Annotated in this window: 42 protein-coding genes and 3 pseudogenes (2 of these 45 cut by a window edge); 15 read left to right on the top strand and 30 right to left on the bottom strand. The window is 46.4% G+C overall.

Annotated elements, in window-relative coordinates; translation table 11 throughout:
- Window positions 1-830: the 5' portion of a J domain-containing protein gene (locus tag B9A32_RS15370; protein ID WP_084070482.1), read on the bottom strand. The gene continues 178 nt to the left of window position 1, outside the view; 830 of the gene's 1,008 nt are visible here — the first part of the coding sequence; its start codon is at window positions 828-830; its stop codon lies beyond the left edge, outside the window.
- A 508-nt stretch (window positions 831-1,338) separates the two neighbouring features.
- Between B9A32_RS15370 and B9A32_RS15375 the strand changes: the two genes are divergently transcribed.
- Window positions 1,339-2,019 (top strand): LexA family transcriptional regulator, encoded by a 681-nt coding sequence (locus tag B9A32_RS15375; protein WP_084070483.1) that lies wholly within the window; start codon window positions 1,339-1,341, stop codon window positions 2,017-2,019.
- 106 nt (window positions 2,020-2,125) lie between these two features.
- Here the strand turns inward: B9A32_RS15375 and B9A32_RS22390 are convergent, their stop codons facing one another.
- Window positions 2,126-2,254 (bottom strand): hypothetical protein, encoded by a 129-nt coding sequence (locus B9A32_RS22390; protein WP_269749029.1) that lies wholly within the window; start codon window positions 2,252-2,254, stop codon window positions 2,126-2,128.
- Between the two features lie 686 nt (window positions 2,255-2,940).
- On the opposite strand from B9A32_RS22390, the gene B9A32_RS15385 reads away from it, so the two are divergent.
- Window positions 2,941-4,263 (top strand): saccharopine dehydrogenase C-terminal domain-containing protein, encoded by a 1,323-nt coding sequence (locus B9A32_RS15385; RefSeq protein ID WP_084070489.1) that lies wholly within the window; start codon window positions 2,941-2,943, stop codon window positions 4,261-4,263.
- Between the two features lie 278 nt (window positions 4,264-4,541).
- Here B9A32_RS15385 and B9A32_RS15390 read toward each other — a convergent pair whose 3' ends face one another.
- The 7 genes and pseudogenes from B9A32_RS15390 to B9A32_RS15425 form a co-directional block, all read right to left on the bottom strand.
- A complete protein-coding gene (locus B9A32_RS15390) occupies window positions 4,542-5,306 on the bottom strand; it encodes an amino acid ABC transporter ATP-binding protein (protein ID WP_269749031.1) in 765 nt (254 codons plus the stop codon).
- Complete coding sequence (locus B9A32_RS15395; RefSeq protein WP_170923859.1) at window positions 5,306-6,169, bottom strand: amino acid ABC transporter permease; 864 nt, start codon at window positions 6,167-6,169, stop codon at window positions 5,306-5,308. The genes B9A32_RS15390 and B9A32_RS15395 overlap by 1 nt, the downstream gene beginning before the upstream one ends.
- Before the next feature lie 360 nt (window positions 6,170-6,529).
- Window positions 6,530-7,387: a transporter substrate-binding domain-containing protein gene (locus B9A32_RS15400; protein WP_170923860.1), complete on the bottom strand. Its 858-nt coding sequence runs from the start codon at window positions 7,385-7,387 to the stop codon at window positions 6,530-6,532.
- Between the two features lie 607 nt (window positions 7,388-7,994).
- Entirely contained in the window at window positions 7,995-8,636 is a 642-nt protein-coding gene (locus B9A32_RS15405) for a cobalamin B12-binding domain-containing protein (protein ID WP_084070494.1), read from the bottom strand.
- Window positions 8,637-9,009: 373 nt separating this feature from the next.
- Window positions 9,010-10,416: pseudogene (mtbB, locus tag B9A32_RS15410) on the bottom strand ([dimethylamine--corrinoid protein] Co-methyltransferase).
- Window positions 10,413-11,897: pseudogene (mttB, locus tag B9A32_RS15420) on the bottom strand ([trimethylamine--corrinoid protein] Co-methyltransferase). The pseudogenes mtbB and mttB (B9A32_RS15420) overlap by 4 nt, the downstream one beginning before the upstream one ends.
- Window positions 11,898-11,914: 17 nt before the next feature.
- On the bottom strand, window positions 11,915-13,333 hold the full coding sequence (locus B9A32_RS15425; protein ID WP_084070497.1) for a trimethylamine methyltransferase family protein: 1,419 nt from the start codon (window positions 13,331-13,333) through the stop codon (window positions 11,915-11,917).
- Between the two features lie 446 nt (window positions 13,334-13,779).
- Between B9A32_RS15425 and B9A32_RS15430 the strand changes: the two genes are divergently transcribed.
- The 4 genes from B9A32_RS15430 (at window position 13,780) to B9A32_RS15445 (ending at window position 18,561) form a co-directional block, all read left to right on the top strand.
- On the top strand, window positions 13,780-14,568 hold the full coding sequence (locus tag B9A32_RS15430; RefSeq protein ID WP_084070498.1) for a TrmB family transcriptional regulator: 789 nt from the start codon (window positions 13,780-13,782) through the stop codon (window positions 14,566-14,568).
- 276 nt (window positions 14,569-14,844) lie between these two features.
- On the top strand, window positions 14,845-16,167 hold the full coding sequence (locus B9A32_RS15435; protein WP_084070500.1) for a saccharopine dehydrogenase C-terminal domain-containing protein: 1,323 nt from the start codon (window positions 14,845-14,847) through the stop codon (window positions 16,165-16,167).
- A gap of 79 nt (window positions 16,168-16,246) precedes the next feature.
- Complete coding sequence (locus B9A32_RS15440) at window positions 16,247-17,551, top strand: bifunctional lysine ketoglutarate reductase /saccharopine dehydrogenase family protein (protein ID WP_084070503.1); 1,305 nt, start codon at window positions 16,247-16,249, stop codon at window positions 17,549-17,551.
- A 188-nt stretch (window positions 17,552-17,739) separates the two neighbouring features.
- Complete coding sequence (locus B9A32_RS15445; RefSeq protein WP_084070506.1) at window positions 17,740-18,561, top strand: helix-turn-helix domain-containing protein; 822 nt, start codon at window positions 17,740-17,742, stop codon at window positions 18,559-18,561.
- A gap of 12 nt (window positions 18,562-18,573) precedes the next feature.
- Here B9A32_RS15445 and B9A32_RS15450 read toward each other — a convergent pair whose 3' ends face one another.
- Complete coding sequence (locus B9A32_RS15450; RefSeq protein ID WP_084070509.1) at window positions 18,574-19,362, bottom strand: epoxyqueuosine reductase; 789 nt, start codon at window positions 19,360-19,362, stop codon at window positions 18,574-18,576.
- Window positions 19,363-19,948: 586 nt separating this feature from the next.
- Between B9A32_RS15450 and trkA the strand changes: the two genes are divergently transcribed.
- Window positions 19,949-21,382: a Trk system potassium transporter TrkA gene (trkA, locus tag B9A32_RS15455; RefSeq protein ID WP_084070512.1), complete on the top strand. Its 1,434-nt coding sequence runs from the start codon at window positions 19,949-19,951 to the stop codon at window positions 21,380-21,382.
- Between the two features lie 4 nt (window positions 21,383-21,386).
- Here the strand turns inward: trkA and B9A32_RS15460 are convergent, their stop codons facing one another.
- Entirely contained in the window at window positions 21,387-22,841 is a 1,455-nt protein-coding gene (locus B9A32_RS15460) for a TrkH family potassium uptake protein (protein WP_084070515.1), read from the bottom strand.
- 368 nt (window positions 22,842-23,209) lie between these two features.
- Window positions 23,210-23,518 (bottom strand): hypothetical protein, encoded by a 309-nt coding sequence (locus tag B9A32_RS15465; protein WP_084070518.1) that lies wholly within the window; start codon window positions 23,516-23,518, stop codon window positions 23,210-23,212.
- Window positions 23,519-23,738: 220 nt separating this feature from the next.
- On the opposite strand from B9A32_RS15465, the gene B9A32_RS15470 reads away from it, so the two are divergent.
- The 4 genes from B9A32_RS15470 to B9A32_RS15485 all read left to right on the top strand — a co-directional run bounded on the left by B9A32_RS15470 (window position 23,739) and on the right by B9A32_RS15485 (window position 29,080).
- Window positions 23,739-25,712 carry an elongation factor G gene (locus tag B9A32_RS15470; RefSeq protein WP_084070521.1) on the top strand — a complete coding sequence of 658 codons (1,974 nt, stop codon included), beginning with the start codon at window positions 23,739-23,741 and terminating at the stop codon, window positions 25,710-25,712.
- 528 nt (window positions 25,713-26,240) lie between these two features.
- Entirely contained in the window at window positions 26,241-26,603 is a 363-nt protein-coding gene (locus tag B9A32_RS15475; RefSeq protein ID WP_084070523.1) for a GtrA family protein, read from the top strand.
- Between the two features lie 9 nt (window positions 26,604-26,612).
- The gene (locus B9A32_RS15480; protein WP_084070526.1) at window positions 26,613-27,644 is read left to right on the top strand and encodes a glycosyltransferase family 2 protein; all 1,032 of its coding nucleotides are present in this window, start codon (window positions 26,613-26,615) and stop codon (window positions 27,642-27,644) included.
- Window positions 27,645-27,715: 71 nt separating this feature from the next.
- Window positions 27,716-29,080 carry an ArnT family glycosyltransferase gene (locus B9A32_RS15485; RefSeq protein ID WP_269749033.1) on the top strand — a complete coding sequence of 455 codons (1,365 nt, stop codon included), beginning with the start codon at window positions 27,716-27,718 and terminating at the stop codon, window positions 29,078-29,080.
- Between the two features lie 74 nt (window positions 29,081-29,154).
- Here B9A32_RS15485 and B9A32_RS15490 read toward each other — a convergent pair whose 3' ends face one another.
- From B9A32_RS15490 to B9A32_RS22565, 6 genes are all read right to left on the bottom strand, one after another.
- Window positions 29,155-30,945, bottom strand: a complete 1,791-nt coding sequence (locus B9A32_RS15490; protein ID WP_084070532.1) for an SLC13 family permease — start codon at window positions 30,943-30,945, stop codon at window positions 29,155-29,157.
- Window positions 30,933-32,333: a HAMP domain-containing sensor histidine kinase gene (locus tag B9A32_RS15495; RefSeq protein WP_084070535.1), complete on the bottom strand. Its 1,401-nt coding sequence runs from the start codon at window positions 32,331-32,333 to the stop codon at window positions 30,933-30,935. Before B9A32_RS15495 ends, B9A32_RS15490 begins: the two co-directional genes overlap by 13 nt.
- Window positions 32,334-32,338: 5 nt before the next feature.
- Window positions 32,339-33,010: a response regulator transcription factor gene (locus B9A32_RS15500; protein ID WP_084070538.1), complete on the bottom strand. Its 672-nt coding sequence runs from the start codon at window positions 33,008-33,010 to the stop codon at window positions 32,339-32,341.
- Window positions 33,011-33,663: 653 nt separating this feature from the next.
- Window positions 33,664-33,909: a TVP38/TMEM64 family protein gene (locus B9A32_RS21860; RefSeq protein ID WP_212637966.1), complete on the bottom strand. Its 246-nt coding sequence runs from the start codon at window positions 33,907-33,909 to the stop codon at window positions 33,664-33,666.
- 163 nt (window positions 33,910-34,072) lie between these two features.
- Complete coding sequence (locus tag B9A32_RS15510) at window positions 34,073-34,228, bottom strand: glycosyltransferase (protein WP_170923861.1); 156 nt, start codon at window positions 34,226-34,228, stop codon at window positions 34,073-34,075.
- Window positions 34,170-34,409 (bottom strand): glycosyltransferase, encoded by a 240-nt coding sequence (locus B9A32_RS22565; RefSeq protein ID WP_084070547.1) that lies wholly within the window; start codon window positions 34,407-34,409, stop codon window positions 34,170-34,172. Before B9A32_RS22565 ends, B9A32_RS15510 begins: the two co-directional genes overlap by 59 nt.
- Before the next feature lie 415 nt (window positions 34,410-34,824).
- On the opposite strand from B9A32_RS22565, the gene B9A32_RS15520 reads away from it, so the two are divergent.
- Window positions 34,825-35,961 carry a hypothetical protein gene (locus B9A32_RS15520; RefSeq protein ID WP_084070549.1) on the top strand — a complete coding sequence of 379 codons (1,137 nt, stop codon included), beginning with the start codon at window positions 34,825-34,827 and terminating at the stop codon, window positions 35,959-35,961.
- Between the two features lie 127 nt (window positions 35,962-36,088).
- On the opposite strand, the gene B9A32_RS15525 is transcribed toward B9A32_RS15520, so the two are convergent.
- Window positions 36,089-37,297: an RtcB family protein gene (locus tag B9A32_RS15525; protein ID WP_084070552.1), complete on the bottom strand. Its 1,209-nt coding sequence runs from the start codon at window positions 37,295-37,297 to the stop codon at window positions 36,089-36,091.
- Window positions 37,298-37,705: 408 nt separating this feature from the next.
- On the opposite strand from B9A32_RS15525, the gene thpR reads away from it, so the two are divergent.
- The gene (thpR, locus tag B9A32_RS15530) at window positions 37,706-38,299 is read left to right on the top strand and encodes an RNA 2',3'-cyclic phosphodiesterase (protein ID WP_170923862.1); all 594 of its coding nucleotides are present in this window, start codon (window positions 37,706-37,708) and stop codon (window positions 38,297-38,299) included.
- A gap of 36 nt (window positions 38,300-38,335) precedes the next feature.
- Here thpR and B9A32_RS15535 read toward each other — a convergent pair whose 3' ends face one another.
- The gene (locus tag B9A32_RS15535) at window positions 38,336-38,884 is read right to left on the bottom strand and encodes a rhodanese-like domain-containing protein (protein ID WP_084070557.1); all 549 of its coding nucleotides are present in this window, start codon (window positions 38,882-38,884) and stop codon (window positions 38,336-38,338) included.
- A 634-nt stretch (window positions 38,885-39,518) separates the two neighbouring features.
- Between B9A32_RS15535 and B9A32_RS15540 the strand changes: the two genes are divergently transcribed.
- Both B9A32_RS15540 and mutY read left to right on the top strand, forming a co-directional pair.
- On the top strand, window positions 39,519-40,007 hold the full coding sequence (locus B9A32_RS15540; RefSeq protein ID WP_084070558.1) for an MFS transporter permease: 489 nt from the start codon (window positions 39,519-39,521) through the stop codon (window positions 40,005-40,007).
- A gap of 4 nt (window positions 40,008-40,011) precedes the next feature.
- Window positions 40,012-41,112, top strand: a complete 1,101-nt coding sequence (gene mutY, locus B9A32_RS15545) for an A/G-specific adenine glycosylase (protein ID WP_232367190.1) — start codon at window positions 40,012-40,014, stop codon at window positions 41,110-41,112.
- Window positions 41,113-41,334: 222 nt separating this feature from the next.
- On the opposite strand, the gene B9A32_RS15550 is transcribed toward mutY, so the two are convergent.
- From B9A32_RS15550 to B9A32_RS15600, 10 genes and pseudogenes are all read right to left on the bottom strand, one after another.
- Window positions 41,335-44,214: a hybrid sensor histidine kinase/response regulator gene (locus B9A32_RS15550; RefSeq protein WP_212637967.1), complete on the bottom strand. Its 2,880-nt coding sequence runs from the start codon at window positions 44,212-44,214 to the stop codon at window positions 41,335-41,337.
- Between the two features lie 9 nt (window positions 44,215-44,223).
- A complete protein-coding gene (locus B9A32_RS15555) occupies window positions 44,224-45,021 on the bottom strand; it encodes a substrate-binding periplasmic protein (protein ID WP_084070561.1) in 798 nt (265 codons plus the stop codon).
- Window positions 45,022-45,358: 337 nt separating this feature from the next.
- Window positions 45,359-47,113, bottom strand: a complete 1,755-nt coding sequence (locus tag B9A32_RS15560; protein WP_084070562.1) for a sigma-54 interaction domain-containing protein — start codon at window positions 47,111-47,113, stop codon at window positions 45,359-45,361.
- A 148-nt stretch (window positions 47,114-47,261) separates the two neighbouring features.
- Window positions 47,262-48,716 carry a trimethylamine methyltransferase family protein gene (locus B9A32_RS15565; RefSeq protein ID WP_084070563.1) on the bottom strand — a complete coding sequence of 485 codons (1,455 nt, stop codon included), beginning with the start codon at window positions 48,714-48,716 and terminating at the stop codon, window positions 47,262-47,264.
- A gap of 82 nt (window positions 48,717-48,798) precedes the next feature.
- Window positions 48,799-50,328 carry a BCCT family transporter gene (locus B9A32_RS15570; RefSeq protein ID WP_084070611.1) on the bottom strand — a complete coding sequence of 510 codons (1,530 nt, stop codon included), beginning with the start codon at window positions 50,326-50,328 and terminating at the stop codon, window positions 48,799-48,801.
- A gap of 369 nt (window positions 50,329-50,697) precedes the next feature.
- A complete protein-coding gene (locus B9A32_RS15575; protein ID WP_084070566.1) occupies window positions 50,698-52,713 on the bottom strand; it encodes a heterodisulfide reductase-related iron-sulfur binding cluster in 2,016 nt (671 codons plus the stop codon).
- A 7-nt stretch (window positions 52,714-52,720) separates the two neighbouring features.
- The gene (locus tag B9A32_RS22180; RefSeq protein ID WP_084070569.1) at window positions 52,721-53,674 is read right to left on the bottom strand and encodes an electron transfer flavoprotein subunit alpha/FixB family protein; all 954 of its coding nucleotides are present in this window, start codon (window positions 53,672-53,674) and stop codon (window positions 52,721-52,723) included.
- Window positions 53,675-53,684: 10 nt separating this feature from the next.
- Window positions 53,685-54,452, bottom strand: a complete 768-nt coding sequence (locus B9A32_RS15585) for an electron transfer flavoprotein subunit beta/FixA family protein (RefSeq protein WP_084070571.1) — start codon at window positions 54,450-54,452, stop codon at window positions 53,685-53,687.
- 89 nt (window positions 54,453-54,541) lie between these two features.
- Window positions 54,542-56,014: pseudogene (mttB, locus tag B9A32_RS15595) on the bottom strand ([trimethylamine--corrinoid protein] Co-methyltransferase).
- Between the two features lie 418 nt (window positions 56,015-56,432).
- Window positions 56,433-57,671, bottom strand: partial view of a GcvT family protein gene (locus tag B9A32_RS15600; protein WP_084070580.1) — the 3' portion only. 1,209 nt of this gene lie beyond the right edge of the window; the window shows 1,239 of its 2,448 coding nt (coding positions 1,210-2,448); its start codon lies beyond the right edge, outside the window; it ends in the stop codon at window positions 56,433-56,435.

Here is a 57,671-nt window from a genome sequence, read left to right on the forward strand (position 1 = left end):
TTGAGAGAAATCGGTGTTTTTGCCGATCCTGGGGGGGGATGGGTGCGACGATGTCTGTTCATGAAATTATGGGCAAATTCATCCAGCAGGGTGCTGTGGGCATAGCCATGGTCAAAAAACATGATTACGTAACGGTGGAGAAACGGGTGGAGGCTTGCTGCACTTTTTGTACTTGGGGGAAAAAGGCTTTTATTGACAGCGCACAATTCATTAATAAAACAATTATCCACCTCTTCCTGGTCCAGGGCCTGGGGCATCTGTTTGGCAAGAAAGCTTTCAAAACAGCGTTGGAGGTTCAGGGAAGAATATACATAGGTTTTGAATTCCGACAGGTCCATGCGGTTTTCCTGGCGCATGAAGTTATGTTCAATTTCATCCCGGGATTTTTCCATCAGCTCCCGAAACAGCCTGGGTGGCATATTCTCCACAGGCCCGGGATCTATCTGGCCGAATTTCAGAAAAAGAAGCCGTCGTTTGTCAAACCAGGGCATTCGGTACTGGATAAAGTGATGCTGCTCCGGGGAGATGGGTTTCTTTTTTTCACCGCCACGGTTCTGAAATGTTTCAACGGCCCTGCGGATTTCGGGTGAGATAAATGACATGAAAAGGGATTCCAGGCGGTCATCGTCCACCGGGATGCCCAGTTTTGAAATTGCATCGGTTATCTTCTCGTTGATATAGTAGCTGTTGCCACCGGGGTAGATGATATGGCTTGCAGGGTCATGGCCAAGGTCATAGAGATCCCGGCTTTTAAATCCCTCACCGGATGGAACAGAAATACGGAGAGAAAAGTTGATTTTTCCATGGACTGTTTCGCGGGCAATATACATGGGCAGCACCTTGGTTTTTGGTGGATGGGAAATGCTTCACGATTTTGTTTCAACACACTTGATAAACAGAAGGAATATCAGGGTGGGAACCCTGATATAACAAGAAACGCATTGTTTTTGCAAGCGGCTCAGCAGGAGCCTTTGTCGTTTTTACCGGCAGTGGTATGGAACTTTTTATGATGGGGTATTCTTAATGGGATGTCAAGTGTAAAATAGCTGTTTAAACCCCGTGGTGGCGGGTTCTCTGGCTTTGAATCTGGAATTTTACCCAAATGAGATGGAAGCCATTGGATTGGCGGTTGGAACATTACTTCAAAAATTATGATGAAAAAAAACAACAAAAGTAGTTGTAAAAAGTAAGCAAATGTGTTTGATTTATATGGCGGTTATTTTGACCTTGAGCTGTCCACAAGGAATATTAAAAATACTATCATGCCGCCCCCGATGTCTTTCCGATTTGGCCAGGCAGATGTCATTGGGTGGGCCAGAGGCATAAAAGGAGATATAGATGCAGGAAAACAAGATTGATGAACTCATCGGGCGAATCATGGATGCCACCGGGATTACTTCCCAGAGCAGTCTTGCCGCGGCCTTGGGAATCAATCGGTCCGGGATCACCCACGCAAGGAAAAAAAATCAGGTTCCGGATAAATGGATTCTCAAACTTTATCGAAAATTTGGATTTCATCCCCAATGGATTGAAACCGGAAAAGGACAGATGTTCATGAAAGATACTGTAGGTACAGCGGGCTTTTTCCATGATCCAACTCTTGGGGCAGAGATGCGGTTTATTCCCAAAGTGTCGGCCAGGCTTTGTGCCGGAGGGGGCTCCTTTGTCACCGATAGTGATGTCAAAGAACATCTCTGTTTTAATGCTGCCTGGCTGGCTGCCAAGGGATCTGCATCCCGGATGGTGGCCATGGAGGTGTTTGGTAACAGCATGTCCCCTGAAATCAAAGAGGGTGACACCCTGCTCATCGATCAGTCTCAGACCGAAATCTACGCCGGTGCCATTTATGCGGTGGGGGTGGAGGATACCATTTTGGTCAAGCGCATAGAGAAACACCCGAACAAATTGGTTTTGTGCAGTGACAACCGGGATTACGCTCCCATTTACCTGGAGAGGGATGAGATGGACGCTGCCCGGATTATCGGAAAAGTGATCTGGAACAGCAGAGAATACCGGTAAATTTTTTTGAAAATATTGTTTATTTTTTTCAACAAGTAGTTGGGTGTGTTCAACATAAAGGGGGGATAATCATGAAAAACCATCATCGCAGCCAATATTATGAAGATCAATCCAGGGGGGCCATGTCTGTGTTTGGGATTCTGTCCGGTTTTGCCTGGGTGATCGGGCTGTTGTTGGCCGGAAGTGACGGGCCTTTGATGCCCTGGGGCAACGTTCTGGGTGTTTTTATTTTCATTGGGGCCAGCTGTCTGCTCACATACCTGTATTCAGGAAATGAAAAGGTCGGGAGCACATCCTTTAATACCGCTCACTCCTCTTCCAAAGAGCCTGCCACCTGTTCTGGAAGTTTTATAAAAACCATGTGTCAGAAGAAATGGCCGCATAATATGTCTTCCCACACAAAGGATGATGGGCATTGTCATGGATCCATGTCTTGCACACATTGATCGGGCTTGGTCATAACATGGGCCATTTGTAATAAAATTTTAGAGGTAAAAATTAATAGCTGTAATTACAGTGCTTTGAAGTCAATAAAATTTTATTTCACGTATAGTGGCCCAGCTTATGATCAACCCCCATTGATCACTGCTTTCACAATAAATTGACTCAAAATATAAACGTTTGTTTAAAATCCGGGAACAACTGTGTGGCTTTATGAGATGAGCAGTTTACCGTAATTTTTCCATTGTCCGTGGTTGCTGATTCCGGCCATGGGTGTTATGTTCTGCTGGTGCCTTGCTCCTGTAAGGACAGTTGGGGCAATAATTATTTGTTTTGTCGGTGGACCGACATGGCCGTTTTTATATGAAAAACTCTTGAAACGTACAGTGTTTTTTATGCTTCGTTGTGGGCAAAACGAGATCAAAATACGGTCTGCCCGTGGCAGTTATTCAGAGAACAAATTTTAAAGCTGGAGAACGTATGAAAAAGATTATGGTATTGGGCGCAGGACTGGTGGCAGGTCCATTGGTGAAATACTTAATGGATTCACCGGACATTGAAGTTATCTTAGCGGCCCGGGATAAAAAAAAGGCAAAACTTCTGGTGGGGGATCACCCCTCAGGGAGTATTGTTTCTTTGAACATGGAAGATATGGCGTCTCTTAAAGAGATGATCAAAGGCGTGGATCTGGTGATCAGTCTTCTGCCATGGACCTTCCATCCTGTTGTGGCCAATCTGTGCCTTGAACTGGATACCAATTTTCTCACCGCATCCTATGTAAAAGAAGAGATGCAGGCCCTGGATGCCAAGGTAAAGGAAAAGGGGCTGATCTTTTTAAATGAGATCGGCGTGGACCCCGGCATTGACCACATGGCTGCCATGAAAACCATTAATGAAATCAAGGCCGCAGGGGGGGAAGTGACCTCTTTTTATTCCTATTGCGGCGGTTTGCCTGCCATGGCAGACAACAACAACCCATTGGGATATAAATTTTCCTGGAGCCCCGAAGGGGCTTTGATGGCCGCGGGAAATGATGGACGGTATCTCAAGGATGGAGATATTGTTGAAGTGTCCGGGGATGAACTGTTTGAATATTACTGGCTCCAGGATGTCCCGGGTGCCGGTGTTTTTGAAGCCTATGTCAATCGCGATTCCCTGCCGTACAAAGAAATTTACAATATTCCCACAGCAACCAGCATATACCGGGGAACCTTGAGAAATATCAGCCATTGCGAAACCTGGACCTATTTTAAAAAATTGGATCTGTTCAGCAGGGAAAAACTGTTTGATTTTTCAATTTTTTCTCCGGCCCAGGTGATGGCACAGCTCATCAACAGTGACGGCAAGGATCTTTACGGCGATCTTTGTGCATTCCTGGGGGCTCCTTTGTATTCCATCACTGCTAAAAAACTTGAATGGCTGGGATTGTTGAGTGATGATAAGCTTTCTCTTGGGCGGGTGTCTCTGTTTGACATGTTTGTTCATATCCTAAAAGAAAAATTGGTGTATAACCCCGGGGAAGTGGATCTTTTACTCCAGCACCATGAGTTCATTGGCAAATATCCCGACGGCAGGCAGGAAAAAATTCTGTCCACCATGGTGGATACGGGGATTCCCGATGGGGACAGCTCCATGGCCAGAACCGTTGGCCTTCCTGCGGCCATTGCAGCCCGTCTCATTGTGGAGGGAAAAATTGATGTAACCGGTGTCTGCATTCCTGTGTTGCCGGAAATTTACACCCCGGTATTGGCTGAGCTTGAAAACCTGGGCATCTGTTTTGTGGAGAAAAAGATTTCGTTGTAATTTTTTATAACCGCCACGGGCGGACCTTATTCTGATTTCGTTTTGCCCACAACAAAGCCTGAAATACGCTCCTGGTTTCCGGAGTATTTCATATAAAAAGGGCATGCCCTGTGGGATACAACAAATATAAGGTCGTAGACGCGGAGCCAAATGGTATTATACCGCCCCCCCCGACGGGCAATGGGCCGACCGGAACGGTAGACAGCTCAATTGTCCGGTTCCTATTGCCCATCGGGGGGGGACGGCTCTGGTGAGGTTACGTTGCCCGGCAGTTTTATTTAGTTGAGAATATGGGCCAGAAATTGTTTACTGCGTTGTTCCCTGGGATTGGTGAAAATTTCTTCTGGAGGCCCTTGTTCAATCCAGTCCCCTCCGTCCATGATCAAAACCCGATGGGCCACATCCCTTGCAAAGTGCATCTCATGGGTGACAGCCAAAATGGTCATGCCTTCATCTGCCAGCCGTTCCATTACCTCCACCACTTCCCCCACAAGTTCCGGGTCCAGGGCCGAGGTGGGTTCGTCAAACAGCATGACATCAGGTTTCATGGCAAGGCTTCTGGCAATGGCCACCCGTTGCTGCTGCCCTCCGGAAAGGCGTGACGGGTGCACATCCCGTTTGTCCGAGAGCCCCACCCAGTCCAGCAGTTCCTCGGCATAGGGGATGCATTCGCTTTTGGCCTGCCCCAGAACCGTCACCGGTCCTTCAATGACATTTTCAATGGCGGTCATGTGGGGAAACAGATTGAATGATTGAAAGCACATCCCGGTTTTTTTTCGGATCTGAAGGATTTTGGTTTCCTCTTCTTTGGTGGCTTTCCCGGCATTGACGGTGAGGCCGTCAACGGTGATGGTGCCAGCCGTGGGGGTTTCCAGAAAGTTGATGCATCGCAAAAGTGTACTTTTTCCAGACCCGGACGGTCCCAGTATTACCACCACTTCACCGGCTTTTACGTCAAGGTCTATCCCCCGGAGCACATGGCTGTCTTTTCCAAATACTTTATGAAGATTCTCAATTTTTACCATGGTTTTTTTATCATTCATCAGTGTACCCTCCTGTCACCCCGGGCCATGTGTGCTTCGATTTTTTCCTGGACATATTGGAGAACCACGCACATGAGCCAATAAATAAATGCCACCATAATAAGCATTTCCAGGGATTGAAAATAACGCCTGCCGATTTTAATGGCCCGGTAACTCAGTTCCCACACACCCATGAGGGAAACCAGGGAGGAATCCTTGATCATGGCGATGAATTCGTTGGAGATGGGGGGAATGATGATCCTGAGGGCCTGGGGGAAGATAATTCGGCGCATGGCCTGGGATTCTGTCATGCCAAGGGCTTTGGCCGCTTCCCTCTGGCCGATGGTGATGGATTGAATACCGGCCCGGACGGTTTCTGTCATGTAGGCACCATAACAGACCCCAAGTGCCAGTATTCCCGCAGGAATGGCAGGCAGTGTCAGGGCATTTTGAATTCCGGGAATGCCGATATCTTCCAGGGCTTTGCCCAGCTGGGGAAGGGCAAGATACCACATGTACACCTGCACCAGAAGGGGGGTCCCCCGAATCAGGGAAACATAGGCAGTGGCAATACTGTTGGCAATGGGATTTTTAGAAAGTCTTCCCAGTGCACCGAGAATGGACAGGATGCAGGCAAGACTGATGGCAAGAAATGACACAAGCAGGGTAAAACCCATACCCGTTAAAATAAATCCCACCCATTTTCCCATGAACATGAAATCAAGCTTAATCACATAGAATAGAAAGAAAATAAAAGCAGTTAAGGACAACAGTGCGATGGTGGTATTTCGTTTGAAGCGTTTTTGTCTGTTTTCTATCTCTTCGAGGACAGCATGGGCTTCAGGGGGGATGGTGCAGCCACCGGTCTCTTGGGTTTCACTCATTGGGGATCGTTCCTTAAAATTAAGCGATGACAACCGTACCTTCGCCAAGTTTACAACAGGCGTTAAAATCACTTGCTGCATGGTCAAGACTGATATTTAGGATTGCATATGCCCAAGATAATTATTAGTTCCGGGTGGTTGTAATCAACAAGTCTAAAATTAAGTCATGACAAAAATATTATCTCAATATTGTCTATTGTATTTGTAAGGCATTTACATCCAGTATATGGGTTTTAATATGGTTAACACAAAATTGGCAACGGTGTTTGACAAAGCAATCAATTGAGTTGAAAGCCGTTTACCTGCCTGCCGTGACGTACAATGCGGGCAGGAAAACAGATTGGCGATGAATTATTGAGCCTATAATTTGGGAATCAGATCGGTTCCATAAAATTTCATGGAAAGTTTCACAAGCGTGCCGTCTTTGTACATGGAATCAATGACTTCATTGAGTTTTGTCAAAAAAGATTCGCTGTTTTTACGACTTTTGTCAAGGGCAACACTTAAGGGTTCATAATAGGTGGGGTCGCCCAGCATTTTTAAGGGACATCCTGTGCCGCATCCGCTTTTAATGGATTGGGCCAGGGTCTGACGGGAAGTGAAAACGGCATCCAGCCGGGCACCGTCACCCAGGGCCAGATCTTCAATCTGATTGGCGTCTGTGGGATAGGTTTTTAAATTGGAATGGCTTGGTTTCCAGGTAAGGTAGCTGATTTTTGTGTCCTGGATAACAAGATCCTGCTGAAGAAATCTTTCATTGGTGGTTTCCGATGCCACACCGATTTTTTTATCCTTTAAATCATCAATGGTTTTGATGGTGGTGTTATCTTTGTGGATGGCAAACTGAGCAGGGGAACTGTAGTAGGGGATGGTAAATAAAAGGGCGTTTTTTCGTTCTTTGGTGGGGGTCATGGAGCCCACGGAAATATCCCAGCGTTTTCCCCATTTTCCGGCTGTTATGAGATCCCAGTCAGGAGTGATGAATTGAACTTTAACCCCCAGACGTTTGGCGATTTCCGTGGCAACGCTGATGTCAAATCCTTCCAGTTCTCCTTTTTCGTTGAGAAAACTCTGGGGAGCATAATTGGCGTCGGTGGAGACTTTGATAACCCCGGCGGTCATGATTTCGTCAAGAACCGTTCCTGCGGCCATAGCGGTTTGTACAGAAAAGATTAAGAGCCCTGCCATCAGTAGTCCCAAAAATACATTCCGTTTCATTGCAATTCTCCTCATAAGTAGAAATAGTGATGAATCACCAAGGTGATTAAAAATCGCCCATCCTCCATTAAAAAAATTCCGTGACATGAAAATGGGGTGGGGAAAATACCTGTTTCGTTTTGGAAACCGTTTTAATATAGCATGGACCCGGATTCTATACCATATTAAAAAATATGAGTTGTCCACAAAACAAGGTGTCTATTTTATGGATGTGCTAAACCGGCAATCCATTTATTGTTGTATTTTTCAGCATTCATTATAAAACCTGCAAAACCAACCCGAATATTTACAAAGCAGTTTGTGGTTCTTGATCAACTTTTTCCAGGAAATGGATAGATTATTCTGAAAATTGTAACCTGAAAAATGAAGTCTGCCTCCATGTTTCAGTGCTTAAGTGTCCGTTAAAAAATTAACCGTCTATAGTTACTCAAACAATATATCAAGCGAAGATATGTTATACACTATTTAGTGCCCATCGGGGTGTCTCTGTCAGAGACTTTTGCATAGTTTGTTTTCCAACGGTTCCTAATTCGTTTTTATTGAAAAAATTGTTTACCGTGACTGTTAACAATTGTGAATTTGAAATCAAAAAACGGCCAATTTTGTGTCATCCTGCCAGAAGCTCCCTTGCAAGCCTGACACCGTCCCCGGCGTTTTCGGCAAAGGCATCAGCCCCAATACGTTTGGCCCATCTTCTGGTCACAGGGGCACCGCCCACCATGGTTTTAAAACGACTTTTGAGTCCTGCTTTTTTTAACGATTCTTCCAGTTTCTTTTGTTCAGGCATGGTGGTGGTTAACAAGGCGCTGGTACCAATGATGTCTGCATTGAATTTGTCCGCCCCTTCAATGAATTGTTCCACAGACACATCCCGGCCCAGATCCTTTACCTCAAATCCATTGGCTTTGAACAATGAGACCACAATGGTTTTACCGATGTCATGGACATCACCTGCCACCGTGCCGATGATGATCCTGCCGCCTGAAGCGGCTTCATTGTCCGGGATGGCATCGTTGATTAGTTCTGTGGCGGTCTGCATGGCGGTTGCCGCCTGGATCAGCTCCGGCAGAAACAAGGTGCCCATGCCAAAGAGTTCCCCTACTTTGTTAATGCCGGGGATAAAGCCGTTGTTGATAAGTTCAATGGGCTCGATGCCCTCTCCCAGACCTTTTTGGGCCATCTCTTCTGCCAGGGCCGCATCTCCCTTGACAATGGATTCCATGGCCTGTTCATATATTTCAGTTGTCATCTTTATTTTCTCCAAAATTTTTTTTGCCTTTGGCAGTTTTTTTTATATGAAAAAGTGGGTACTGGGTATTAGGTTCTGGGTGCTCATAGCAACTATTTTTTCATTATTCGTTGTGGCTGGTACTTATAGCCATGTTGGTTTATATACAATGCAGCCTCCAAGAGAACCTCAGCAGAGCCGCCCCCCCGACGGGTAATAGGAACCGGACAATTGAGCTGTCTACAGTTCCGGTCCGGGACCATTACCCGTCGGGGGGGCGGCGGTACAATACCATTTGGTTTTGCGTCTAAGACCCTATATTTGTTGTGTCCGATAGAAATGGAAAATTTTTCGCCGGACAGCTGCCGGGACGATGGTGTCAGCGGCAGTACCGTTAAAGCCCCATCTGGGACTTGAACAATTCCACCGATCGAATTTTAATATCCAGCAGTTCTGCGATTTTCATTTTTGCGCGAATGCCCTTAGGGCCGCCTGCAATGGAGGTAACGGTGCCAAGTCCCAGGTCCTTCCTGAGTTCGCGCATCACCTCTTCATTGGTCAGGTCAAAAACCTCAATCCCCAGTTTTTCTGCAACATATGCCTTGGCTTCATTGATTTTCATCTTGCGGGTCATCTGCATCCAGGCAACCAGATCTCCGGCTGTCCGAATACCCCCCATGCATGATGCCATGATATGCGCAATGGCCATTCCCATTGGATCGCCCACGCCAATCTACAGCCCGTCGGCCTTCCCGATCTGGACAAGGGCTTTGGATACCCGGGTGACAGCGTCAATGGGGGGCTGTTCCATCATGGGAACCCCGCACACCCCCATGCCCACATTGGCATGCACCGGGATGGCAGCCGTATCGGTGGTGGCCTTTAAAAAGGTCACAGCCCGGGCAAGATTCCAGGGGACAGATTCCGTGGTGGCGGTGTTAACAGCCATGCCATAGATGTTTGCGCCTGCCTTTTCAACGGCTTTTACCTGGTCTATGGTGTACATGCCGGCGATACGTTTATCGTCGTAGGTCAGCTCACCATGCATGCCAAGGATGAACTCTCCGGCGCCCCCCATGAGGATGGGAAGATCGGGGAATTTTTCTTTGAGCCGTTCAACACCTTGAAGGGCAGCCAGAAAGTCGGCATCCCCGGCAGAGCCGGAGGTATCAAAGTTTAATCCCTCAAGGCCCACTTCGGCAAGCTTTGACCCCACAAACACCAGATCATCCGCCAGGTAGTCACAGGCTTGTTCCTGGGCCTGTCTTGCTTCTTCAATTTTGCCAAGGGGCATGAGTTCCGCTGCATTGGGGCAGGGTCCGTCAGGCTGGAAATAAAGCCCCATGTTGGGCTGGGCACCGTAAAAAAACGGGGCTGTGGTGACCTGGGAAATATTATAATAGTCGTTGGCCTCAAAGTTTATGATACTCTTCACCGGTTTGTAAGAGTAATCACTGTGGCCAAGGGAGGTTGTGTCTGCTCCGCAGGCGCGCTCATAGGTCTGGACGGCCTGCTGGCGGCTTAAGGGGGTGCCCACGCCGCCACCGTCCTGACCGGAATAGAAGCTCATGGTGGTGCCGTCATCGGACACAATAACCTCTTCACCGGGGTTGACACTGACAATGCGGGAGGGTTCGGCCAGGATGTCAAAGAGTTTTTTCTGATCCTCTTCACTCAGTTCGGGCACACCGATGCGTTGGGCTGCATCGGCACATCCGTCCCGGATGTCATCCATTACATCTTCGACATCCATCCACAGGCGCTCACCATCCCCCATGCGGGTTAAAATCTGGTTGGTCATCTGTTGTCTCCATTGGTAATGCCCATCTCTTTTTCCGTATCCGATACAATGGACCGGATGGTTGCCAGAACATCATGGGGCAGGGGAGTGGGCTGATGATTTTCAATGATGGTTCTAACCTTGATCATTGCTCTTTCATAGGCTGTGGTGGCACCTGCTTTTTCCCACGCACCGCGCATTTTACGATCAATTATTTCCGGTTTAGACTGGCTTCTCATCCATTTAAATGTGTGGGGATTCATCAGATAATCGCCCCCGGGACCTGTCTCCTTGACAGCATCCACGGCCAGGGTTTCGTCATTGACGGGAATTCCTTCCACTGTATGTTTGATCATCCGTGCAAATTCACAATCCAGAACCAGTTGGCCATAATCAAAGGTGATGCCGCTTTCCAGCATCCCCAGACCGTATATCATATTGGCACCTGCCAATGCGGGAATCAGTCCGGTTAATGTCTTTTCGTGGCCTGTCTGGGTATCTGATATTTTGCTGTCGCCCTAACCACCGGCCACATAGCTTGGCAGGGAGTAGTACCGGGCAAGTCTTGCCACGGCCCCGCTGATCAGGGCACATTCCGGCGTGCCCACGGTGGCGGCGGCAAGTTTGAGGTCCATGGCTGTTGTGGAACTGCCGTAGATCACCGGGGTTCCCCGCCTTGTCAGCTGGGCCAGGGTGAGACCCGACAGGATTTCTGCATTGTGGTTCACCAGGGTCCCTGCCAGGGTCACAGGGGCTGTACCACCGGCCATGGCCATGGACAGGATGTTGCAGACCACGTTGTTTTTGGCCGATTCCATGATGATTTCACAGCAGTCGGAGATGAGCTTTAAAGGACTCACCGGGCAGGTGGTGAATGATACCAGACGTCTTTTTCTAAAGGCTTCTTCACCACCGGCAATGGCTTTTCCCATGGCGATGATTTTATTGAGAAAATTGCCGTTTACAGGGCCGAAGGCACAATGTTTGGTTGTGTTGGTAAGATAGGCTTCAGCATTGTGAAGGGCCACTGTTTCCTGGCTCATGTCATGGGCACCCAGTGCCTTTTCGCAAAAATCAATTTCATCCAGGTAATCAATTACCCTGGCTGATTCAATCACATCTTTTTTTAGGGGAGGGCGGTTTTCTCCGGTGTGGGGATCATTGATCATCACCCCTTCGCTGAAATTTGTAAAATGGACCCGGGTGCTTTCAAGCACAATGTCATGCCTGGGGTCCCTTCCGTGGAGAATTACCTTGGACGGGGTGGAGCGGATGGCATCCTCCACCACATGGGGGGGGATTTTTACAATGCGGGTGGTGCGGTCCACTTGGGCACCGCCTTGTTCAAACAAGTCAAGTGCCTGGTCGTCTTCGACAAAAACACCTGTTTCTGCCAGGACTTCAAGGGTGGCCAGGTGAATCTCTTCCAGCTCATCCTCGGTGAGGATGTTGAGACTCAGCCCGGAACCCAGCAGTCTTCCGGCGTGTAGGTTTCGTTTCATGGGAATTTCTTCCTTTTTTAATGTGCAGCAATCAATTGTTTTCCCCGATCCATGAGTGCATCGCGATCGTGGGGTGGAGAAAGAGTTTCAATCATGTGATGGGTGTATTCCCGCAACAGTTTTCCGGCCTCCGGGCATTGGTTGCTCTGCCATTGTTCCAGGGTATAACCCGGCCACACCGGGCTTTCAAAACGAAAATTTCGAAAATGTTTCCCGGTTGAAGGGGCTGCCAGGTAATTACCGGCAGATCCCATGGTGTTGATTTCATCCAGTTTCACTGTTTCCGGGTCAATGGAAAACCCCCGGTTAAATATGCGGGAGAGGCGGATCACCTCGTTGGCATACACCACGGCTGAAGGGCTGAAAGCCATGGAATCAAAATTTCCCCCCACAAAGGGGGCAAGCCCCACCTTTCCCATGATGCTTGTGAGATGATTCATCCAAAAGGCCCCACCGGCGATGAGATCCGGTCCCCAACCGGGGCCGCTGCCGGAAGTCCCTGAATGGGGAATTTGATAATGATTCATCATTTCAGCGCAGGCCAGGTTGATGAGCATGGTGTGTGGGGTATAAACGCTCATCATGTTTTTCATGTCAAAACCTGCCGGCAGGCTTCCGGCAATGACGGGGGTGCCTTTTTTAACCAGTTGGGCAAAAACAATACCGGCCAGGAGCTCTGCATTGAGAAGTGCCAGGGTTCCCCCCGGAGTAATGGGGGCTGTGGCGCCGGACATTCCGTAATTATTATAGATAAAGGGTAATCCCCGACCTGCGGTGATGATGATTTTTTCGGCGGTTTCTTCATTGAGAACCAGGGGGGTGATGGGATTGAAATAGGGGATCACAAAAGGTTTTTCAGCCAGGTTGCCATGGAGCGTTTCCATCATGTCCAGGGCCGGTTCAAAGCAATTCATCTCTGAAATCAGCAGTACCAGGGGTTTGGTGGTGTTGGCCAGCATGGTAAGGCTGGAAAAAAGATCTGCTGTTTTGGGGTCCAGATCCTGGGCAATGCCCGGGGTGGAGATCACATCAAATTGTTCCAGTGCATGGCCAAGCCCCACGGCTTTTTCCATGTGTTTAATGGAAAAAGGGGTTGTTTTGTCCGTTAAGGGGTCCTGGTAATGAAGGTTGGTCACCCCCACACCAAAACGGGTTGAATTTGCAGAATCTCCTCCCAGGGTGAATCTTATCTCTCCTGACCGGTTGTGGATGGCAATGGATGAGGGTGCGGCATCAAAGGCCCACTGTACCAGGGATTCTTCAATAAAAACCTGGTTGTTGTTTGCGATGCGACAGGATGCTTTGTTAAAAAAAGCCAGGGCCCGGGGGCAATCCACCCGTATGCCTGTGCGGGAAAGAATCTCCAGGGATTGTCGGTGTATCTCCTGGATCTGATCCCCGGTTAACAGAGAAATTGAAGGCGTAACAGCTGCCATGGGCGTAGCTCCCCTTTCTGTAAATTAAAATAGACCCGATTTTTCAGTTGGTGTTGCCACCATAAGGATAACATCCTATATCAACGCTTCTCTTGATCTGTCAAGGGAATAAAATTTTGCATTGTAAGGGGGATAATTCAATGTTACTACTGTTATAGTAACTTTGTAGGGTTTTATAACTCTGCTGCGGGCGGACTCTATTTTGACCTTGATCTGCGACTTATTTCATGTAACGGGCATCTCCCGTCGGACACAACAAATATAGGGTTGTAGACGCGGAGCCAAATGGTATTATGCCGCCCCCCCCCCGACGGGCAATGGTCCCGGACCGGAACTGTAGACAGCTCAATTGTCCGGTTCCTATTGCCCGTCGGGGGGCGGCTCTGCTGAGGTTGCCCGGAAGTTTTATTGTTAATAAAAAAAATATAGATTAAGGAACAGGAAAGATGATTAAAGATATTACAGAATTAAATGTGGGGCTTTCAAAATATGTCATAACTGCGTATAAATCATTGCTGGGAGAACATCCTGTCAACGGGTCTCAGTTAAGTCGTAATTCCGGAATTCCCAGGGCAAGAATTTACGATGTCCTGCGCACCTTGAAAGCCAAGGGCTTTGTGGTGGAGTCCAGCCAGGGCATGTACACCCCCATCCCCTCCGGGGAGTTGGTCAAGCGACTTCGCCATGACCATGAATCTGCGTTGTCTGTGCTGGAGGCTGATCTAAAAGAAGCGGAGAAAGAAGCCGGAAGTGATGTGATCTGGAGAATCAAAGGCCATGTGGCTGCCATGGGCAAGGCAAAGGAGATGATTGAATCTTCCCGGGATGAAATTTATGTCCGGATTTCACCCGAAGAAGGTATTCACCTTGATGACGCGTTAAAGGCCGCAGAATTAAGGGGTGTTCAGGTAAAATATATCTCCCTGGCACCGGTGGAAAAAATGTTTGATATCCAGGTGATCCATCCCCAGACCGAGCTTGACGAACCCGGGCCTGAACATCGCTATTTTGATATTGTTGTGGATCGAAAAGAGATGCTTTGCGGCATGTTTGTGGCAGGAGATGAAGTGAATTCCGTGCTGAATTGGGGGCGGAACGACTGGTTTGTCATATCGGGCCGGGACAGTCTGCGTCACGATTTTTTTCATTATTTTCTTTATAAGCTGGAAGATCTTAAACAGCCTTTGTCCGATGAAGATAAAGCCCTTTATCATCTGATCCAAAAAGATATTTGAAAAATTATCCGTAAATATTCGGTCAGCACCCCATCTTCACCTGTTTTGGCCAGCTCACCCCTTAGCAACTACGCAGTCCTAAGCAGGCAAATATGGGGCATTGCCCGGACATTTACATTACCCAACCGAATATTTACGGCGTTGCCCTGCAACCATGGCCTGCTTTGAAATGGATAAATGGTTGTAAAAATGGTGCCTTAAAAAAAGAGTTGACACACCATCGTCTTCATATTAGTGTCGCCCCAATGGTAGCAACAAAACATTTTGGGAGGCGCGATGAAACAGATTCTGGTATTGGGAGCAGGGCTTGTGGCCCGCCCATTGGTGCGATATTTGCTGGCCCAGGACGGCCTTGAGGTGGTTCTTGGGGATCAGGAACTAAAAAGGGCCGGGGCTCTGATTAAAAATCATCCTTCGGGTCGGGCTGTTAAACTGGATGTCAGGGATACGGTTAGCCTCAATGACGCCGTGGCCAAGTCGGATATTGTGGTCAGTCTTTTACCCTGGATGTTTCATCCCCACATTGCAGCGTTGTGCCTTGAACATAAAAAACATCTGGTGACGGCCTCCTATGTTAAAGAAGAGATGCAGGCCCTGGATGTAAAGGCCGGGGAAAAGGGATTGATTTTTCTCAATGAGGTGGGTGTGGATCCGGGCATTGATCACATGGCTGCCATGAAAACCATTGATGAAATCAAGGCCGCCGGAGGAGAGGTCACCACCTTTCATTCCTATTGCGGCGGCTTGCCGGCCATGGCAAACAACAACAATCCCCTGGGGTATAAATTTTCCTGGAGTCCCGAAGGGGCCTTGCTTGCGGCGGGCAATGACGGACGATATCTGGAAGAGGGAAAAATCGTGGAGGTGCCGGGGTGCAAGCTGTTTGAGCATTATTGGCTCACCGATATCCCCGGTTCCGGGGTTTTTGAGGCCTATGTGAACCGGGATGCATTGCCTTACCTTGATCTTTACGGCATTCCCACGGCAAAAAACATCTATCGCGGTACCTTGAGAAACATCGGTTATTGCGAAACCTGGGATTTTTTTAAAAAACTGGGACTCATGAATCAAAAGATGAAGTTTGACATGCAGGAGATTTCCCCCTGCCAGGTGATCACCAACATGATCCACAGTGACGGTGAGGATGTAAAAGGCGATGTGGCAGCCTATCTTAAAATTCCCCGGCACTCTTTGACCATAAAAAAATTGGAGTGGCTTGGCATGTTCAGCCAGGATACCCTGGATCTGGGAACGGTGTCTGTGTTTGAAATGTTTGCCCATATTTTAAAGGAAAAATTAACCTATAATGACGGTGAGGTGGACCTTTTGCTGCAGCATCATGAATTTGTGGCAGTTTACCCCGACGGTAAAGAAGAGATGACCATGTCCACCCTGGTGGATACGGGCACCCCCGGGGGAGACAGCTCCATGTCCAAAACCGTGGGGTTGCCTGCGGCTATCTGTGCAAGGCTCATTGCCGATGATAAAATTGATGTGAAGGGGGTTTGCATTCCGGTTCATTCCCAGATATATAAACCGGTGCTGGCGGAACTGGCGGCGCTGAATATTAAGTTTGCAGAACGCAAAACTATTCTTTAATGGGGTAAACTTCCCACTGGAGGGAAAATACCCGGTTTTGGGATAGCCTTAAAAGTACTTATATATGTGAGGAGAGGTTATGAAGTCGTTACTCATTCGGGCGGAAGACAAGAATATCTGGGAAAAAAGAGCAGCCATTGTACCTGCGGATCTGAAATTGATCCTGGAGGAAACCGGAACCAACGCGTACATTGAAAAGAGTGAAAAACGGTTTTTCACGGAAGATGCCTATGGGGCTGCCGGAGCAAATTTATGTGAGGGCATGGAAAAAGGGGACGTTATTTTTGGGGTAAAGGAAATTCCTGAAGAAAAAATTCTGGATGATAAAACCTATATTTTCTTTTCCCACACCATCAAAGGGCAACCTTCGGGCATGCCGCTGTTGAAAAAGATAATGGACAGCAATGCCACCCTTATTGATTATGAAAAGATCACGGACGATAAAAATCGCAGGCTTATCTATTTTGGACGATATGCCGGGGATGCCGGGGCCATTGATATTTTGCATCTCATGGGGGAATACTGGGATCACCATGGCATTGATACACCCTTTAAGGCGTGTAAAGCGGCCCATCAGTACGCATCTGTGGCCGATGCCAAGGTTCACATTACAAAAATCGGGGAGACCATCAAAGAGCAGGGGCTGCCGGAAAAATTAAGCCCCATGATCATTGGGGTGCTGGGCTACGGCAATGTCTCGGGCGGTGCCCAGCAGATTCTGGATTGTCTTCCCACCCGGCGTATTGCCCCCTGTGATCTCAATGATTTTGTTAAAAAGGGCGAATTTGATCCCAAAATTGTTTATGTGTCTGTGTTTAAAGAAGAAGATCTGGTGGTGAATAAAGAGGGCAGGGCCTTTGAACTCCAGGAATACTATGACCATCCGGAACGGTTTGAAAGCCAGTTTGAACAATATATGCCCTCCATTTCTCTGCTGGTCAATGCTGTGTACTGGGACAAACAATACCCCCGGTTTGTTACCTGGGAGAATTTGAAACGTCTTTATGAAAACCAGGAAAATCCCAGGCTTTGCGGCATTGCCGACATCACCTGTGATACCCATGGCTCCATGGAGTGTAACGTGAAATCAACGGATTCCGGTATGCCTGCCTACCTGGTGGACCCCATGACCCGGGCGGTCACCGACGGCCATAAAGGCGATGGCATTGTGGTGCTGGCCGTGGATAATCTGCCCTGCGAAATTCCCAATGATTCTTCCACGTTTTTCAGTAATCAGTTAAAGCCCTTTGTGGCCAATATTCTGAAAGCCGACTATGCAAGTTCCCTGGACGAATCCGGGTTGTGTCCTGAGATTAAAAAAGCGGTGATTGTTTACAATGGTCAATTGACCCCGGGGTATCAATATCTTCGTAAATTTTTGTGATTGCTTTCGGTCCGCTATGACGGGCCGGAATATAGTGCGAGCATGGGGGGCAGGCTTGTGCGGTACCCCCCATTGCTGATGAGGGGCGCAGAATGTGGAGCCACTGCCTCAATCCGGTGCTTTTATTCCATGGTTTTCCCTTTTTTGCAAATAATACCGTTGGCTTACTTGATTTTTAGGCAACTTCAGTGCACACTGATGTCATGGGAATTATTTATAAAAACAAGCCAATGTCCCAGGTGGAAATTCTTTGCTGCACCGATGCCTTTGAATTTAAACCCCATATCCATGATCGGTATGTGGTGTGGCTCAATACGGGATGTGGTGAACATTTTTCGGTGAAGGGCGAAAGTGACATCCTGCAGCCGGGTTCCATCAGTATCTTTGAACCGGGCCGGGTGCATTCAAACTACGCCTGTTCAAACAGTAGAAGGTGTTTGAGAAGTTTTTACATCCATCCTGAATTCTTCCATGGGCTGGCCGTTGAAAATGGAAAAAGAGAGCGGGAAAACTACTTCAGCCATACGACTTTAAAGGATCCGTTGTTGTGGAAACAATTGGCCCAACTCCATGAACAGATGTTGAAAATTTCCCGGAATCTTGCCATGGATACGGATTTTTTCAATGTTTTTGGATTACTTTTGGGTCGACACGGTAATGTCGGAAGCCTTGAAACCACCGGGGACACTTGTGATAAAAGGATCAAGCAGGTCATCGCATATTACCATGATAACCTGGACCGGGATATTCGTCTCAAGGATCTGGCCTCCCAGGTGGGGTGCACCGAGTTTCATCTGATCCGGCTTTTTAAAGATCACAAAGGACTGTCCCCCCATGCATTCCTGGTGCAATTGCGATTGGAACATGCCCGGATGCTTCTGGAACAGGGGCTGGACATTAGCATGGTGGCCCTGGACTCCGGGTTTTCCGACCAGAGCCATTTGACCCGGAGATTCAAATCCAGATACGGCATCACACCCCATAAATACAAAATTGCCTGCGGGTATTAAAGAGACCTTATTTTACTCCCGGGGCAATGTTTTTCTTTTGTTTGCCACAGGATTCATGTGGGAGCAGGGTGTTCCCACAAGGCACTTTCCACAAACATCGGCATAACCGATGGCCCGGGAGTTCTCTACGTTTTCCAATAACATTTCATAGCATTTGAACCGATCAAAGGACGTCACAAAAAGGGCTTCATTCACACATTCTTTTACGCATTTTTTACAGGTACCGTCATACTTGTACAAACAGGTTTCTTCCTGATAGCGTGTGTCAGGCGCTATTTTTGCTGAGGTGATAAAACTGCCCACCCGGCCGCAGCAGCCTTGTTCGGTGATGAGCATATTGTTCAGTCCAAAATTTCCGATGCCTGCCATGTAGGCAATGTGGCGATGGGACCAGTCGCTGATGAGCTTTTTTTCATCCCAGTTGTGCGTGGCCGGAATGGTGTGTCCTTCATGACCCTGGATTTTAAACCACTCTTTTAATGATTCGCTGAGTTGGCGGATCATTTCATTGGTTTCAATGTAGGCAAGTCCCCACTCCTTTGAGCTGTTCCTTTTTTTGAGATTGGTGCGGGTCATCTCTTTTTTAAAGGGGATAAAATAGGCAATAACGGTTTTGGCGTTGGGAAGAAAATCCCGGGGCACGGCGTGGGTGGGGCTGGCCACCGAAGGTAGTTGGGAAAACAAAGGCTCATCGGCTGATGCAAATCCAACAATGGGGACACCCCAGTGGGTGGTTATTTCGGGTTTTGCCTGGTGGTTTTTAACAAATTTTTCAATGTGGTGTATGGCTTCTTTTTTCATGGGTATCCCCTTATTAAATCATTATTCACTCAACTTTCGGTGTTCGCATTTCGTGGTGGGGTCAGGCTTTCGTTATTGGCATTATCGAGGCTTTTTTCGTTAACAAAGGCCTTGGTCGATAACATCAATAACAAAAGCCTGACCCCGTCGGCACACTGAGCCCATGGGTACATTTAAAAATGCCAGCTTTGAAATGAAGCCCGAAAGTTGAGTTATTCATAATAACCTGGTGCCTGGTATCAGGTAAGAGAATATCTTGTTAATTAAATGGGGTCTTGAATAAAATTGATATGCAAATTAATTAGCATTGACCAACCGGTGAAGATAATCAACCTTGTATTGCCAAATTATATAAAATATGAGAGTTTAGAAAACCGTTTTACCAAGGGGTGCGCTCCAATGTTCTACCAAGAGGATGGTATATTATTATCCAAGCCCCGACCTGTTGAGGGCTGTGAACTGAACTGAACTGTATAACTGCCACGGGCAGACCGTATTCTGGCCCGATTCTGCCCACAATAAAGCTTGAAATACGCCTCTGATTTGAGGCGTATCCCATATAAAATCAACTGGAGTTATTTATTATATGTACGGAAACAAACCGGCAAAGTCCACCAACATTCTGATTCTGGGTCTTGGCGGCGTAGGGTATTATTTGGCAAAACGCCTGGTGCACGAAGGATACGCCATTACCGTCATAGAACCCGACGGCGACCTGATTCGCCATGCCGATGGCAATATCGACGCCCGACTGATCCAGGGCAGTGCCATGGACATAGAGTGCTGGCAGGAGGCCGATGCCGCAAAGATGGACTATCTGATTGCGGTGACCAATAACGATGCGGTGAATATGTTGAGCTGCCTGGTGGGGGATCGCTTTGGGATTTCCAAAAAAATAGCCAGAGTTCGCTCAACGGGATTTGCCAATAAGGACTCCATCCTCAATGCCAAAGATTTGAAAATTGACATGATCATTCATCCTGAAGAGCTGGCGGCCCAGGAGATCTTCCGGCGTATTAATCTCAGGGCCGGAAACGATATCATTGCCGTGGCCAAAGGCGAAATTCAAGCCATGGCCACCCGCATCCATGAGAAATCTCCCCTGGCCCACAGAACACTGAAGGATATCGCCCGGGAGTATAATGAATTCCCCTTTAGAATTGTGGCCATTGCCAGGGGAATCACGACCTTGATTCCCAGTGGGGATGACGAGTTGTTACCCCATGACCAGGCTTTTTTCATGGCAAACAGTGAAAACCTTGAGCGGTTGATGAAATTGACCGGTATGGAAGCCCAAGAAAGGCACAGGGTTATGATCATCGGCGGCGGACTTGTGGGGTCTCGCCTGGCTGATCTGTTAGGGAAAACCGTAGAAGTCCGTTTGCTGGAAAAAAGCGAAACCGTGGCCCAGGATCTCTCTTTTTCCCTTAAAAATACAGAGATACTCCATGGTGACGGTTCTGATTCAGATGTATTACTCGCTGCCGGATTGATGGATATGGACACCTTTATCACCGCCACCGGTGAGAATGAAACCAATATCATGAGTTGCGTGCTGGCAAAACATCACATGACCACCCAATCCCGTAAAAACAACAGCAAACGAAAAAAACAAACCAACCATAAAAGCACTTGCATTGCCTTGGTCAATAAAGAAGACTACGTGGTGCTGGCGGCAACCATGGGCACAGATCTGGCTCTGAATAAAAAAATAATGGCCAGCAGCGAAATTTTAAAATTTATCCGTCGGGGGGAGCTGCTCTCCGTGGCCCATCTCCATGGATTTGACGCGGAAATGGTGGAGATTGTTGCCGCACCCAAATCACCCATCACCCGCAAGCCGCTTTCTAAAATAGGGGCCTCCTATGACGGAGACATCCTCATCGGCGGCATTCACAGGGATGGTGTATGGCAGGTGGCTGTGGGGGATACCCACATTCGGAAAAACGAGCGTGTCATTGTTGTGTGCATGTCCCAAAATTTAAAGGATGTCCAGAAACTTTTTCTCTCTGATAGTTGATACACTATTTTTTCCAAAATGAGGGGTAAAAGATCACCAGTGCCGAAAACATCTCAAGGCGACCCACAAGCATGGTCCAGGAGAGAAACCATTTTCCGATATCTGAAATAAAGGCATAATTCTGGGACGGCCCCACCCCTCCGAATCCTGGGCCGATGTTCATCAGGGAGGCAATGACGGAGCTCATGGCAGTTCCATAATCCATATTGTCCACAAGGGTCATGAAACAGCCGCCTCCCAGCACCATAAAAATATTGACAATGAAATATAAAATTGCCAGATAGATGATCTGAAGATCCACCGGGCGTTGGTTCAATCGAACCCCCACAACGGCCATGGGCTGGAAAAAGATGCGTTTGATAACGGCAACACCGAATTTACAGATCAAAATGTAATGGACGATCTTGATGCCGCTGGTGGTGGAGCCGGCACAGGCACCGATAAAGCAAACGGCGTAGATAAACATCTGGGCCGATTGGGGCCACAATTCATAATCTGCCGTGGTGAATCCGGTTGTGGTTAAAATAGAGGTGATTTGAAAAGTGGCATACCGGACAGAGTCGATGAAATCATAGGTGTTTTCCCTCCACAGAATCAATGAAACGCTGCCGCAAAAAAAGAACATCAGGCCCAGGTACCACCGTAATTCGGTATTGTTTTTGATCACCCCCCAGTTCCTCTGGATCATGTGATAAAAGAGCATGAACGTCATACCCCCCAGGAACATGAAAATAATGATCACCCAATCAAAATATGCGCTGTTGTAATGCCCCACACTGGCATTCCAGGGGGAGTAGCCCGATGTGGATACCGTACCAAAGGAGTGACACAGCGAATCAAAAATCGTCATGCCGCCCATACACAATAACAGGGTTTCTAAAAGGTTCAGCGCCAGATAAATTCCCCAGAGCCAGACCATGGTATCCCTGTTTCGGGGGATGAATTTCTCCTTGGTGATCACCTGTCCGGGGCTCGATTCTGCACGGAAAATACGCACCCCCCCCATTCCATGGGGAAGAAATATGATGGTCAGAGTTAAAAATCCCATTCCCCCAAGCAAATGGGTCTGACTTCGCCAGAAGATCAACCCCCTTGGTAAGATTTCAATGTCTTTCAAAATGGTGGCACCGGTTGTGGTATAGCCGGAGATCATTTCAAAAAAAGCATCAGTAAAAGAGGGAATGGAACCGTGGATCACATAGGGCAAAGCAGAAACCGCAGATATCAGTATCCATCCAAATACGGCAATGAAAAATCCGTCTCTCAGATTCAATTCGTCGGATTTTCGAAAACACCACCACATGGGAAGCCCCATGAGAATGGTGATAATTGCCGTAACTCCTATGGATAACAGGTCGTTCTCCCCGTAATAAAGTGAGCATATCAGCGGTAATAACATTGAGCAGCCGGTAACGATCATTAATTTGCCCAGCACATTGGTGATCGTGTTATAGTTCATTCCAATATATCCTTTGCCAGTTGCCCAATGGTCATGTTGGGGGGTTGCCCAAGGGCAGTTAAAATAGTTTGGGTGGTTTTATCCGGTTCTTTCTCCGACATATGTGTCGGAGATATGGCGGTAATACCCGCAGCCAAGGCCTCTGCCAGAAATGACTGGGTTTAATTGTTATCGGTAAAATTTTACAATAAAATGGCTGGTTTTATGACCAAGCCCAAAATTGACATCTTAGGAAACCCATCGGGGGATGGCTGAATATTGACCTACTGCAAGGTCAAATCTTAATTTTAGGATTGTCAATTCTCAAAGATATCGTGGTGTAATACTCTTTGAATTTTATCATCCCAAATCTTAGCCTTGACCATGCACTACAAACTATTTAACACCTGAATTGTTAAAATATTGTTGATGGGCACATTATAGTTTCCTATCTGTTGGGAAAAGAAAAAATATCTCTTTATGCATACATCCTTCAATATCAAATGGGTTCCCATGTCAGATAAATCAACAACATAAGCAGTGGTAATTTTTTTGGTTTTCAATCTTTTTTCTTTTCCTCTTAGTATAAGCCTGATCTCTTTATCCCGCAGTTTAAGATAATCCCCTACTTTTTTTAACTTTAATATGCCGTCCATTTGAAATTGTACATTGCTTCTGTTATTTCTGTTTTTGCTCATGGTTGTCCAATACCATTTGGCTCCGCGTCTACGACCCTATATTTGTTGTGTCCGTGAGGGCATGACCATTATATATAATGATTAAAAATTTAAGCGTTTAAATATACAGTAACTTTCACCGGAGCGCAAATTGTCCTTGGTAATAGTGGCATCATGAACCGCCATATTCTGTTTTTAATGCAGGGCATCATCCCGGTACAGGAGGCAAAATAGTTCGATAATGAATAATAAAATACTTAATATCGGCATTGTGGCCCATGTGGACGCAGGCAAAACCACCTTGACTGAACAGCTGCTTTTTCAGTCCGGTGCCATCAAAAAACCGGGCAGTGTGGATAAAGGATCCACCATCACAGACAACCTGGACCTGGAAAAACAAAGGGGCATCACCATACAAAACAGCTGTGTCAGCTTTCATTGGAAAAATACAAAAATCAATCTCATTGATACCCCGGGGCACATTGATTTTTCTGCTGAAGTGGATCGGGCCATGTCTGTTCTGGACGGGGTTGTTTTATTGCTTTCTGCCGTGGACGGGGTCCAGGCCCATAGTTTAAATCTGTGGGAAAATATTAAAGAGCTGGGGATTCCTGTATTGATATTTATCAATAAAATTGACCGGGCCGGTGCCAATGGCGAACAGGTGTTTGCGGATCTTCAAAAAGAGTTTAATATAAAGGCCTTTTGTTTAAATATTCCTGAAAACGGTTGTGCTGTTCAATCTTGTTTCCATTGCGATGTGGATATACCTTTAATGGATCAAAGTTATGAAAATCTTGCAGATCTGGATGACGCAGTATTGGAAAACTATCTGGAAGGAACGCTTTCAACTTACCCCAGCCTGGATGAAACAATCCAGGAGATGATTCTTTCCAGGGCCATTATTCCTGTCCATTTTGGTATTGCCAAGGAGGGGACAGGTATACCTGAATTGGCAGATTCCATTTGCAGACTTACATCAAAAAATGGGGTAATCAATGATGATGCAACCCCCAGCGCCCGTATTTTTAAACTGGAGCATCATGCCAGATTCGGTAAGCTTGCCCATATCCGGGTCTGTTCCGGAACTATGCAATCAAAGACCGGCTTGTACTGTGAACGATTGAAAAGAGATATAAAAATAAATCAACTGCTGCAAAACAGTACGGGGAAACTTGAGGTGGTCAACACATTGTCATGCAATGACATTGGTATTGTTGCCATTTCCGAGGCTGTTATTGCCGGTGATGCATTGGGTAGAGGCATAAAAAAAGAACCCCATGATTCCATTGCCCAGAGTGTGCTCAGCGTTATGGTGGAAGCGTGTGATGATAAAGATTACCAGGAGCTGGCCAGGGCCTTACATATTCTGAACATTGAAGACCCGGATCTTGATTTTAGCTGGGATAAAAAAGAAAAGGAGTTCTTTTTAAAGATATTGGGTCCCATGCAGATTGAAATATTACATCACATGTTAAAAGAAAGATTTAATATTGAGGTGGATATCAAACCGCCCAGGGTGATGTATAAAGAAACCGTTGTTGAAAAGGCCCGGGCCATTGTTCGCTATACCATGCCAAAGCCGTGTTGGGCCGTTATGACCTTTGAGGTGTCACCCGGAAAATTAAATTCCGGGGTGGTGTTTGAGTCTCTGGTGGGGGTGGATGATATCAGTCAAAAATATCAAAATGAAGTGGAAAGAGCCATTCCCTGGGCCCTGGAGCAGGGGATAAAAGGATGGCCTGTCACAGACATTGGGATACGTCTGATTGCCGGGGAAGAACATACAGTGCACTCAAATCCCGGGGATTTTCTGCTGGCCACCCCCATGGGCATCATGAATGCCCTTAAAAATGCCGGAACCCGATTGTTGGAGCCTTTTTATGTTTTTGATATAAAAGCGCCCCGGGATTTGTTGGGCGCCATAATCAACGATTTAAATACTATGAAAGCCGATGTGGGCCTACCCCGGTTTGACGGCCATTTCTTTTTTTTAAAAGGAACGGTGCCCGTGGCTGAGGCCATGGATTACAGCATTAAATTCAATGCCTGCTGTTCGGGCAAAGGACGACTGAAATTAAAGATCGGTGGCTACCGGCCCTGTGAAACCACTGGAGAGAAGATCAGAGAATTTAAAGGCATCAACCCCCTGGATACATCCCAATGGATACTTCATAACAGGGGGGCCTTAAAATCAAATGACAGGATAAGATAGGACATCTCGGTGTTGGATCAATCCCCAAACGGCCGACGCTATGACCAAGCCCCATTCAAAGGAGGCAAACTATGGATATATATATTATTATAGGCGGGTCCAGAGGGCTTGAGGGGGATGGGTGTCCGGGAAACTTATGGTTTGGCAGATTTTAACTGCCTGGGACCGGCGTGAACGCTTTGATGTGGTTGGGCCGATGTTAAAATAAGATCCATCTGTGGCAGTTATATTTTAAAGGACGAATACTGAAAGAAACACTAAAACTGTACTTTAAAAAAAGATTTCCATTGCTTTGGCTTTGGAGATCTTTTTTTTGAGTGAGATAACGATTCTTCATAACTTCTTCATAGTCGTGGTGGTACATTTATCCACGATGTGTTGAATGAGCCTATGTAGCATACGCTATTCATGTGAAACAACGTTGGAACATTCAGACCACTTCAGGTTCGACAACGGATTTACTCTTCTGGGGTAGCGTTGGGAAGTGGGAGAGCAACCGGTTAATAAAACGGCGGGAGAGTATCTGTAATGTTGACTCGGATCGGAAAATTTGTAGCTGGCGGGGGGATGGGGACATTGTGCCATTATGTCATGCTTTGGATCATGGTTAAACACCATTTCAATCCGGTAGCTTCTTCTGGATGCGGTCTGATTGCAGGTGCTACGGTGGTATATATTATAAATTATTATTTCACATTTTCCAGTTCAAAAAAACATTTTGATGCAATGAAGCGATTTTTACCCATGGTAGTCCTTGGCTTTTGCGTCAACGGATTGATTCTGGGCCTTGCTCTGGAATGCTTTGCCCTGCCGTTGCCATTATCCCAGGTGATGGCCACGGCAGGCCAGTTTTTGTGTGGCTTTACCATCAGCTTATTGTGGGTGTTTTAAGGAGAAGATATGCCCAAAAAATATGCCAAGGGAATTATTCCTTTAACTCCTGGCTTCCAGGACCAAGTGTTGACAATCATTGTTCCGGTTTATAATGAGGCCCAGGTAATTGCTTCTTTCCATGAGCGTCTTGAGACAGCCCTGGATAACACTCCTGTCCGCCGGACAGAAATTATTTACATCAACGACGGCAGCAAGGACAGTTCCATGTCCATCTTAACACGGATTGTCGGGAATAACGTCAATGTGGAACTGATTGAGTTCAGCAGGAATTTTGGTAAAGAAGCGGCCATGAGCGCCGGTCTAAATCTTGCCAATGGTGACGCCGTTATCATCATTGATGCTGATCTCCAGGACCCCCCGGAATTGATACCGGAGATGGTCAGACAATGGTTCCAGGGATACGATGTTGTGAATATGCGAAGAAGTTCAAGGGCGGGAGAGACATTTTTCAAAAAAAAGACAGCCCGGATATTTTACTGGCTCATCGCCTTATTGGGTCCGGTCAAAATGCCTGAGGACGTGGGGGATTTTCGCCTGCTGAGTCGTCGGGCAGTGGATGCCTTGAAACAGCTGCCTGAACGAAATAGGTTCATGAAGGGGCTGTTTGCCTGGGTCGGTTTCTCCGTAACAGAGATATCCTATCGACGGGACCCGAGATTTGCAGGTAATACCAAATGGAATTATCTTGGATTGTTTAACTTGGCGGTCGAAGGCATCACTTCTTATACCGTGACGCCCCTGCGTTTTTCAAGCTATCTGGGCCTGATGGTTTCTGTGGGGGTATTCGGATATGGACTTTTCACTTTTTTGAAAACACTTTTATACGGAGATCCTGTCCAGGGATTTCCAACTTTGATGCTTTTTATTTTGTTTCTTGGCGGAATGCAGTTGCTTGCCATCGGGATTGTCGGCGAATATATTGGCAGAATTTTCATGGAAACCAAAAATCGGCCTTTATATATTATCAAAAATCATATTGATGGGACTGCCACCTCTTTTTCCTCAGCAAATAATATCCCAAAGAGGAGTCTCCTGTGAATTTTCGAAATAAACTGTCCCCTCACACTTATCTGTGGGCAATTCTCATCTTTTTGATGTTGAGTCGACTCATGTTTATTGGTGCATACCCCCTTGCGGATACCACTGAAGCTCGATATGGAGAAATGGGCAGACTGATGCTTGAAACCGGAGACTGGATTACTCCCCAATTTGAAAAGGGAATTCCATTCTGGGGCAAACCGCCACTTTCATTTTGGCTGACGGCAGCCAGTTTTAAACTTTTGGGGATACATGAATTTAGTGCACGTTTACCTTCTTTTCTCCTGGGTATTGCAGTTGTTGCAATGGTCTTTAATCTGGGCAAATATCGGTTAGATCAAAAAAATGCGTTGATCGCCTGTGTGATAATGACGTCCAGTATCATATTCTGGATCAGCAGTGGTGCCGTGATGACCGATCATTGTCTGCTGGCGGGCACCACTTTGAGTATGGTTGGATTTTGGCGATGTATAACGGCAGCCAAAAATACTGGCCGGATATGGGGGATACTTTTTTTTATGGGGCTTTCCATCGGGCTTATGGCTAAAGGGCCTGTGGCTGTCGTCCTTATTTTTTTTCCCGTCCTGTCCTGGTGCTTAATCCCAAAAAGGATGAACTTGATTTTGAAGTTACCCTGGTTAACAGGCATGGGTCTGACACTATTACTGAGCCTGCCCTGGTATGTCGCAGCAGAGCTGAAGACACCGGGGTTTCTGGAATATTTTATTGTTGGAGAGCATTGGAACCGATTTTTGGTTTCAGGATGGAAAGGGGATCTCTACGGTTCTGCCCATGCCCAACCCAAAGGTATGATTTGGGCATTCTGGGTGGTTTGTGCCTTTCCCTGGTCTATTTTTCTGCCTTTGCTACTCATGAAAAAAAAGAATCGAAATCTTTTCACTGCCACCGTCCGTGAATCCCAAAGTTGGTTTCTCTACCTTGTTTTGTGGGCCACGACTCCCATGGTCTTTTTTACCATGGCCGGTAATATACTCTGGGCTTATGTGCTACCGGGTATACCCGCTTTTTCCCTTGTTATCGCAGGGCTTATCCATCGGCAATCCTGGGCTCAAAATATTGTGCAAAAGATTGCTTGCATCATATTGACACTATTTTTATCGGTATCCATTGTGGTGGTCACAGAAATAGGGCCGGATCTCAACAGCCAGAAAAAATTGCTGGGATATTTTAATCGTATCAGTCATGGTGAAAATCTGTATTATTTTAATTGGCGTCCTTTTTCAGCAGAATTTTACTCCAGAGCAGCTGTGGGGGAAATCATTTCGGTATTCGATATCAAGGATCTGTTTGAAGATAATCAAAAATCCTATCTGGCGGTGAAAAATAAGCATGTGATGATCATTCCCAAAGATATAATGTCAAGCTTTGATATAAAAAAGAAGATCAATGGCTATGTCCTGTTTCAAGAAAAATAAAGAACAATGGATTTCATTAATACCTTATTCATCGCCTAAAGCAATTGCCCCATTTATACTTCAAAAACGTTTTTTCAAAAAGGCCATACAAGAGGGATTAACAGAGTTGAAAGCCCTATTACCATGATATTCAATGGCATCCCAAGCTTAAGATAATCTGAAAACCGGTATCTACCGGGGCCATACACCAGCAGGTTGGTTTGATACCCGATGGGGGTGGCAAAACAGGCACTGGCACCAAAACAGATACCAATGATAAAAGGTCTGGGATCCACTCCAAGAGAGCTTGCTGTACTCACAGCAATGGGCAGCAAAAGAACGGCTGTGGCATTATTGCTCAGGATATGGGTGCACAGGCTGGAAAGGGCAATCACACCCAGAAGCACTGTGTTGGGGCCCATGCCTTGAAATAACCCCAGAAAGGCATTGGCATAAACAAGGGTTGCACCGGTTTTTTGCATGGCAATGCCAAGGGCAATGGTGCCCACAATTAAAAGTAACACCTCGGACTCCAGGGAACGATAGGCGTCTTTCAGGCTGACACAATGGGTCAGTGTCATTAGGAAAACACCTGTTAACGAGCATACAAGGATATCTGCCAATCCGGTTGAGGCGCAGAGTACCACCCCCACAAAAATGCCCGCTGCTGTTTTGGCTTTTTCTGTGTTGATCATGGTGTGATGAATATCTTCAACCACAATAAAATCATTGGAGTTTCGCATGGTGGACAGTTTTTCCCTGGGACAGCGTACCAGGATGGTGTCACCGATTTTAAGCTTGACTGTTTTTATTTTTCGATATGAATAGTGGTGGCGACGGCTTCGGATGGCAATGATTTTAATTTGTGGATCATTTTGAAGATCGGTGGATAATAGTTGTTCCCGCAGTAGTCCTGAAAGGGGGGGGACGATCAACTCAACGATAAGGTCATTTTCAAGGCCCTGGCCAAAGCCCATATCTTCTTCCCCATGGGCAAGTTCCAGTATCTGTTTGTTCAGGCAGGAGACGATATTTTCTGCAGATCCCTTTATCAGAAGTATGTCTTTTTCCTTGATGGTAATGGGACGTCGGACAGGGTCAAATATATTGCCGTTTCTAAAAATTTCAACGACACCCAGACCCAGATGTGTCTGGGCATGGTCAATGATATTTTTTTCCCCTATCAAAGGGCTGTCCGGTGATACAATGAGTTCTGCAATATATCTATTTGCCTTGGTTTCGTCCAATTCACACACTGGGGCTGTCCTGCCGGGCAATATTTGAGGGGATATGAAAAATAAAAAAAGAATACCGGTAATGGCTATGGGAATGCCCGCTTGGCTGAGTTCAAACATGGAGAGGGGCTCAAACCCAAAATTAGTTGAAAGGTCACTGATAATGATGTTGGTGGATGTGCCGATAAGGGTGCAGCTGCCTGCAAGAATGGACGCATAGGATATGGGTAACAGTAGCTTGGATGGTGAAAAATCGCATTCGCAGCTTAATCCCATGATAATGGGGATAAATAACACAACCACCGGTGTATTATTGATGAAAGCAGAGGTCACCGCCACGGTCAAGAGAACCAAAATGGTGGCACCGGTTTTATTGCCCTTTGATAAGCGTAAAATAAGCTCACTGAGAAAATCAACGCCCCCTGTACGAATGAGCCCATGACTTAAAAGAAACATGGCCCCCACCGTGATAACGGCAGGGTTGGCAAATCCGGAGATTGTTTCACCAGGGGTTAAAACCCCTGTGACTGACAGCGCCACCATAATACCCATGGCAGTCTTATCAACGGTTATTTTTTCTGTTATCAATAAAATCAGTGCGGCAGTTAAAATGGCAGAAACCAGTATTATTTGTGGGGTTAATGAGAGCATGATAGATCCCTGAAAAAAACCTTTGTTTTTATCATCTGGCCCGGTTCATTGGTTATCTCAATGGTGGCATCGTGGAGATCAACTATCTTTTTTGCTATGGCAAGCCCAAGGCCAGATCCTCCGAGATTTGTTGAGCGAGATTTCTCCACCCGGTAAAATTGTTCAAAAATAAGGAGAAGATCCTCTTTGGGGATGGGGTGGGCGGTATTGAAAATTTCCAGCACAACACCTTTGTCTATTTTTTTGCCTTTAACAATGAGACGACCCTCTTTTTTTAAATTGTATTTGATGCAGTTGTCAACAAGATTGATAAAAAGGCGGTATAGTTTTTCTGAATCTCCCTGGATAAAGAGAGGTTTTTGCAATTTTACTTCTAAACGGATGGTTTTGGATGCCAGCAGTTCGCTATAGTCATCTAAAACATGCTCTATGAGACTTGTCATATTCACGGATTTTTTTGTGACGGTCTCCTGCTGTTCCAGCCGGGAAAGATCCAGTAGCTTTTTTACCAGGTGACTCATTTTGCGTGTGGTATTAAGTTGTTTTACCAATCCTTTGTTTGTCGATGGTGGCAGATGATCATTCATGATCATCTCTTCCTGTGCCAGCATCAGGCGGGTGATGGGACTCTTTAACTCATGGGAGGCGTTGCCCACAAACTCTTTTTGTCGGTTAAAAGAGTATTGAAGCCTGTCAAACATTTTATTCAAGGAAAGAGACAGGGTATATAATTCATCTTTGTTGCGGTTCAGAGGGATGCGTTTGTGTAAGGATTTTTCACTGATGTCTTTTGTCATATGGGTGATGGAAACCATGGGGCTGAGAATTTTTCCCGCCAGTTTATAACTGATAATAATGATGAGCAATATGCATAAGGTCAGGCTGAGTACGGTTTCTTCCAATAATTCAATCAGCTCTTCTTCAAGGTCTTCAATGGGCTTTCCAATTCGAATTGAAATCCACTGACCATGGAGTTGTGCTTCTGTTACCATGACTCTGAAGAGTACCTCATCTTTTTCATCCTGATTAAGCCAGACCAGATCTCTTGGGATTTTTTTTTCCACCATGTAGGTAGTTTTATTGCCATTTGGAAGAAGTTTTGTAAATTGGGTGAGTTTCGATGTGTATAGCGTGTTTTTTTCTTTATCTGTGACTTCTATCCAATACAGGTCAGGATCGTAGGGCATATGGGAAAGATTGTACAAACCATTTTTTTGTTTGGGGTTCTTCATTAGCTTTACAAGGGAACGGGTCATGTGTTTTATCTCTTTATCAATGAACTTGAACGGTTCTTCCATCAGCTCGAAGAAAATAAAAGATGAAAAAACAATGCTTGAGAACAGGGCTGTTCCCGAAATCCACAGCGTGATTTTTTTTCGTATTTTCATGGTATTTATTCATCAATTATGAACCCAATGCCACGGACTGTCCTGATGATGGAGCTGTCCCCATGGGTTTTAATTTTTTTGCGCAGGTTTTTAATGTGTACATCAACAAAATTTGACATGGAAAAGGGATCAAAATCGTTTCCCCATACGTGTTCGGCCATATTAAATCTTGAAACCACACTTCCTTTGTTATGCAATAAAAATTCAAGAATGGAAAATTCTTTGGCGGTTAAATTCAGTGGGACGGTGTTCCAGGTAACGATGCGGCTTATGCTGTCAAGGTGAATGGCCCCGGCCTTAAGAATTGGGTCCCGCTTGCCATCCCTTCTGAGCAAAGCCCTTATTCTGGCCATTAACTCTACCATGGAAAAAGGCTTTGCCAGATAATCATCTGCACCATAATCAAGACCTTTAACCCTGTCTTCGACATCCCCTCTTGCCGTGAGCATCAGCACAGGCGTATTGAGTTCAGCCGCTCTTATTTCCTTTAAAACGCTTAACCCGTCCAGGCGGGGCAGCATAATATCCAGCAAAATAAGATCATAGGGAATCTCAAATATTTTATCCAGCGCTTTTTCTCCATCTTCGGCGGTTTCTACACCATAGTGTTTTTTTTTCAGTGACAAACTCAATTGTTCAAGCAGTTCTGAGTCATCATCGACAATTAGAATATTCATGGGGAATTTCCAATATTTAAAGTCAAGCATTACAGTGGTTTTTGGTGTGGTTGTGTAAGTTTTCAATAACTTCGGGCTGATAAAGCCTGATTACCCTTTAAGCACCGGATCCTATTCAAAAAAAATGACTGAATGCCCGGACTTATTGAGAACTTACATGATTGTTATTGCAATGGATCTTGGGGCATTACCAACAAAGCATTGCATTTATGGTCATGGGGACAGCGTGCTGATTGAAGGATCTCAGTGTCACTCAATGTCATAGATGAACCAGGCCAATTTTTTTTCCCATGTTAAAAGACGTTATTTGTCCAAAGGTATTGATATGGGGAGCCAGGAGCTTCCATTTTTTTATGGAAAAACCACCACCCCTTTTTTGCCTTTTTCATGGCTGAAATTCTGCCATTGCCTTGGATCGCACCACTGCCAAATAGACACATGATAATGGTAAGGGGGGTAAAACCTATGAGTGATCCCATAAGATAGGGTAAAAATCCAATTTTACAGTATCCACTGAAAAGACTTAGAACTGTGGAATTGCTCAAGGGAAACAGTCGGGCATACACAATCCATAAAAAAACTTTTTGTTGAAAGGAATATCGGTATCTGCCGAATTTGTTTTTCAGAAACACCCATCGTCCAGGGGAGAGAAATCATTGTCCCACAAGGGACAATGCCGCTGCTCCCAAAAGGGATGCGCCTAAGCCAACCACTGTACCAAGCCAGGGATTGAACACCGCCCCGGCCCCGGCACTGATCCATAAACGGGGGATTCCCATGCAGATAAATAGCCCTCCAGCCAAGAGGTAAAGTAGCATGGCAAGGGGCGTACCGTACTTTCTGTTCTGAATTGATCCGATAAAATCGCTGATTCTTAAAAAATAGGTGCCACCATCCATCTGTTGAACAATTAGAGGCAGTAGTAAAAAAAATGCCGATGCACAAAGGTTGTATCAGCTGTGGGGTTTCGTACTCATGCCGGAGAGGGTAGTGTTTTGTTTTAGGTGGATGACTATTCATGCAAGTGTCCTCTTACATGTCGGGTTTCCATTAAATGATATTTTAAGGCTCTTTTTTTTGTCCATCCCCGTCCAGGGTGACGATGAGCGTTCCCCTGGCCTTTGAAAAACCTGCTTCCAAGGCTGCAGACTGGCCACTGTTAGGGGGCAAATGAATGGCCCGGCAGTTGACATTGTTTTTGGCAATGACGTCTATCATAATAGGGGGTGTTATCCGAGGATCCGTCATTGACCAAGATCAATTCCCAGGAAGTGCCAAAGTGATTTGAGGCCACAGACAGGATCTCTTCGCACACCCTTTTAATCCCTTCTTCTTCGTTATAAAATGGGACAACAATGCTGATATGAATTTTGTTTGTAAGGCCATCAAAATTATTCATAGAAAGCTCCTGAATTCAATTATCATTCATTATATGCGATGATCAAGTGTTTCTTTTTTATTTTTGTGGGAATATTTTGGCATCCATCATACGACCCCAAAAGTAGTTTGTACTTCTTTGAATATTGTTGGAAAGATAGCATTCCAATTATGAAGAAATTGTGAAGATGAACAGACATTCTAATTATAACTTTTCACTGAATTTATTCATATATAAGTCATTGAAATCATATTTGTCAAAACAGGCATTTTTTTAATTGCAATGCATATGAGTCCAAAATTAGAATTGCTGGAAGATAAAAAGTGCCCTTGACTAAAATTGTTTCTCTATCTATTCTGTTTTTTTGTTGCAATATAATTGCACTGTTATGTTGTTGCTTTATGATTATAACTCCACAAAAAAACAGGACTTACTTATGGCACGAACAGGAAATTTTCTGATGTTCTTTTTTGCGTTGCTCTTGACGGCAACAATGGCCCAGGCCGACACCGTAAAGCGTTATTCCCTGGAATCGGGGATGGTTGAGTACGAAGTAACAGGCGGTGGCAATGTCATGGGAATGGTTTCAGAAACCAAGGGGCACAGCACCCTTTATTTTAAAGATTACGGTGATGTCACCTTTGAAGAGCAGGAAACCACAACCACAATGTCGGGACTGGTGAACAAGGTGGACAAGGCCCACACCATGAAGAAAATAGAGAGCACCACTGTTTACACCGTTGATTTTGAAAGAAAGATAATCAACAAAGGAACCGACCCCATTGCCGCTCAATATCTTGCTTCAGGTAAGAATATAAGCGCAGACAGTGAAAATCAACTGCAAAAAATGGGTGGCAAAAAAATAGGCACTGAAAAAGTTCTGGGCTATCCCTGTGAAGTATGGAGTATTATGGGGGGAAAACAGTGGCTTTATAAAGGTCAGGTCCCGTTACGTGTCGAAGCAGAAATAATGGGGATGAAAAGCGGTATGGTGGCTGTTAAAGCAAGTTTTAACAAATCCATTCCCCAGAGCAAATTCAAGTTACCTGATTACAAGATAGAGGTGACCCAGGATTACATGTCCCAGGGGCAGGCATTGCAGCAAGGTGAAGAGATGAACGATTTTGGTGCCATGATGGGGGATATTCAGGCCCAGCTGAATGCCAATCCTGACATGGGCGACGCAGAACAAAAGGCCATGATGATGCAGATGATAAGCAATTCAGACAGCGGGAAAAGTAAATTTCAGCAGGAAAAAGAGCAGATGCCGAAAATGCTGGAATTGATGAAAGAGATGGAAAGCTGTTTGAGCAATGCATCTTCCCAGGCAGATGCAGACCGATGTGATGCAAAGTTTACCCAGCTTGCCGGAGAGATGGGCTTAAACGATGGTGCGTCCATGGATGATGATGACGAGCCCCTTGTGTGGAATAAAAATACGAAAAAACAGGTTCTTTCTGAATTAAGGGAAGAAATTAAGAGTCTGGAGCAGATTATGCCCTGTATTGAAAGTGCACAAAATGTGATGGATATGATGAAATGTAATCAGGGCCAGATGTTTGATGGAGAGTAGTATATCGTATGTTGTGGCTGTGTAGCCATTGCATTGCCCATGCATTCTGATGCTGTTTTTATGAACGCCCCCTGTAAATCCCAATGGAAACAATCAATGTTTTTTTCCATTGGGGGCAGGGGGTTGTTTATTTTTTACCCGTCCTTTTTTTTGCATACCTGTCAGGCGGTGCCATTTTAACAAGTTTTGGATCAAATCTTCCCAGTATTTCAACAAGATCTTTTTGTTGATCCATAACAGTTTCAATGGATTTGTATGCCATGGGGATTTCGTCAATTCCCGCAGAAATAAGCGTGATGCCCCTTTGATTAAGCAGCTTTATCATATCTGATTGTTTAAATTTTTTCATGGCAGCGGTGCGGCTCATTTTTCGTCCGGCCCCATGGGCTGCGGAACACATGGCGGCTTCATTGCCAAGTCCCCTGACAATAAAAGTGGGGGATGCCATGGATCCGGGGATAATGCCGGGCACATCTTTGCCTGCCGGGGTTGCCCCTTTGCGGTGCACAATGACCTCCCGGTGCCCCAGTTGTTCTTTCCAGGCAAAGTTGTGATGATTTTCAAGGGATAAAATGGATATGGCTCCCAGGTGGTGCAATACGCCGGTATGGATAATATCATGATTGGCAGAGGCGTATCTGCCCATGAGTTCCATTGCCTGCCAGTATTCCTCTCCTTCGGAACTTTTAAGATCCAGCCAGGCAAGATTATTTAGATGCCTGGGCAGTTCCGGATGAAGTTTTTTGGCAAGGGCGCTGTAATGTTTGGCAATGGCGGCCCCGGTTCCCCGGCTGCCGCTGTGGGTTAACAATGCCAGATATATTCCTTTTTCCAGGCCAAAATCATTTTTTTCAAGCATCAGCTGCCCAAATTCGGCAAAATGGTTGCCTGACCCCGAGGTGCCAAGCTGTTTCCAGGCCTTGTCCTTTAAATTTCTCACCTGCGGGCAAAAGGACCAGTTGTCATTCATTACCCGGTGCTGCCTGGGTCTGGCAAAGCCCTGACCCACACCAAACCGGGTTTCGGTTTCCAGGGCGATTTTAAATTTTCCACGGTTTTTTTCGTATTCTTGAAACGGTAGATCAAGAACGCTCATCTTTACCCTGCAGGCAATGTCCACGCCCACGGCATAGGGGATCACCGCATTTTTAACGGCAAGCACCCCACCGATGGGAAGTCCATAGCCTTTGTGTGCGTCGGGCATCAGTGCCCCTTTGACGGATATGGGAAGGGAACAGGCATTGTCCATTTGCCGTATTGCTTCTATATCAAGATTTTCTCCCCATATTCTGTAAGGAGCGCTTTTTTGATTTTTTTTCTCTCTGTTTCTTGGCATTGTGGCCTCCTGGAAAACAGTTTATAACTGCAATTGTCCTTATTTTAATCCGGCTTTGTCCCGGATTGAATGGCAGAGAGTTTCATGTAACAGCTACGGGCAGACCGTATTTTGATCCGGTGCTGCCCACAACAAATATAGGGTCGTAGACGCGGAGCCAAATGGTATGATACCGCCGCCCCTCCGATGGGTAATGGTCCCGGACCGGAACTGTAGACAGCTCAATTGTCCGGTTCCTATTACCCATCGGAGGGGCGGCTCTGCCTTAGCTTGCCCGGAAGTTTTATTTTCTAATAAAACCGGCATGTTTTAACGAATACAACAAATCTTGAAAATTTTTCTGGATTAGCGGAATTTTCATAAAAAACAGTGTCAGCAGCCTGTTACGGAATGAATGGGAGATTTGAATTGAAAAAAACAGACAACGGGAACCTTATACGGGCATTTATTGCAATACCCATACCTGAAAATATTAGCCTTTTTCTCCATAAGGTTCAAGGTGAAATTAGACAGGAACAGGTAAAAGCCTCATGGGTCAGGGCCGCTTCCATGCATCTTACCTTGCGGTTTATGGGGGATGTTTCCAAACAAGAAATCAAAGGAATTATCCGGGCCATGGAGGAGACTGCTGCCACTTGCAGATCCTTTACTGTTTTTGCAGGAGGGGTGGGTGTTTTTCCCGGAATCAGAAAAGCCCGGGTAATCTGGTCCGGGGTCAAGGGAGAGCTTGATCAGCTTGGCTTGCTTCACACAACCCTGGAAAAAAATCTTGAGCATCAAGGATTTCCAGGTGATAAAAAGCGGTTTGCACCCCATTTTACCCTGGGGCGCTTTAAAAACAGGGTGGACAGCAAAATTTTGACAAATATTATTCAACGGTTTCAATATGTTGAATCAGATGTCTGCCCGGTGAACGCCATGGTGCTTTTTAAAAGTGAACTAAAGCCCTCGGGTGCTGTCCATACCCCTTTGTTTAAAGCTCAGTTCATGGATAAATTCTGAAAGGCCGGCATGTCTGCCCGTGGCAGTTATATGGAATTAAGGTCTGTACACCAATGCCGGATCCAACTTGTATGTCCAGGGGGCTCCTGAATTTTTCCAGCCGTTAACTGTTCTGTATCCCTTGTCGTCCTTATCACCTTCAAAACCGTCAATGATATTATAGATATTGGTAAATCCTGCTTTGGCCAGTTTATTGATGCATGCTGCGCTGCGGCCGCCGGATCTGCACATGACAAAGAGCATATCTGTTTTTTTAAACTTGGCTTCCACCCGGGCCACAAAGTTTTCATTTGCAGGCATGATGGGTTTGTTTTTATCTGTTAACCCCGGTTTCTGGAAATAAAGGGGGATATTTACTGCCATGGTCGCATGCCCCACAAAGGCATATTCACACGGTGTCCGCACATCCATGATGTGTATGGTGTCCGGGGTTTTAGAGTATTCTGCATAGGCTGTTTCTGCAGTAATGTATTTTCCCAGTGCAGTTTGCTTTTTTTTGGGGATGGAAGAATCTGCAAAGGATGAAAGAATAAAAATAAATGCCAGGCATTGAACGACCATGACCAATGTCAGTCTTTTTTTCATGGTACCTCCCTGATTTAGAAATTAAATATTAAAAGTTCACTCCACAATTCAAAAATGGGGTGGACATGCCAGCAGATTAAATGAACAAATGCTTATTATCCCTTTTGAATTTATCTGTCAACATTGAAAATCATGTAACGAAATATTGCGTAAATCCGGGGCGCATTTTAAACTTTATTGCGGGCAGAGCCGGATGGGAATACGGTCTGCCCGTGGCAGTTATATACAGGTTAGCCTCCAGGTTTACTTAAGGGGGGCAGAGTCTCCCTATGGGCCGCCCCCCTATGGGCAATAGGAACCGGACAATTGAGCTGTCTACAGTTCCGGTCCTGGCCCATTGCCCGTCGGGGCGGCATAATACCATATTGCAATATTGTTGTGTTCCACAGGACAAGCCCGTTATTTTGATTCAAATTTCATCTGCAAGACGCTTTCACATTGCAGATATGCCAAAGAGTTGATATCAATATTCGTTATGTTCGTCATGACATGCTTGTTTCATCTGAAAGACTCCATAAATCTGTGGAGAATTTCTATCTTTGTTGTGGGTATAACCGAATCAGAATAAGGTCTGCCCGTGGCAATTATATACACATTCAGTTTAAGCTTAAAAATGTTGCTGCAGGAAAATGAAATGGAATCAGAACTAAAAGAAATGATCATTCCCAAAGAAGATGCCCTTTTTTGGCTGGATAAAAACGGGGTCTGGCACGGTGAAAACGGGAAATTTGAACATCCAAAAATCATTCGGCATTTTAATGCATCCATTAAAAAGGATGATATGGGATACCATCTTTGTCAGCCCCGGGAAGGCTTCCTTGAAAAGGTGTACTTCACTTACGAAGACACCGCTCTTTTTGTCATTGATATCATAGAAGAAAAGGACGCTCAACTGACATTGCTTCTGAGTACCAGGGAACCCCTGATTCTGGAGCCCGGGCAATTGTACACCTGCAATGACAACCTTTATGTTCAAACCCCGGAACATTGCATTAAATTTTCCCAAAGGGCCCTGGTGAAAATATCAGCATTTTTAGAAGATGACGGGGAAAACCTTTGCCTTGATCTGGGGGGCGTTTTACATGAAATTCCTGAAAAAGACGTCTGCAATTCAGGCCAATAGCGTTGTGCAATGGAAACCGGCCACTGTGGCCCAGATCCAGAGCCTTCTGGTAAACTGGTATAAAAAGACCCGCCGGCAACTGCCCTGGAGGGAGACAAGAGACCCCTATGCCATCTGGGTCTCCGAGGTGATGCTCCAGCAGACCCAAGTGGCAACGGTGATTCCTTACTATGATCGTTTCATGGCACGTTTTCCCACAGTGACGGATCTGGCAGGCGCAGACCGGGAACAAGTACTGAAACTGTGGGAAGGCCTTGGGTATTATGCCAGGGCCAGAAATCTTCACAAAGCAGCCGGGGTGGTGGTGGATCAGTTTCACGGTCAGGTACCGGCTGATGAAAAATTATTTAAATCCCTTCCCGGTGTGGGCAATTATATTGCAGCGGCTGTGTTGAGCATTGCCTTTGGCCTTCCCCTGGCCGTGGTGGACGGCAATGTTAAACGCCTTTTGTCGCGCCTTTGCGCCATGGATGCGCCGGTGAATCGATCATCCTCCCATAAACAGTTCCAGGCAATGGCAGACCGCTTGTTGGATCAATCCTGCCCTGCAATTTTCAATCAGGCAATGATGGAACTGGGGGCACTGGTGTGCATCCCGGGAACCCCGGGCTGTTCGGTTTGTCCGTTATTTGATCATTGTATTGCCCGGAAAAATGGCTGCATTGCCCACCATCCCCGGCGCATCAAAAAGAAACCCATACCCACCCGTCACATTGCTGTGGGGGTGGTGAAAAAGGGGAGCACACTTTTGATCACCCGGCGAAAATCCGAGGGGTTGCTGGGGGGATTGTGGGAATTTCCCGGCGGTAAAGTGGAAAAAAATGAAACCGCCCCTGACGCCTGTATCCGGGAAATCAAGGAGGAAACCGGACTTGAGGTGACGATTGCATCCCACCTCACCCGGGTAAAACACGCGTACACCCATTTTAAAATTGAAATGGATGTGTATATGTGCCGTTACGTGGCAGGGGAGGTTCATCTTAACGGGCCGGTGGATCATTGCTGGATCACACCTTCAGAAATCAGAAAATATCCTTTTCCCGGGGCCAATCTTAAATTTATTCCCTTGTTAATAAAGCGTCTCGGTCTGTCCCACCCACATTAAAAAACTGGATATTGGATGCTATTTATTGATAGAAAAAGAAAACAGGAAATTTATCCACCAATATGATTTTTTGAGCAATATCCGGTATCCATTTTTTATATTTGTTGTGTCCGACAGGACATGATCGTTTATATGAAATACGTCACAAATAGGGGTGTGTTGCAAGCTTTGTTGTGGGCAGAACCGGATTAGAATACGGCCTGCCCGTGGCAGTTATATCAATCAAACCAGAACTTCGCGTATTTTTTCGGCAAGATTTTTCAAGATAATGGGCTTGTGCAGCATCCCTTTTATGCCCATTTTTTTTATGGTTTGTGGGGTTAGTTTATTACTGAAACCTGTGCATAAAATGATGCGTGCATCTGACTTGACAGATAGAAATTCCCGGGCCAATGCATCCCCCGGCATTTTGGGCATGTCCAGATCTGAAATAATCAGATCAAAATCACCATGAGAATGTTTAAACAGCTCAAGGGCCTCAAGGCTGCTTGTGCGGCTGACCACTCTATAGCCGAGACGTTCAAGCATCTGGGTTTCCATGCTAATGATGCTTTCATCATCATCAATAAGCAAAATACTTTCTGATCCCCCGGGTATCTGTGCCGGTGATGAGATTATCCCGGATGCCTTATCTTCCATGGATTCCAGCGGCAGATACACCTTGAACTCAGCTCCTGCACCGGGCTCTGTATTGAGTTCAATGGTACCGCCAAATTTTTTTACAATGCCATGGACCACTGATAATCCCAGGCCTGTTCCCTTTCCCTTTGATTTTGTTGTATAGAAAGGCTCAAATATCCTTTCTGCGACATTGGCGGATATGCCGTCACCGGTATCTTTTACAGATAAAAAGGCATATTGTCCGGGTGTGTTCAACGTGGGGGGCAGATTAATTTCATCAATTTCCACAGGGGTTAAAGCAATGGTCAGAGTGCCCCCTTTTGTTTCCATGGCATGGAATGCATTGGTTGCAAGGTTCATGATCATCTGATGAATCTGGGTGGGATCTGCCTTGATAAACCCACAATGGGCAGCTATGTTTTGTTTGATTTCTATGGTGGCCGGTATGGTTGCCCGCAGCATTTTTACCGCTTCTTTTAAAATCGGCTGAATTTTCATCAATTTGATATCATCATTTTGCTGCCGGGAAAAGGTAAGTATCTGCCCCACAAGATCTTTGGCTCTCAGGGCACTTGCGTGTATTGCCGTAATACTTTTATGGGTTAAATCGTCTCCGGCTAAATCGTGCAGCAGCATTTCAGAATGCCCGAGGATGGGAAACAGTATATTGTTAAAATCATGGGCAATGCCACCGGCCAGGGTGCCGATGCTTTCCATTTTCTGGGCTTGCAGGTAGTGCCTTTCAAGTTTGCGTTGTTTGGTGAAATCCCTTGTTATGGAAAGAATGAATTCTTCATTTTCAATAAAAAGAATGCTTGCAGATATCACCCCTGATATCGCCTTTCCTGATTTGGTTAGCAATTCAGCTTCAAAATTTTCAACAATGCCGTCTTTTTTTAATATGGCAGCCAGACGTTTTCTGTCTTTATTGTTTTTCCAGAGATTGAGTTCCAGGGAGGATTTTCCTATGGCTTCCTTTCTTGTGTACCCCGTTGTTTTTGAAAAACCTTCATTGATTTCCAAAAATACCCCATCTTTTAATCTACTCAAATTAATTGAATCAGGACTTGTTAAAAACGCCAGGCGAAATTTTTCTTCACTGGTATTTATCTTTTCTTCTGTTTGTTTTCTTGCAACCGTTTCCCAGGCCAGCTCTGCAAGTATTTCAATTGTTTCTGCATCCTCCCGGGTATAGTCCACAGGTTTATTGCCCATCCCCAGAATCGCCACAATTTTATTGTCCCGAAAAATGGGCACCACAACTTCCCGGATAACAGGCACATGGTTCTCCGGGTATCCTTTTTTATGTTTAAGCGCATTATAATCATTGTGAATAACTGTTTTTCTTTTTTTTGCACATTCACACCAGATACCGGCTTTATCAATGGGATAGTGGGAGCGGGGCAGTTTAATTTTACACATATTGTTCATGGTATTTGTGGACCATGCCTGGAGGGATATGGTTTTATCCTCTTCATTAAAAAAGTGATAAAATCCAATGGAACTGTGTGTAAGCGTCTCAGCTTCGTCAAGGAATTTTTGTAAAAGTGCAGTTGTTGAAAGGGTGGGGGCTTTTTTGATTAATTGGAGTTGAATGCTTTGTATTTTGTTTTTAAGTTTGATGTTTTTTTCTGTCTGTTTTTTTTCTGAGATATCATGGAAATTTCCTAAGATTCCCTTGATATCAGGATCATGAAATAAATTAATCCCTGTAAATTGAATCCATTTGAACCGGCCGTCCCTGCATTTGTATCTGAGTTCCACCCTGATGGGCTTATTAGGATGGGTCAAAAAACGCTCAAAGGTTTCCCTGGAAAATTTTAAATCATCGGGATGAATAAAGTCCCATATATGCCCGCCCTCAAGTTCTTTGGTTTTCCATCCAAAATGCCTGGTGATATTATCACTTCTGTATTGAGTGATGCCGTTTTCACCTATTATGACAATGACATCTCCAATATTGGAAAACATTTTATTATATTTGATATCACGTTTTTTGAGTTGAATTTTTGCGAATTTCTGTTTGGTGATTTCCAGGACCATTTGCATAATAACAGATATCAACAGCAAAACGATAAAGGCAATAAAGTGGACATAAAAGGACATATTACGGTGATATCCTTTTAACGTTCCGATGCGTTGGCCATCATAATAAATGTCTGTAATAATGGTTTTTTCAGGAAAAAAGCCCAGCCGGTCTAAAGTTGAACTCAGTCCTTTGGGGCGGGGGCCCTCAATGGTCAGCAAGGTGGTTTTTGCGTGGCTCAGTTCTATTTTTGAATAACTTTCCCGCTTGGCCACCAACTCCAGATAGCCCCTTGTCCCTTGATAATTGGTTTCCCAGACATCTTCTTTGACGATTTCTGCGTGTTTGGCCATTTCCCGGATGATCCATTTTTTTTGGTATTGATTATAAGAAAAAAAGAAAATGCAGAAGACAACAGACAATGACAGCAAGATGATACCGGTGGACTTTTTCATGGCCATGGCTTAGTTTCCAGCAAAGGGATTGCGCTTTTCAGCAGGTGGATGATGTTCGGTGTAGGATTGAATGATATGAAGGTATCTGCCCGAGTTTTTGAGTTCTTTTAATCCTTCGTTAAACGCATTTCGTATGCCTTTTTCCCGGAAAGCGATTTTGTAGGAACTGGGTTTAAAAATATCATGGAAGGTAACTGCCCGGTGTGTGGGGATATTTTTTAGTTTGATTTTATAATATTTAAAAATGCAGTCATCAATAATGATAACCTCTGTTCTTTTATGATAAAACATGCCAATCTGACTTTTCTGACTTGCTATTTCTTTATAACCGGGATTTTCAGTTACCATGGCCTGAAATTCTTTTCCCAGTGCAAATTTTGCCTGTTGAAAGGCGATGATTTCTTTCTCTGCCAGGTCTTTAACGGAATTAATTTTAAAGTTATTGCAGGCAAGTGTCAGTGCAAAATTGTGGTAGGTGATGTAGTCGTGGGAGAAAAAGGCCCCTTTGACCTGGGGATAGTGCTTTTTGACGGTGAGCACCCCATCCACTTTTTTTTCCTTAAAAGATAATTTTGTTCTTTTGAGGGGCTGAAGAATGAATTGAACTTCATATCCTTTTTGACCAAGGGATTCCCGGACAATATCCACTTCAAAACCGGATATTTTTTCATTGGGATTTTGAGGGGTGACCACATAGGGGGAAACGGTTAAACCCACAGATAACTGAAGTGGTAGGCAAAAAGCACAGCAGTGTCCCAGCCATAAGCTGATTGTTAGATACCCCATAATCAGTCTTTTTGTCATCATTTAAATTTTTCCATAAAGCCGGACCCATAGGTTGCAAGATCTCATCCCCCCGGGGTGTAGAAGTCTTTCCATGCCTTAAATGCCGACCGATATTCAAGAACGCCTCTTAATACCGGACATATTGAGTGTCTGCATGTTTACTTGGTGCAGATGTCATTTAGATCTATATTGGGGGTTATCATAAGCCGGGCCACCATACGTTAGATAAAATTTTATCACAAAATGGCAGATATTATGATCAATCCTTCTATATTAGACATCCATGGTTTTATAAATCAAGTTTTTTTAATGGGCAAAGGGGCGTGAAAGATGTGACAGAAGGGTGGCAGCGGTTTGATTACTCAACAGAAAGTCCATGCCTTTTAAGTTTTCGAACCACTGTGGATTGGCTGACCCCAAGATAATCTGCCAGTATTCTGGTGGAGGTGCAGTGATTTAATGCCTGGGTCAGTTTTTCCCTTTCAAATGCCAGAATTTCTTCATTGAGTCCTTTGGATGCAGGGGGGGCAGCTGTTTCCTCACAAGGCGGAGAGATGGGGACTGCTTTGTTTTTTCCCGGGGGAAGAACCGTGTCCAGGACATTGTTTTCTTTGATAACCACCGCATTTTTGATGATGTTTTTCAGTTCGCGCACATTGCCGGGAAAATGATAGCCTTGAAGTTGTTCAATGCATTTTTCTGAAAATCGTTTTTTCTGATTATATGCCTTATTGTATCTTTTTAAATAAAAATCGCATATCTTCAGGATATCTTCGCGTCTTTCACGCAGCGGGGGGATATGAACCGGAAAAATATTGAGCCGAAAATAAAGATCCTGGCGAAATTTTTTTTGCTGAACCTGCTTTTCAAGGTTATGGTTGGTGGCTGCAATGACAATGCAGTCTACTTTGATGGATTTGGTGCCCCCCAGACGTCGGATTTCACCGTCATCCAGGCATTTAAGCAGTTTGGCCTGTATGGGAAAGGGCATATCCCCGATTTCATCAAGAAAAATGGTACCGTTGTTGGCAAGCTCAAATAAGCCGGCTTTGCCTGTATTGGAAGCACCGGTGAATGCGCCTTTTTCGTAACCGAACAGCTCTGCTTCCAGCAGCATGTCCGGCAGGGCCGCACAGTTGATGGAGATAAACGGTTTGTCTTTGCGGCTGCCGTTCTGGTGTACAAATTTGGATAAAAATCCCTTGCCGGTGCCAGACTCTCCTGTGATGAGAATGTTGGAGGCATCCATTTTGGCAAGCTTTAAAAGAACCGTTAAAAGTTGATTCATGGCAGGAGAATCTGCAATGACTTCATGGCTTTTAAGTTCAAGAAGATTGCGGTCGGACAGTTCATTTTTAATGGTGTCCGCCACCTGTCTGGCATGTTTGAGCTGATCTCTTAACTCTTTGACAATGGTCATGTCATGCTCAATGACCACCACAAAACGAATGTCTCCTTTTTTGTCAAAAATGGGCATGCCCGAGGCCATGATGTATTTATTGCTTTTTACAACATACAAGGGGCGGGTCAGGGGTTTTTTTGATTTCAGTATGGCAGGGCTTAGTGCCTGGTCAACAATGCCTTTTTCTGCAAGTTCTCCAATGGGCATGCCCACCATCTCTTCCTTGGTCATGCCGATGAGGCCTGCGGCCACATCATTGACCCTTAAAACAATACCGTTGCCGTCAATGATGTAAATTCCATAATAACTGTGGTCCAGTAAGGATTGGAACTGGAGATGCATCTCTTTAATGGTGGGATATTGCCAGGCAGAGGACTCAAATTTTTCATGGCTTCGTAAAAAACAGACCACACCGTTAAAATTGTCGGAGCTTGTTTTGGCTTTTTTGTCAACCGGTGAGACAACCATTTCAATGCCGCCCCGGGGGCCTTGGATATGAATGGCCTGTTCATTCATGCCCTGTTGGATAAGCGTTTTTACCTGTTTCCATATTTGGGGGGCAATGGTGTCAAGGCTGATGCCGTTGTGTGTATCACATACCAGCAGTTCCTGGGCCCGGGGATTTATATATTGAATGATTCCATTGTTATCCAGGCCCATGACGCCGATGCATGCGTGTTGCAATATGGTTTCAGGAGATAGTTTGGTCATCTTAATTTTTCCGTTGGCGTAAAAGTATTATGACCGAACCCATATCAACTCTCTTGTCCGTGGTCAATATTAATCGGACCGGGTATGGCTGGAGGGTGGATGGTGTTTCCCGGTTCCTTTTGCGGCAAGGAACCGGGCGTTTCATGGATTATTCTCCTCTGACTTTTTCCAGGAATTTTTTCAGATCCTTGTCCAGATCCTTTGAAATCATCATTTCAGGCCGGGCGGCAAGGATTTCCTTGTATTTTTTGTTGGCCCGGGCCATGATGCTCTCTTTGCCGGTGGATTCCCATTTATCGTAGGATGTCCAGCAGGACACCGTGGGCAGCCATTGGCTTTTGAATCTTTTAAAGGTGTCAGCATGGGAGAGATAACTGCCGCCGGGTCCCACCTCCTTCATTACATCCAGAGATATTTCACTGTCCGAGGTGTCCACCCCTTCGCAGATACGGATCACCCGGCGCATCATCTCTTCATCAATGATGAACTTTTCGTATGATATGGTCATGATGGCATCCAGCACCCCAAATACCTGTTCAATCATGTGGCCCCCTGACATGAGGCCCATCATCATGTTCTGCATGGTGTCGTATCCGGCCTGGATGTCCACCTCTTTGGAGTCGGTCATTCCTGCCATGATCCGGGTGGGCACCTTGTAAAAATCAATGGCCATCTGAAGACAGGCAGAGTTGATGAGAAATTGTTCCGGCGGGGCATAGATGCAGATGGCGGTGCGCATGTCCGCCACAGTGGAGGCGGGACAATACACCATGGGACATCCGGGATTAATGAGCTGGATCAGGGCATTGCCTGCCAGCACCTCGGTGTTTTGCTGCACAATGCTGCCAAACACAGACATGGGGGCTGTGATACCGGCCAGGGCACAGGGCAGCAGATACACCGGTTGATTCTTTTTTGCATAGGCAATGACGGTGTCCAGGGTTTCCGTGGCATATTTCAACGGACTTAAAGGGTTGGTGCTGACCCCCACACAATAATTATTTTCAAGATAATCTTCCCCAAAGACCATTTCCACCATTTTAAGGGATTCTTCCGCCTTTTTGGTGACAGTGCAACTTCCTATGAGGGGTTTGTCCGTGTGTTTAATGGTTTCGTAAAGCATGTAAAGGGCCCGTTCCGATGCCTCCACATCATCAGGGGCCACAGGGGTGGCTCCGGTGAGCTTTACAATGTCACTGGCCTGGGACAATTTTTGAAAATTGGCATAATCCTCCAGAAGCCCCCGGCGTTTTCCCCGGTCCATGTCTTCACAAAAGACACAACCCACATTGGGATGTGGGGCCATGCCGTCTCCTATGGTCACCGACTGGGCATTGTTTCTTGCCACATGGCGATACACTGTGGGGGCCTGGTCCATGGCGGTTTCTGCCATGGCTCTGGGAATAAATACGGTTTTTCCCTCAACCTTTGCCCCGTGTTTTTTAAAAACGGCAAGGGCTTCATCATGTTCAAATATCACCCCGTTGTTTTCCAGAAGATCAATGCTGGCTTCATGGATACGGGGCAGGTCGGCATCTCCCACAATTTTGGTGCGGGGAAGTTTTCGTGTGCTTGAGTTGCAGAATGTATTGGAAGAGATCATGTCTATACTCCGGGTTTAATTAAATTTAGGCGATTTAATCCTGACAGAGAATCAAAATTCATCAGGTTTTGTTATGGCAGAATTATTTTTCTTTTTTTAATAGAAGAAAAGTGGAAACCATCATGCCCACCATGACAAAGGCAAAGGGCAGGGCTGCCACAATGGAAGCGGTCTGCAATGCCTTTAATCCTCCTGTTATGAGCAGCACCACGGTGATGGAACCGATTAAAAAACCAAAGATTAATTTTACCGGTGTGCTGGGCTCCAGTTCTCCTCCTGAGATGATCATGGCAACAAAAAATGATGCAGAGTCTGCAGAGGTGATCAAAAAAATGATTAAATTGAAAAAAACGATGAAGCTGATAAGACCGCCCAGGGGATATTGGGTGAGCAATGTAAAGATACCGGAGCCTGCATCGGCGGAAATGGCCTTGTACATTTCAAGGGTGCCGTTCATTTCCGCATGAAGGGCAGATCCCCCCACCACGTTGAACCAGACAAAGGTGATGACAAGGGGAACAAGGATAACACCGAAAATAAATTCCCGGATGGTGCGTCCTTTGGAAATACGTGCCACAAATCCCCCCACAAAGGGTCCCCATGCGATCCACCAGCACCAGTAGAAGATGGTCCACCATCCCATCCATTTACCTTCGCTGGCCTGGGCCATGGGATCGGTCCAGAAGGACATGAAGACAAAATTGGAAAAGTATTGTCCCACCGAGTCCACCATGAGGTTTAATAAAAATTTTGTGGGACCGGCAAAGAGAAAAAACAATAATACAAAAAAGGCAAGCACCATGTTGGTGTTACTCAGGTACTTGATGCCCCGCTGGAGTCCTGACACGGCTGAGACGGTGTATCCCACAATGAGAAACAGCATCACCACCACAAGGCCTGTGGTGCCAAGATCTGCACCAAAAACGTGATTAATACCGAACTTGATGGACATGAGCCCCATGCCAAGGGAAGTGGCAATGCCTGCGATGGTGGCAAAGGCGGCCAGAAAGTCCACAAGTTTGCCCCAGAATCCTTTGGTATTATCCCCTAAGATACCATGGAGGGAATTGGCAATGGAAAGGGGCATTTTAAGACGATAGGTGGTGTAGGCAATGGCAAGACCGGCAATGGCGTAACAGGCCCATCCGTGAATTCCCCAGTGCAAAAGACTGATCTGCATGGCCACCGGGGCTGCCCCGGGGGTGGCACCTTTGGCCAGATAGGGAGGGGACATGTAATGGTACAGGGGTTCGGCAACTCCCCAGAATATAAAGCCGATGCCAATACCGCAGCTAAATAACATGGCAATCCATGAACCAAAGGAGAATTCGGGTTTTTCGTTATCCTGTCCCAATGAAATGTCTCCATACCGGCTCACTCCCACCCATGCAAGGAATGCGATAAAAGCGGACACAGACAGCATGAAAAACCATCCAAAATTAACGGAAATCCAGTTTTGTGAACTGCTCATGGCCTTGGAAAAATTGTCTGGAGCCATGATTCCCCACAGGGTGATGGCACAGCACAGAATCAATGTGCTCCAGAATAATTTGGGGTCATATTGTCCTAATATGCCGTTGGATTTTGGCGTTTCTTTTACATTGTTTGCCATTTTTTCTCCTCTGTTTTCTGGTTTGTTTTGAGTTTTAAAAAAGACTTTAAATAAATTAAATCCTTTGCCGTTTTTGTTTGTTTCATATGAAAGGGTAGATAAATTTAACGTTTTTTCGTACTTTGTTTGGGCAAGCCGAGGTGCAAGATGAGCTCTGCCCATGGCAGTTTATTAGAAAATAAAACTTCCGGGCACCCTCAGCAGAGCCCCCCCGACGGGCAATAGGAACCGGGCAATTGAGCTGTCTACAGTTCCGGCCCGGGCCCATTGCCCGTCGGGGGGCGGCATGATACCATATAATCTTTGTTGTGTTCCCCAGGACATTAGCGGATTTATTGAAATCGTATCTTCAAATCTGCCAGGTGCCTTTTAATGTGTTTCCTTTATTTTTCGGTGCATAATTTCTGCAAGATCATGGACCTTGATCTCACTGCCACACTCTTTAAGGCCGTCCTGGAGCATGGTAATGCAGTAGGGGCAGGCCGAGGCCACCATGTCTGCACCTGTGGCTGTGATCTCCTTTGCCCGGTCCACATTGATATAATTGCCCAAAGTTTCCTCCATGAACATCCTTGCACCGCCGGCACCGCAGCAGAAGCCCTTGTCTTTTGTGCGTTTCATTTCAATGGGGGCCTGTCCCCGGTTCATCTGTGCGATGAGCTCCCTTGGCTCGTCAAAGATACCGTTCCATCGTCCCAGATAGCATGAATCATGGAAGGTGATGGTACCAAGGGACCTTTCATCCAGAATCAACCGGTTTTGCCGGACAAGTTCCAGAAGATACTGGGAATGGTGAACCACGGGAAAATCAGCACCAAATTCAGGATATTCATTTTTCAACATATTATAGGTGTGGGGGCAGGCCGTGAGAATCCTTTTGGGCCTGCATTCATTCAACACCTCCACATTCTGCATGATCATCATCTGGGCCAGGTATTCATTACCTGCCCGGCGGGCCGTATCCCCCACTCCCCATTCCTGTTCACCCAGTATGGCCACATTGACACCGGCTATTTTCAGCAGTTCTGCCAGGGCCCTGGAAATTTTAACGGCCCGGTCGTCAAAGGAGGATGCGGAGCCCACAAACCAGAGAATGTCCGGGTGGGGATTTTCTGCCATGGTGGGAATGCCCGTCTCCTTTGCCCAATTGCCCCGTGTGTCTGCACTGAATCCCCAGGGGTTGCCCTGGTTTTCAAGGTTGGTGAAGGTGTCCTGCATTTCCACGGGGAATTCCGCCTCCATGAGTACCTGATATTTTCTGGCTTCCAGGATAAAATCAAGGTGCTGGATGTTCACAGGGCAGATATCTTCACAGGCCCGGCAGGTGGTGCAGGACCAGATAATATCCGGTGTGATCTCTGTCCCTTCCCCCACAATGGGGTCAATTTCTTCTTTATTGCCTTTCAGGATATTATCGGACCACTTGAACAGATCTGTCTTAAGATCGTGGACAATGGCCTTGGGTGACAATGGTTTGCCTGTGTGGTCAGCAGGGCATTGTTCCTGACACCTGCCGCACTCGGTGCAGGCATAGAGATTTAACACATTATACCAGTTGAGTTCGTTTATTTTGCCAAGGCCGAAGCTTTCGGCGTCTTCGTCCTCAATGTCTGTTTTTTGAACCGCCTTTTCCCGTTCCAGAGGCTTTAAAAATACATTGGGGGCCGCCGCCAGAAGGTGCAGGTGCTTGGAACCGGGAATGTAGATCAGAAATCCCAGGATGGTCAGCATGTGGATGAAATAGAAGGTTTCAAACAAAAATACCTGGGTATCGGCGGACAGGTGCGCCATGCCGAAAATCGAGACGATGATGCCGGAAACGGGGAACACACCGCTGTAATCATACCCCTGGGCCGCATAGGGGGATACCACCTGGCAGGCATTGATCAGATGAAAGGTGATGATGATCACACTGGTGAAAAGAATGATGAGATTGGCATCCCTTCCCATGGTGAGGTATGCGGGCTTGGTAACAAAGCGGCGGTGGGCGGCATATGCAAATCCGGCAAGCACCAGAAATCCCAGGATGTCCGCCGTAAAAAGGTAGAAATTATACAGCCCCGGCAGCAGGTGTCCCACGCTGAAACCGGGAATGACCCCCCGGATCATCAATTCCAGGGAGTGGGGCTGGACCGCCAGAAACCCGAAAAAGATAAGGGTGTGGGCCCAGCCCGCCATTTTTTTGCGCCGTACATTGCTCTGGCCCAGCACATCCCTGAACAGCACTCCCATGCGTTCTTTGATGCGATCCGGTTCCCCGGGACCGGGACCGTCCACGGATTGCATGATAAGAAAAAGCCGTTGAACCTTGGTTTTAAAGAGGTAAAACGCCCCGGCGAGTAAAATCGCCATAATTGCTGATTTAAGAGCAAGATACAGTGTCATGGCTTTATTATCCCTGTTTTTCCAGTTCCTTTGTCAATGCCGGTACCACTTCAAACAGATCTCCGATGATGCCGTAATCGGATTTGGTGAAGATGGGGGCGTCCTTGTCCGTGTTGATGGCCACAATGACCTTGGATGTTTTCATGCCGGCAAAATGCTGCACCGACCCTGAAAGACCGCATCCAATGTAAAGTTTGGGGCTGACAATTTTACCGGTCTGTCCCACCTGCATGGAATGGGGGGCATAGCCTGCATCCACAGCGGCCCTGGATGCCCCCACCACAGCATCGAGTTTCCGGGCACATTCATCAAGAATTTTAAAATTGTCACTGGATGCCATGGGACGTCCCCCGGAGATGATCACCGTGGCTTCGGTGAGATCTTTCCGGCTGGAATCCGCTGCCTGAACCTCGGTGACAATGATGGCATCGCTGTTTTCCACTTCCACGGTGTGCGGGGTTATTTTAATGGTGACCGGGGATTCAACAGCTTCAAAACTATTGGGACGGATGCCGCACACAAAGAGGGCACCTGTCATTTCCAGTGTGGCAACGGCCTTGCCGGAAAAATGGGATTTTTTCACTGTATTGGCGGTGAAATCAACATCCATGCAGTCCAGGGCCAGGGGGGCCTTTAAGGCCATGGCGGCCCGGGCCAGAACATCGTTACCCGTGGGGCTGCTCACCCCGAGAAGGGCGCTGATGCCAAAATCCGTTGCCCCCTTTGCCAGGGCTTCTCCTGTAGCCTGGGGGGATTTGGAAAAATCAATATCTTTGGCTTCAAGGGCCACAAGTTCTGTGACACCGCAGGCTGCCAGTTGATCTTTGTATTTGTCTGCCCGGCCGTCCAGGAGAAATCCAGTGACTTCCCCGCCACCGGCCGCAGCAGCGGAGATGACACCAAACACGCTTTGTTTGATCTCCTGATCCGTTGTTTCTATGAATACGCCTGTCTTGGACATGATCTTCTCCTTAAATGACCTTTTCTTCTTCTTTTAAAATCTGGACCAGGGAGGCCACGATTTCCCGGGTACTGCCCTCAAGTATCTTTGCATTGGATCGTTCCTGGACCGGTTCCAGGGATTTGAGCCGGCACTGTCCCTGGTCGGTAAGGCCCATATCGGCAAGATCCATCTCTTTGATCTCTTTTTTCTTGGCCTTGAGAATGGCCGGCAGCTTGGGAAAACGGGGTTCGTTCAAGCCCTTGGCGGCACCCAGAACACAGGGGGTTTTTATGGTAATAAGTTCCTTTGCCCCGCCGTCAATTTCCCGTTGTACGTTTACGGTTTCCCCCCCATGGGAAAACGCCACAATACCTGTGGCCACGGGAAGGCCCATTTCCGCAGCCAGGCGATAGGGGGTTTGCATGCCTTCTCCATCCACGGACTGTTTTCCCATGAAGATAAGGTCGGCCCCGCCATCGTCGGTGATGGCTTTACAAAGGGCTTTGGCAGTTATGTCACTTCCGGGGAACTGATCTTCAGTTTTGATAAGAATACTGCGGTGAACACCCATGGCCATGACGGCTTTTAATGTGTTGGCTGCCCCTTTGTCCCCCACACATACGGCAATGACCTCGCCTTTTTTATTTTTTTCCACCAGGCTCACAGCTTCTTCAACACCGTATTCATCATAGGGGTTTGCCACATATTTTACTTCTGTGTCATAGGCGGCATCTCCCACAATTTTAATATTGGCTGCGGTATCGGGAACATGCTTGACACACACATAAATGCGCATTGTTAATATCCTTCATTAAATCGTTTGGTTGGTTTTGACCCACCGGGTCACACCCCGGTTGTGTGGCATCAACCCGGTGGATCTTTGGGCTATTTTTTGATGCCCAGTTCTTCTTCAGCACCGTCCACAATATCCCGCACTTTTTTGAGAACTTCGTCAGACAGCTGTGGGGGCTCATAGGTTTCAAGGATATGACGCACTTCGTCATTGGCCCGCTCATAGGCATCCTTGGACCCCGCAGCTTCCCATTTGGGTCGCATCTGTCGATTCATCAGTTTGGGGCTACTGGTTAAGCGCATGTTTTGAAAGGTGGATTTATGGGCAAGATAATCCTTAAATGGGCCGACCTCCTTGATCGTATCCAGACTAAGGGTTTCATCATTGACCTCAATACCGTTCACCGTTCTTTTGATCATGCCTGCCACTTCATTGTCCAGCACCAGCTGTGCCAGATCAAAGGTGATGCCCATTTCCAGCATACCCAGTCCGTAGATAACGTTGCACCCTGACAACGCCGGAAGGATACCGGTGATGGTTTTTTCGTGGCCTGACTGATAATCGGTTAATTTTGAATCGCCCTAACCACCGGCGGCAAAACAGGGCAGGCTGTAGTATCGCGCAAGGCGTGCCACAGCTGCATTGATGATGCCGGTTTCAGGAGATCCCACCGATGCCGTGCCCTGTTTCAGATCCAGGGGGCAGGTGGAGGAGGCATACATGAAAGGTGCTCCCTTTTTCACCAGCTGGGACAATACAAGGCTTGCCAGGAGTTCAGCATTCTGCTGCACCAGGGTACCTGCAATGTGGATGGGGGAGGAACCGCCGGACATGGCCATGCCGATGCAGTTTACCCCCATGCCGTTCCGGGCTGCTTCAATGATGATCTCGCAGTGGTGGCTGGAAAGTTTTAACGGGCTGATGGGACAGGTGACAAAGGTTAGAAAAGGTCTTTCCCTGAATTTATCGTTACCCCCTGCGATGGCTGAGCAGATTTCAATGATTTTACCGCATTGGTATCGGTCCACCGGCCCCAGCCAATGATGTTTGGTGGTATTGGTCAAGGACGCTTCGGCATTGTGCAGGGCCTGGACAGAGTGGTGTTTGTCATGGGAGAGCATACATCGTTCATAGGTCTCCACATGGGGCAGGTAATCAATGATCCGGGCTGCCATCTCCACATCTTTTTTGGTGGTTTCACGGTGCTCACCGGTGTAGGGGTCCACAAACATGATGCCTTCGCCAAAGTTGGTAAAGGTGACCCGGTTGGCTTCCAGTGCCACGTCGCTTTCAGGAATCCGACCATAGGCGTGGTAGGTATCCGGTGCCCACCGGATGACATCTTCCACCAGATAGGGGGGGAAAGTAACCACATTGTCCTTTTCGTTAATGGTGGCACCGCCGCCACTGAAAATTTCTCTGGCTTCCCGGCTTTCAACGTATACACCGGTGTTTTTCAGTATCTCAAGTGTGCCCAGATGAATTTCGTACAACTCATCTTCTGTGAGCACATTGAGGCTGAAACCGCCATTGTAAAGTTTTCCGGACTTGATGGGACGCTTCATGTAAACTCCTTTTTTTCAAGTCTGTTATGGGTCATGACAAAAGACCGTTTTGCTGTGGAATTAACCTTGTAAAACGATTTTTGTCCTGATTACGTATTCTGTTGTTTTCGGGTGGTTCTTTTTTTTCTTTGTAACTTCCGCAGGCAGTGCTTATTCTGATTCGGTTCTGCCATCTCAAAAGCTTGAGACGCCCCCCCCCGGGTTTCGAACTATTTCATAGAACGGGCATCTCCTGCCGGACACAACAAATATAGGGTCGTAGACGCGGAACTAAATGGTATTATACCGCCGCCCCCCCGATGGGTAATGGTCCCGGAACGGAACTGTAGACAGCTCAATTGTCCGGTTCCTGTTACCCATCGGGGGGGCGGCTCTGCCTTAGGTTGCCCGGAAGTTTTATTTTCTAATAAAAAAAATGTCAGGCCTTGATGGACTTTCCCTGGGGATCATAGGGCGCTTTTAAATGAATTGTAATGGGATAGCGTTTGTTTTCCACTTCAATTTCATATTTTCCGTCCATGATCCATTCATCGCGGATCCCCTCTCTATTGGAGAGATACACCATGCCGATGGAATGTCCTGACACATGGGCGTAGGAACCGTGGGTGTTTTCGCCTGCTATTTCTCCGTTGCGATAGATGGGTTCATCATGGTAAATCAACGGCTCTGGATCATCAATGGTAAAGATCACCAGTTTTTTCTTGATACCCTCTTCTTTTTGTTTTACCAGGGCAGCTTTTCCAATGAAATCGTCTTTATCAAGTTTCACAGCAAAGCCCAGTCCTGCCTCATAGGGAGTATCGTCCGGGGATATGTCGCTGCTCCAGTGACGGTACCCCTTTTCCAGGCGCAGGGAATCCACGGCATGGAGACCGCACATTTTAACGTTAAATTCTTCACCGGCCTTCATCAGTTCATCAAAAATGCCCTGGGCAAAGGGGGTGGGGATATAGAGTTCCCAGCCAAGTTCTCCCACAAAACTCATGCGAACGGCATAGGCTGTGGCAAATCCTGCATAAATTTCCTTGGCCGTGGCAAAGGGAAAGGCGTCATTGGAAAGATCTTCATCAGTGATTTTGCTTAACAGATCCCTTGATTTGGGCCCCATGACACCGAGCATGGTATAGGACCAGGTGACATCGGTGAGTGTGGCATGGGCATCTTTGGGTGTGTGGCGCTTGATCCAGTCAAAATCCCGGGTGGTGGTGGCACCGGCGGTGACAATGAAAAATTTATCTTCTTCCATTTTTGTCACGGTGATGTCAGCTTCAATGCCGCCCCGTTCATTTAACATCTGGGTATAAACAACTTTTCCCACGGGTTGGGCCACATCATTGGCACATACTGTCTGGAGCACTTTTTCAGCATCTTTTCCCTGCATGAGAAATTTTCCCATGGAGGTCAGATCATAAATACCGACATTTTCCCGGATGTTCATGTGTTCCCGGGCAGAGAAGTCAAACCAGTTCTGTCGTTCCCAGCTGTATTCATACTTGGGCTCAACGCCTTCAGGGGCAAACCAGTTGGCCCGTTCCCAGCCGGACACCACGCCAAAGCAGGCCCCCAGGTCTTTTAGTCTGTCATGGATGGGGGTTTTTAACACATCCCTTGAAGAGGTGGGCTGTTTAAATGGGAAATGGTCGGCATAAAGGTTGCC

Origin of the sequence: Desulfocicer vacuolatum DSM 3385 (assembly GCF_900176365.1) — a bacterium.
Lineage (GTDB): Bacteria > Desulfobacterota > Desulfobacteria > Desulfobacterales > Desulfobacteraceae > Desulfocicer > Desulfocicer vacuolatum.

Bases quoted from the DNA above. Each gene is read 5' to 3' on its own strand.
- B9A32_RS15475 (WP_084070523.1), top strand. From the start codon at position 26,241: ATGTTGACTCGGATCGGAAAATTTGTAGCTGGCGGGGGGATGGGGACA.
- B9A32_RS22390 (WP_269749029.1), bottom strand. From the start codon at position 2,254: ATGAAAATAAAAACACCCAGAACGTTGCCCCAGGGCATCAAAGGCCCG.
- B9A32_RS15520 (WP_084070549.1), top strand. From the start codon at position 34,825: ATGGCACGAACAGGAAATTTTCTGATGTTCTTTTTTGCGTTGCTCTTG.
- B9A32_RS15405 (WP_084070494.1), bottom strand. From the start codon at position 8,636: ATGACAACTGAAATATATGAACAGGCCATGGAATCCATTGTCAAGGGA.
- B9A32_RS22565 (WP_084070547.1), bottom strand. From the start codon at position 34,409: ATGAATAATTTTGATGGCCTTACAAACAAAATTCATATCAGCATTGTT.
- B9A32_RS15480 (WP_084070526.1), top strand. From the start codon at position 26,613: ATGCCCAAAAAATATGCCAAGGGAATTATTCCTTTAACTCCTGGCTTC.
- B9A32_RS15565 (WP_084070563.1), bottom strand. From the start codon at position 48,716: ATGATCTCTTCCAATACATTCTGCAACTCAAGCACACGAAAACTTCCC.
- B9A32_RS15435 (WP_084070500.1), top strand. From the start codon at position 14,845: ATGAAACAGATTCTGGTATTGGGAGCAGGGCTTGTGGCCCGCCCATTG.
- B9A32_RS15465 (WP_084070518.1), bottom strand. From the start codon at position 23,518: ATGAGCAAAAACAGAAATAACAGAAGCAATGTACAATTTCAAATGGAC.
- B9A32_RS15385 (WP_084070489.1), top strand. From the start codon at position 2,941: ATGAAAAAGATTATGGTATTGGGCGCAGGACTGGTGGCAGGTCCATTG.
- B9A32_RS15430 (WP_084070498.1), top strand. From the start codon at position 13,780: ATGATTAAAGATATTACAGAATTAAATGTGGGGCTTTCAAAATATGTC.
- B9A32_RS15575 (WP_084070566.1), bottom strand. From the start codon at position 52,713: ATGACACTGTATCTTGCTCTTAAATCAGCAATTATGGCGATTTTACTC.
- B9A32_RS15395 (WP_170923859.1), bottom strand. From the start codon at position 6,169: ATGAGTGAAACCCAAGAGACCGGTGGCTGCACCATCCCCCCTGAAGCC.
- B9A32_RS15500 (WP_084070538.1), bottom strand. From the start codon at position 33,010: ATGAATATTCTAATTGTCGATGATGACTCAGAACTGCTTGAACAATTG.
- B9A32_RS15470 (WP_084070521.1), top strand. From the start codon at position 23,739: ATGAATAATAAAATACTTAATATCGGCATTGTGGCCCATGTGGACGCA.
- B9A32_RS15560 (WP_084070562.1), bottom strand. From the start codon at position 47,113: ATGACCAAACTATCTCCTGAAACCATATTGCAACACGCATGCATCGGC.
- B9A32_RS15535 (WP_084070557.1), bottom strand. From the start codon at position 38,884: ATGAAAAAAAGACTGACATTGGTCATGGTCGTTCAATGCCTGGCATTT.
- B9A32_RS22180 (WP_084070569.1), bottom strand. From the start codon at position 53,674: ATGTCCAAGACAGGCGTATTCATAGAAACAACGGATCAGGAGATCAAA.
- B9A32_RS15390 (WP_269749031.1), bottom strand. From the start codon at position 5,306: ATGAATGATAAAAAAACCATGGTAAAAATTGAGAATCTTCATAAAGTA.
- B9A32_RS15555 (WP_084070561.1), bottom strand. From the start codon at position 45,021: ATGATGACAAAAAGACTGATTATGGGGTATCTAACAATCAGCTTATGG.
- B9A32_RS15460 (WP_084070515.1), bottom strand. From the start codon at position 22,841: ATGAACTATAACACGATCACCAATGTGCTGGGCAAATTAATGATCGTT.
- B9A32_RS15485 (WP_269749033.1), top strand. From the start codon at position 27,716: ATGTTTATTGGTGCATACCCCCTTGCGGATACCACTGAAGCTCGATAT.
- B9A32_RS15450 (WP_084070509.1), bottom strand. From the start codon at position 19,362: ATGAAAAAAGAAGCCATACACCACATTGAAAAATTTGTTAAAAACCAC.
- B9A32_RS15400 (WP_170923860.1), bottom strand. From the start codon at position 7,387: ATGAAACGGAATGTATTTTTGGGACTACTGATGGCAGGGCTCTTAATC.
- B9A32_RS15550 (WP_212637967.1), bottom strand. From the start codon at position 44,214: ATGAAAAAGTCCACCGGTATCATCTTGCTGTCATTGTCTGTTGTCTTC.
- B9A32_RS15585 (WP_084070571.1), bottom strand. From the start codon at position 54,452: ATGCGCATTTATGTGTGTGTCAAGCATGTTCCCGATACCGCAGCCAAT.
- B9A32_RS15510 (WP_170923861.1), bottom strand. From the start codon at position 34,228: ATGATAGACGTCATTGCCAAAAACAATGTCAACTGCCGGGCCATTCAT.
- B9A32_RS15540 (WP_084070558.1), top strand. From the start codon at position 39,519: ATGGAATCAGAACTAAAAGAAATGATCATTCCCAAAGAAGATGCCCTT.
- trkA (WP_084070512.1), top strand. From the start codon at position 19,949: ATGTACGGAAACAAACCGGCAAAGTCCACCAACATTCTGATTCTGGGT.
- B9A32_RS15425 (WP_084070497.1), bottom strand. From the start codon at position 13,333: ATGGCAGCTGTTACGCCTTCAATTTCTCTGTTAACCGGGGATCAGATC.
- B9A32_RS15495 (WP_084070535.1), bottom strand. From the start codon at position 32,333: ATGAAAATACGAAAAAAAATCACGCTGTGGATTTCGGGAACAGCCCTG.
- B9A32_RS15525 (WP_084070552.1), bottom strand. From the start codon at position 37,297: ATGCCAAGAAACAGAGAGAAAAAAAATCAAAAAAGCGCTCCTTACAGA.
- B9A32_RS21860 (WP_212637966.1), bottom strand. From the start codon at position 33,909: ATGGATGGTGGCACCTATTTTTTAAGAATCAGCGATTTTATCGGATCA.
- B9A32_RS15570 (WP_084070611.1), bottom strand. From the start codon at position 50,328: ATGGCAAACAATGTAAAAGAAACGCCAAAATCCAACGGCATATTAGGA.
- B9A32_RS15375 (WP_084070483.1), top strand. From the start codon at position 1,339: ATGCAGGAAAACAAGATTGATGAACTCATCGGGCGAATCATGGATGCC.
- B9A32_RS15490 (WP_084070532.1), bottom strand. From the start codon at position 30,945: ATGCTCTCATTAACCCCACAAATAATACTGGTTTCTGCCATTTTAACT.
- B9A32_RS15440 (WP_084070503.1), top strand. From the start codon at position 16,247: ATGAAGTCGTTACTCATTCGGGCGGAAGACAAGAATATCTGGGAAAAA.